49 protein-coding genes and 1 tRNA gene (2 of these 50 cut by a window edge) are annotated in these 55757 nt (G+C 66.0%); 32 read left to right on the top strand and 18 right to left on the bottom strand.

The window, feature by feature from the left end; all coding sequences use genetic code 11:
* Nucleotides 1-60: the final stretch of a TadE/TadG family type IV pilus assembly protein gene (locus ACUJ46_RS07295; protein WP_445389806.1), read on the top strand. 351 nt of this gene lie to the left of the window's left edge; the window shows 60 of its 411 coding nt (coding positions 352-411); the start codon falls outside the window, past its left edge; it ends in the stop codon at nucleotides 58-60.
* 41 nt (nucleotides 61-101) lie between these two features.
* Here ACUJ46_RS07295 and ACUJ46_RS07290 read toward each other — a convergent pair whose 3' ends face one another.
* Nucleotides 102-755: a TetR/AcrR family transcriptional regulator gene (locus tag ACUJ46_RS07290; protein ID WP_445389805.1), complete on the bottom strand. Its 654-nt coding sequence runs from the start codon at nucleotides 753-755 to the stop codon at nucleotides 102-104.
* 95 nt (nucleotides 756-850) lie between these two features.
* Between ACUJ46_RS07290 and ACUJ46_RS07285 the strand changes: the two genes are divergently transcribed.
* Both ACUJ46_RS07285 and ACUJ46_RS07280 read left to right on the top strand, forming a co-directional pair.
* Nucleotides 851-2122 carry a cytochrome P450 gene (locus ACUJ46_RS07285; RefSeq protein WP_445389804.1) on the top strand — a complete coding sequence of 424 codons (1272 nt, stop codon included), beginning with the start codon at nucleotides 851-853 and terminating at the stop codon, nucleotides 2120-2122.
* Between the two features lie 25 nt (nucleotides 2123-2147).
* Nucleotides 2148-2327: a rubredoxin gene (locus tag ACUJ46_RS07280; protein WP_445389803.1), complete on the top strand. Its 180-nt coding sequence runs from the start codon at nucleotides 2148-2150 to the stop codon at nucleotides 2325-2327.
* Nucleotides 2328-2331: 4 nt separating this feature from the next.
* On the opposite strand, the gene chrA is transcribed toward ACUJ46_RS07280, so the two are convergent.
* Nucleotides 2332-3702 carry a chromate efflux transporter gene (gene chrA, locus ACUJ46_RS07275; RefSeq protein ID WP_445389802.1) on the bottom strand — a complete coding sequence of 457 codons (1371 nt, stop codon included), beginning with the start codon at nucleotides 3700-3702 and terminating at the stop codon, nucleotides 2332-2334.
* Between the two features lie 111 nt (nucleotides 3703-3813).
* On the opposite strand from chrA, the gene ybaL reads away from it, so the two are divergent.
* On the top strand, nucleotides 3814-5496 hold the full coding sequence (ybaL, locus tag ACUJ46_RS07270; protein ID WP_445389801.1) for a YbaL family putative K(+) efflux transporter: 1683 nt from the start codon (nucleotides 3814-3816) through the stop codon (nucleotides 5494-5496).
* A 116-nt stretch (nucleotides 5497-5612) separates the two neighbouring features.
* The gene (locus ACUJ46_RS07265; protein ID WP_445389800.1) at nucleotides 5613-7337 is read left to right on the top strand and encodes an N-acyl-D-amino-acid deacylase family protein; all 1725 of its coding nucleotides are present in this window, start codon (nucleotides 5613-5615) and stop codon (nucleotides 7335-7337) included.
* A 44-nt stretch (nucleotides 7338-7381) separates the two neighbouring features.
* Here the strand turns inward: ACUJ46_RS07265 and ACUJ46_RS07260 are convergent, their stop codons facing one another.
* Entirely contained in the window at nucleotides 7382-8203 is an 822-nt protein-coding gene (locus ACUJ46_RS07260) for an enoyl-CoA hydratase/isomerase family protein (RefSeq protein WP_445389799.1), read from the bottom strand.
* Between the two features lie 123 nt (nucleotides 8204-8326).
* Here ACUJ46_RS07260 and ACUJ46_RS07255 point away from each other — a divergent pair, with 123 nt between their 5' ends.
* The 3 genes from ACUJ46_RS07255 to ACUJ46_RS07245 all read left to right on the top strand — a co-directional run bounded on the left by ACUJ46_RS07255 (nucleotide 8327) and on the right by ACUJ46_RS07245 (nucleotide 12346).
* A complete protein-coding gene (locus tag ACUJ46_RS07255) occupies nucleotides 8327-8746 on the top strand; it encodes a secondary thiamine-phosphate synthase enzyme YjbQ (protein ID WP_445390143.1) in 420 nt (139 codons plus the stop codon).
* Between the two features lie 118 nt (nucleotides 8747-8864).
* Nucleotides 8865-10175 (top strand): O-acetylhomoserine aminocarboxypropyltransferase/cysteine synthase family protein, encoded by a 1311-nt coding sequence (locus ACUJ46_RS07250; protein WP_445389798.1) that lies wholly within the window; start codon nucleotides 8865-8867, stop codon nucleotides 10173-10175.
* Between the two features lie 137 nt (nucleotides 10176-10312).
* Nucleotides 10313-12346: an oxidoreductase gene (locus ACUJ46_RS07245; RefSeq protein WP_445389797.1), complete on the top strand. Its 2034-nt coding sequence runs from the start codon at nucleotides 10313-10315 to the stop codon at nucleotides 12344-12346.
* A 145-nt stretch (nucleotides 12347-12491) separates the two neighbouring features.
* On the opposite strand, the gene ACUJ46_RS07240 is transcribed toward ACUJ46_RS07245, so the two are convergent.
* On the bottom strand, nucleotides 12492-13646 hold the full coding sequence (locus ACUJ46_RS07240; protein WP_445389796.1) for an alpha/beta hydrolase family protein: 1155 nt from the start codon (nucleotides 13644-13646) through the stop codon (nucleotides 12492-12494).
* 116 nt (nucleotides 13647-13762) lie between these two features.
* Between ACUJ46_RS07240 and ACUJ46_RS07235 the strand changes: the two genes are divergently transcribed.
* Nucleotides 13763-14443: a TetR/AcrR family transcriptional regulator gene (locus ACUJ46_RS07235; RefSeq protein ID WP_445389795.1), complete on the top strand. Its 681-nt coding sequence runs from the start codon at nucleotides 13763-13765 to the stop codon at nucleotides 14441-14443.
* Nucleotides 14440-15129: a VOC family protein gene (locus ACUJ46_RS07230; protein ID WP_445389794.1), complete on the top strand. Its 690-nt coding sequence runs from the start codon at nucleotides 14440-14442 to the stop codon at nucleotides 15127-15129. The genes ACUJ46_RS07235 and ACUJ46_RS07230 overlap by 4 nt, the downstream gene beginning before the upstream one ends.
* A gap of 75 nt (nucleotides 15130-15204) precedes the next feature.
* On the opposite strand, the gene ACUJ46_RS07225 is transcribed toward ACUJ46_RS07230, so the two are convergent.
* The 3 genes from ACUJ46_RS07225 to ACUJ46_RS07215 form a co-directional block, all read right to left on the bottom strand.
* Entirely contained in the window at nucleotides 15205-15630 is a 426-nt protein-coding gene (locus ACUJ46_RS07225) for a lipocalin-like domain-containing protein (RefSeq protein ID WP_445389793.1), read from the bottom strand.
* On the bottom strand, nucleotides 15630-16790 hold the full coding sequence (locus ACUJ46_RS07220) for an acyl-CoA dehydrogenase family protein (protein WP_445389792.1): 1161 nt from the start codon (nucleotides 16788-16790) through the stop codon (nucleotides 15630-15632). Before ACUJ46_RS07220 ends, ACUJ46_RS07225 begins: the two co-directional genes overlap by 1 nt.
* A gap of 75 nt (nucleotides 16791-16865) precedes the next feature.
* Complete coding sequence (locus ACUJ46_RS07215) at nucleotides 16866-18137, bottom strand: MFS transporter (RefSeq protein WP_445389791.1); 1272 nt, start codon at nucleotides 18135-18137, stop codon at nucleotides 16866-16868.
* Nucleotides 18138-18262: 125 nt separating this feature from the next.
* On the opposite strand from ACUJ46_RS07215, the gene ACUJ46_RS07210 reads away from it, so the two are divergent.
* The 3 genes from ACUJ46_RS07210 (at nucleotide 18263) to ACUJ46_RS07200 (ending at nucleotide 22097) form a co-directional block, all read left to right on the top strand.
* A complete protein-coding gene (locus tag ACUJ46_RS07210; RefSeq protein ID WP_445389790.1) occupies nucleotides 18263-21400 on the top strand; it encodes an intermembrane phospholipid transport protein YdbH family protein in 3138 nt (1045 codons plus the stop codon).
* Nucleotides 21401-21460: 60 nt separating this feature from the next.
* A complete protein-coding gene (locus ACUJ46_RS07205) occupies nucleotides 21461-21634 on the top strand; it encodes a YnbE family lipoprotein (protein ID WP_445390142.1) in 174 nt (57 codons plus the stop codon).
* 61 nt (nucleotides 21635-21695) lie between these two features.
* A complete protein-coding gene (locus ACUJ46_RS07200; RefSeq protein WP_445389789.1) occupies nucleotides 21696-22097 on the top strand; it encodes a DUF1318 domain-containing protein in 402 nt (133 codons plus the stop codon).
* 34 nt (nucleotides 22098-22131) lie between these two features.
* On the opposite strand, the gene ACUJ46_RS07195 is transcribed toward ACUJ46_RS07200, so the two are convergent.
* The gene (locus ACUJ46_RS07195) at nucleotides 22132-23358 is read right to left on the bottom strand and encodes an acetyl-CoA C-acetyltransferase (RefSeq protein ID WP_445389788.1); all 1227 of its coding nucleotides are present in this window, start codon (nucleotides 23356-23358) and stop codon (nucleotides 22132-22134) included.
* A gap of 106 nt (nucleotides 23359-23464) precedes the next feature.
* The gene (locus ACUJ46_RS07190) at nucleotides 23465-24493 is read right to left on the bottom strand and encodes an NAD(P)-dependent alcohol dehydrogenase (RefSeq protein WP_445389787.1); all 1029 of its coding nucleotides are present in this window, start codon (nucleotides 24491-24493) and stop codon (nucleotides 23465-23467) included.
* A gap of 180 nt (nucleotides 24494-24673) precedes the next feature.
* Between ACUJ46_RS07190 and ACUJ46_RS07185 the strand changes: the two genes are divergently transcribed.
* Together ACUJ46_RS07185 and ACUJ46_RS07180 are read left to right on the top strand one after the other, a co-directional pair.
* Nucleotides 24674-26569, top strand: a complete 1896-nt coding sequence (locus ACUJ46_RS07185; RefSeq protein WP_445389786.1) for an ABC-F family ATP-binding cassette domain-containing protein — start codon at nucleotides 24674-24676, stop codon at nucleotides 26567-26569.
* 270 nt (nucleotides 26570-26839) lie between these two features.
* Entirely contained in the window at nucleotides 26840-28666 is a 1827-nt protein-coding gene (locus ACUJ46_RS07180) for a DEAD/DEAH box helicase (protein ID WP_445389785.1), read from the top strand.
* Nucleotides 28667-28780: 114 nt separating this feature from the next.
* On the opposite strand, the gene ACUJ46_RS07175 is transcribed toward ACUJ46_RS07180, so the two are convergent.
* Complete coding sequence (locus ACUJ46_RS07175; RefSeq protein WP_445389784.1) at nucleotides 28781-29188, bottom strand: DUF4332 domain-containing protein; 408 nt, start codon at nucleotides 29186-29188, stop codon at nucleotides 28781-28783.
* Nucleotides 29189-29385: 197 nt separating this feature from the next.
* Here ACUJ46_RS07175 and ACUJ46_RS07170 point away from each other — a divergent pair, with 197 nt between their 5' ends.
* Complete coding sequence (locus tag ACUJ46_RS07170; RefSeq protein ID WP_445389783.1) at nucleotides 29386-31206, top strand: flavin-containing monooxygenase; 1821 nt, start codon at nucleotides 29386-29388, stop codon at nucleotides 31204-31206.
* A gap of 85 nt (nucleotides 31207-31291) precedes the next feature.
* Here the strand turns inward: ACUJ46_RS07170 and ACUJ46_RS07165 are convergent.
* The 3 genes from ACUJ46_RS07165 to ACUJ46_RS07155 all read right to left on the bottom strand — a co-directional run bounded on the left by ACUJ46_RS07165 (nucleotide 31292) and on the right by ACUJ46_RS07155 (nucleotide 33606).
* Nucleotides 31292-31368, bottom strand: a tRNA-Pro gene (locus tag ACUJ46_RS07165).
* A gap of 60 nt (nucleotides 31369-31428) precedes the next feature.
* A complete protein-coding gene (locus ACUJ46_RS07160) occupies nucleotides 31429-32769 on the bottom strand; it encodes an FAD-dependent oxidoreductase (protein ID WP_445390141.1) in 1341 nt (446 codons plus the stop codon).
* Nucleotides 32770-32817: 48 nt separating this feature from the next.
* Nucleotides 32818-33606: a hypothetical protein gene (locus ACUJ46_RS07155; RefSeq protein WP_445389782.1), complete on the bottom strand. Its 789-nt coding sequence runs from the start codon at nucleotides 33604-33606 to the stop codon at nucleotides 32818-32820.
* Nucleotides 33607-33915: 309 nt separating this feature from the next.
* Between ACUJ46_RS07155 and ACUJ46_RS07150 the strand changes: the two genes are divergently transcribed.
* Nucleotides 33916-34977: a sigma-54 interaction domain-containing protein gene (locus ACUJ46_RS07150; RefSeq protein WP_445389781.1), complete on the top strand. Its 1062-nt coding sequence runs from the start codon at nucleotides 33916-33918 to the stop codon at nucleotides 34975-34977.
* Between the two features lie 130 nt (nucleotides 34978-35107).
* Here the strand turns inward: ACUJ46_RS07150 and ACUJ46_RS07145 are convergent, their stop codons facing one another.
* Complete coding sequence (locus tag ACUJ46_RS07145) at nucleotides 35108-36391, bottom strand: citrate synthase (RefSeq protein ID WP_445389780.1); 1284 nt, start codon at nucleotides 36389-36391, stop codon at nucleotides 35108-35110.
* A gap of 39 nt (nucleotides 36392-36430) precedes the next feature.
* Nucleotides 36431-37861, bottom strand: a complete 1431-nt coding sequence (gene gltX / locus ACUJ46_RS07140) for a glutamate--tRNA ligase (protein ID WP_445389779.1) — start codon at nucleotides 37859-37861, stop codon at nucleotides 36431-36433.
* A gap of 223 nt (nucleotides 37862-38084) precedes the next feature.
* Between gltX and ACUJ46_RS07135 the strand changes: the two genes are divergently transcribed.
* Both ACUJ46_RS07135 and ligA read left to right on the top strand, forming a co-directional pair.
* Complete coding sequence (locus ACUJ46_RS07135; protein ID WP_445389778.1) at nucleotides 38085-40160, top strand: ComEC/Rec2 family competence protein; 2076 nt, start codon at nucleotides 38085-38087, stop codon at nucleotides 40158-40160.
* Nucleotides 40157-42256 (top strand): NAD-dependent DNA ligase LigA, encoded by a 2100-nt coding sequence (ligA, locus tag ACUJ46_RS07130; protein WP_445389777.1) that lies wholly within the window; start codon nucleotides 40157-40159, stop codon nucleotides 42254-42256. The genes ACUJ46_RS07135 and ligA overlap by 4 nt, the downstream gene beginning before the upstream one ends.
* Nucleotides 42257-42301: 45 nt before the next feature.
* On the opposite strand, the gene ACUJ46_RS07125 is transcribed toward ligA, so the two are convergent.
* Genes ACUJ46_RS07125 through pnuC form a run of 3 tightly spaced genes read right to left on the bottom strand, consistent with a single transcriptional unit; the run spans nucleotide 42302 to nucleotide 44351 of the window.
* Nucleotides 42302-43264, bottom strand: a complete 963-nt coding sequence (locus tag ACUJ46_RS07125; protein ID WP_445389776.1) for a 50S ribosomal protein L11 methyltransferase — start codon at nucleotides 43262-43264, stop codon at nucleotides 42302-42304.
* On the bottom strand, nucleotides 43261-43770 hold the full coding sequence (locus ACUJ46_RS07120; RefSeq protein WP_445389775.1) for an AAA family ATPase: 510 nt from the start codon (nucleotides 43768-43770) through the stop codon (nucleotides 43261-43263). Before ACUJ46_RS07120 ends, ACUJ46_RS07125 begins: the two co-directional genes overlap by 4 nt.
* Nucleotides 43770-44351, bottom strand: a complete 582-nt coding sequence (gene pnuC, locus ACUJ46_RS07115) for a nicotinamide riboside transporter PnuC (protein ID WP_445389774.1) — start codon at nucleotides 44349-44351, stop codon at nucleotides 43770-43772. The genes ACUJ46_RS07120 and pnuC overlap by 1 nt, the downstream gene beginning before the upstream one ends.
* Before the next feature lie 96 nt (nucleotides 44352-44447).
* Here pnuC and ACUJ46_RS07110 point away from each other — a divergent pair, with 96 nt between their 5' ends.
* The 13 genes from ACUJ46_RS07110 to mdh all read left to right on the top strand — a co-directional run.
* Nucleotides 44448-45485, top strand: a complete 1038-nt coding sequence (locus ACUJ46_RS07110) for a phosphotransferase family protein (protein ID WP_445389773.1) — start codon at nucleotides 44448-44450, stop codon at nucleotides 45483-45485.
* Entirely contained in the window at nucleotides 45485-45829 is a 345-nt protein-coding gene (locus tag ACUJ46_RS07105) for a DUF6285 domain-containing protein (RefSeq protein ID WP_445389772.1), read from the top strand. Before ACUJ46_RS07110 ends, ACUJ46_RS07105 begins: the two co-directional genes overlap by 1 nt.
* The gene (locus ACUJ46_RS07100) at nucleotides 45826-46266 is read left to right on the top strand and encodes a DUF1330 domain-containing protein (RefSeq protein WP_445389771.1); all 441 of its coding nucleotides are present in this window, start codon (nucleotides 45826-45828) and stop codon (nucleotides 46264-46266) included. Before ACUJ46_RS07105 ends, ACUJ46_RS07100 begins: the two co-directional genes overlap by 4 nt.
* A gap of 132 nt (nucleotides 46267-46398) precedes the next feature.
* On the top strand, nucleotides 46399-46791 hold the full coding sequence (gene sdhC / locus ACUJ46_RS07095; protein WP_445389770.1) for a succinate dehydrogenase, cytochrome b556 subunit: 393 nt from the start codon (nucleotides 46399-46401) through the stop codon (nucleotides 46789-46791).
* Nucleotides 46791-47183: a succinate dehydrogenase, hydrophobic membrane anchor protein gene (sdhD, locus tag ACUJ46_RS07090; protein ID WP_445389769.1), complete on the top strand. Its 393-nt coding sequence runs from the start codon at nucleotides 46791-46793 to the stop codon at nucleotides 47181-47183. Before sdhC ends, sdhD begins: the two co-directional genes overlap by 1 nt.
* 4 nt (nucleotides 47184-47187) lie before the next feature.
* Nucleotides 47188-48990 carry a succinate dehydrogenase flavoprotein subunit gene (gene sdhA, locus ACUJ46_RS07085; RefSeq protein WP_445389768.1) on the top strand — a complete coding sequence of 601 codons (1803 nt, stop codon included), beginning with the start codon at nucleotides 47188-47190 and terminating at the stop codon, nucleotides 48988-48990.
* Nucleotides 48991-49001: 11 nt separating this feature from the next.
* Nucleotides 49002-49787, top strand: a complete 786-nt coding sequence (locus tag ACUJ46_RS07080) for a succinate dehydrogenase iron-sulfur subunit (RefSeq protein WP_445389767.1) — start codon at nucleotides 49002-49004, stop codon at nucleotides 49785-49787.
* Between the two features lie 364 nt (nucleotides 49788-50151).
* The gene (locus ACUJ46_RS07075; RefSeq protein ID WP_445389766.1) at nucleotides 50152-50778 is read left to right on the top strand and encodes a hypothetical protein; all 627 of its coding nucleotides are present in this window, start codon (nucleotides 50152-50154) and stop codon (nucleotides 50776-50778) included.
* Between the two features lie 48 nt (nucleotides 50779-50826).
* A complete protein-coding gene (locus ACUJ46_RS07070) occupies nucleotides 50827-51282 on the top strand; it encodes a PaaI family thioesterase (protein ID WP_445389765.1) in 456 nt (151 codons plus the stop codon).
* Nucleotides 51279-52403, top strand: coding sequence for a cell division protein ZapE (gene zapE / locus ACUJ46_RS07065; protein ID WP_445389764.1), 1125 nt, complete (start codon nucleotides 51279-51281; stop codon nucleotides 52401-52403). Before ACUJ46_RS07070 ends, zapE begins: the two co-directional genes overlap by 4 nt.
* A 90-nt stretch (nucleotides 52404-52493) precedes the next feature.
* Entirely contained in the window at nucleotides 52494-53552 is a 1059-nt protein-coding gene (locus tag ACUJ46_RS07060; RefSeq protein WP_445389763.1) for an HlyD family efflux transporter periplasmic adaptor subunit, read from the top strand.
* Between the two features lie 34 nt (nucleotides 53553-53586).
* Nucleotides 53587-55209, top strand: a complete 1623-nt coding sequence (locus tag ACUJ46_RS07055) for a DHA2 family efflux MFS transporter permease subunit (RefSeq protein WP_445389762.1) — start codon at nucleotides 53587-53589, stop codon at nucleotides 55207-55209.
* Nucleotides 55210-55359: 150 nt separating this feature from the next.
* A protein-coding gene (gene mdh, locus ACUJ46_RS07050) for a malate dehydrogenase (RefSeq protein ID WP_445389761.1) crosses the window boundary here: on the top strand, nucleotides 55360-55757 show its 5' portion. The gene runs 565 nt beyond the window's last position; 398 of the gene's 963 nt are visible here — the first part of the coding sequence; the start codon lies at nucleotides 55360-55362; the stop codon falls past the right edge of the window.

Raw genomic sequence — 55757 nt, 5'->3', positions numbered from 1 at the left:
CTGATGTTCAGTTTCAATGGGGTCACGCTGAGTCACAGCCGCCGGGCCTACAGGCCCTGATCGTCTGACGTAGCTGGGCGTCTGGCGCGATCGGGAGCCTGTCAGCCCTCTCGGGGGGGAGGGGGTGCCGGCGGCTGTGGCGAAAGCATGCGGCACACGGCCGCGCGCTGTCCGCCGCGCATGTCCGCCATGTCGAGCGACGGGTCGAGCAGCATCTCCAGGCAGACGCCGAGTTGCATGCTGCCGATCAGCAGGGCCATGCTGTCGGCATGGAGGGCAGGGTCGATCTCGCCTCTTTCCTGCCCTTCGGAGATGAGCTTGCGCAACTGTGTGCGCACGCCTTCATGAGCCTCGAGGAAGGCGTCCCGCAGATCGAGCCGGTTGGCGATGGCGGCAGCCATCATCACGAAATAGGCGCGGAAATGGGCATCCTCCTCCACGGCCACGAAGAGCTGCTCGCCAAGGGCGAGGATTCGGGCAAGCGGGCTTTCAACCCCCGCGACATGGGCGGCATAGCGGGCCTCCAGTCGCGCGGACAGCGCCGCGATCACGGCCCTGACAAGCCCGTCCTTCGATCCGAACCGCTGGCTGGCGAGGCCGCGGCTGTAGCCGGCCTCCGCCCCGACGGACTGCATCGTGGCGGCGTTGTAGCCATCCCGCTCGACGATGGTGGCCGCCGCGTTCAGCAGGCGTTGTTCGGATTCGTCGCGACGTTCGGCCTGGGTCTTGCGGGCTGGCTGGCTGGGCTTCACCATATACCTTTCAGATGCGGAAAGACGCTGTAAGATATTTGTTGACCGTATAGCAAATCGGGGCGACTATCCAGCCTTCAGGAGTGGAGACCCATTGCATGCCGATTCCCGTTGAACTTGCGAACACCATCGTCAATCCGATAGCCTATCAGGAGGGCGATCCGATCGACGACGCCTTCCGCACCATCCGCCGCGACATGCCGTTCGATCGCGCCCAGCCCGAAAACTACGAGCCCTTCTGGGTGGTGAGCCGCCACGCCGACATCCTCGAGATCGAGCGCCGCGCCGACATCTTCCAGAATTCGCCGCGCTCCTCGGTAGTGACACCGGCAGAGCAGCAGCAGATGACGCGGATGATCACCGGCGGTGATTCCAACCTGATCCGCTCGCTCGTCGCGGTCGACGGGCAGGAGCACAAGGACCTGCGCGGAATCGTCTTCCCCGCCGTGACCCCGAAGGCGATCAAGGTCTGGGAAGAGGACATCAAGGGCATCGCCCAGTCCTTCGTGAAGGAAATGCTGGAAAAGGCGCCGGAATGCGATTTCGCAACCGATGTCGCCTTCCTCTACCCGCTGCGCGTCATCATGCGCGTGCTGGGCGTGCCTGAGGAAGACGAGCCCTTCATGCTGAAGCTTACGCAGGAAATCTTTTCCAGCAACGACCCGGAACTCAACCGCAGCGGCAAGGAACTGACGCCGGAAGAGAATCTGATGGCGCTGGTGCAGACCAAGGCCGACCTCGAAGCCTATTTCACCGAAGTGACGAAGAAGTTCCGCGCCAACCCCGACAAGCATGTGAACAGCCTGATCGCGAACGCGAAGATCAATGGCGAATATCTGAACGAGCGGCAGCTGATGGGCTATTTCATCATCGCCGCGACCGCCGGGCATGACACGACCTCGAACACCACGGCAGGCGCCATGTGGGCGCTGGCCGAAAACCCGAAGATGCTCGACACGATCAACGCGGACCCGGCAGCCCTCGATGCCTTTGTCGAGGAAAGCATCCGCTGGGTGACGCCCGTGAAGCACTTCATGCGCACGGCCGTCGAGGATTTCGAATACAAGGGCGTGAAGATCGCCAAGGACGACTGGCTGATGCTGCCCTACCAGTCCGCCAACCGGGATGAAGCCGTGTTCGACGATGCCTTCGAATTCCGCCTCGACCGCAAGCCCAACAAGCAGGTTGCCTTCGGCTATGGCCCGCACGTGTGCCTTGGCCAGCACCTGGCGCGCATGGAAATGAAGCAGCTCTGGCGTGAGCTGTTCCCGCATCTGAAGACGCTGGAACTGGCCGGAACGCCGGAACGCACCCGTTCCAACTTCGTCTGCGGGCCGAAGCATGTGCCCATCCGCTTCAGCGTGAACTGAAACGGCAGCAGTCAGGAGAAAACCCATGGCTGAAGCGTTCAGGCGTTGGGAATGCACCTATTGCGGCTTCATCTATGACGAGGCCGAGGGCCTTCCCGAAGACGGCATAGCGCCCGGCACGCGCTGGGCGGATGTGCCGGAAGACTGGTTCTGCCCGCAGTGCGGAAGCACCAAGGACGATTTCGAAATGATCGAGATCGGCTGAAATCTCAGACCCAGCCGGCCTGCGCCATCAGCAGGCCGGCAAGGGCGCAGCCAGCCAGAAGTGGAAGCGGCCCCACGCGGAAGCCTAGCGCCGCAACGAGGGCTGCGGCGGTCAGCAGCATGGCGCCCGGCCGCGCCGATGACAGCGCCGGCAGCTCAAGCCCGGTGCCGGTTATGGCGTGATGCTCTGCGAACAGGCCCTGCAAGGCGAACCACAGGGCAAGGTTGGCGATCACGCCGACAACCGCTGCCGTCACGGCCCTGAGCGCTGCCGACAGCGGCGCGCTCTGGCGAAGCCTCTCAAGATGCGGTGCGCTCAGGAAAATCCACGCGAAGCAGGGCATGAAGCTGGCCCACAGCACAATGGCCGCGCCCAGGGCCCCGCCAACGGCTGGCGGCAGGCCGGTTTCGGCGCGCGCGGCAGCCAGAAAGCCCACGAACTGCACTACCAGCAGAAGTGGGCCGGGCGTGGTTTCAGCCAGCCCAAGGCCATCCAGCATTTCCCGCGCCGTCAGCCAGCCAAATCCGGAAACGGCGACGTCGGCCACCCATGCCAGCGCCGCATAGGCCCCGCCGAAGCTGGCGAGGGCCAGAAAGGAAAAGAAGCCGGCCAGATCGCCGAACACGTCGAAGCGCCCGGGCAGGATGGCAAGCAAGGGCAGGGGAAGAAGCCAGAGGAAGAGGAACAGGGCGCCGGCCAGCATGGCCCGCCGCCCCGCGGCCCGCGCGCCGTCCGATGCGGGCATGAGGCCTGCCGGCGGAAAGCGGAAGCCGGGAACATCCGCGCGGCCCGCCGCCCACCCGGCCGCTGCCGCCGCCAGAAGCACCAGCGGAAAGGGCAGGCCGAACACGAACAGGGCAAGGAAGGCGGACAGCGCAATCAGGAAAGGCAGCCCGCTGCCGGCAAGCCGCGCGCGCATGCGGATCAGCGCATCAACGATGATGGCGACCACGGCCGCGCGCAGGCCGAAGAAAAGCGCCTCGACAAGGGGCAGGTTGCCATGGGCGGCATAGAGCATTGAAAGGCCCAGCAGCAGCAATGCCCCCGGCAGGATGAACAGCAGGCCAGCCAGGATTCCGCCGGCAATTCCGTGCAGCCGCCAGCCAATCCATGTGGCCAGCTGCATCGCTTCGGGGCCGGGCAGCAGCATGCAGAGGTTGAGGGCATGGGCGAAATCCTGCTCTTCCACCCATTCCCGCTCTTCCACGACAAGCCTGTGAAGCAGCGCAATCTGGCCGGCAGGCCCGCCAAACGACAGCAGGCCGATCCGCGCCCAGAGCCGCAGGGCGGTGCCGAAAGAAGGGTGGCTCTGATCCGACTGCATCTGCATCGCCGCACCATGGCCGGGGTCGGATTCCGCTGCAACAGGTGCCATCCCGCTTGCCAATCCGGATCGCGGAATCCGCAATGGATGCAAGCGCCTTGGCGCGGGCTTCATCCATGCGTTAAGGATCAGCAGGTCATTTCCGCGGGAGACACATAGCGAGTGCCAGAGCATCAGACCCCCCTCATCGCTACGATCGCCGCAGGGCTGGCGCTCGCCTATCTTTTCGGGCTGGTGGCGCACAGGCTCAAGGCGCCGCCGCTGGTGGGGTATCTGGTTGCCGGCATCATCGTCGGCCCTTTCACGCCGGGTTTCGTGGCGGATCAGGAACTGGCGCTCGAACTGGCCGAGATCGGCGTCATATTGCTGATGTTCGGCGTCGGCCTGCATTTCTCGCTGAAGGATCTTCTCAGCGTCTCGCGCATCGCGATACCGGGCGCCGTCGCGCAGATCAGCGCGGCCACGGTCATGGGGGCGGGCCTTGGCTACGCCATGGGCTGGCCTCTTTCGGCAGGGCTTGTCTTCGGTCTTTCGCTTTCCGTTGCCTCCACCGTGGTTCTTGTCCGTGCCCTGCAGGAACGCCGCATCATCGAGACAGAACGCGGCCGCATCGCCGTCGGCTGGCTGGTGGTCGAGGATCTGGCCGTCATCCTGGCGCTTGTCATGCTGCCGGTGCTGGCAACGCTTGGCACGGCGGGTGGCGGCTCGGTTGCCGCAATAGCCGGCAATCTTGTGCTCACCCTGGCGAAGGTCGCCGCCTTCATCGCGCTGATGCTGGTTGTCGGCCGGCGGGTCATACCATGGCTCATGCACTATACGGCCCACACCGGCTCGCGCGAACTGTTCCGCCTGGCCGTTTATGCCATCGCGCTTGGCATCGCCTTCGTGGCGGCGAAGATGTTCGATGCCTCTTTCGCGCTCGGCGCCTTCTTCGCCGGCATCGTTCTGGGGGAAACCCGCCTGTCCCAGCGCGCGACGGAAGAAGCCATGCCGCTCAGGGATGCCTTTGCCGTGCTGTTCTTCGTCTCGGTCGGCATGCTGTTCGATCCGCGTATCCTGATCGATCAGCCGCTGGCGGTTCTGGGAACGGTCGCCATCATCATTCTGGGCAAGTCGCTGGCCGCCTATCTCATCGTCACCGCCTTCGGCAGGCCGCGCTCCATGGCCCTGATGATCGCGGCGAGCCTTGCGCAGATCGGTGAATTCTCCTTCATCCTCGCCGGCATGGCGGTTGCGCTCGGCCTCATGGAGCCGATGGCGCGCGACCTGATCCTTGCCGGCGCGCTCATGTCCATCCTGCTGAACCCGCTGGCCTTCCGCTTTGCGAAATACTGGTCGGAAGGGCGCGCCCAGGAAACGCGGGATCTGCCGGAACCCGCCGCCGAGCAGGTGCCGGCCCCCGAACCCGAGCCAGACCCGCAGCAGCCCACGCTGCTCTCCGGGCATGACGTGATCATCGGTTATGGGCGGGTCGGCAGCTTCGTGGGGGCGCGGCTGCTGGCGGCCGGCCGGCCGGTGCTGGTGATCGAGGATAGAGACGATGCCCTTGCCCTCGCGCGGAGGGATGGCGCCGAAACGCTGGAAGGCAATGCCGCCGACCCGCGTGTCCTGGCGCTGGCAAATCTTGCCGGCGCCCTTCGCCTTTATGTCACCGTGCCCGAGCCTTATGAGGCAGGGCAGGTGGTGCAGCAGGCCCGCGCCATCAATCCGGGTCTTGGCATCTATGCGCGCGCCCACAGCGACGATGACCAGACGCACCTCGACAGCATGGGCGCAACGCTGACAATCCTGGGCGAACGCGAGATCGCCGAGCGCATGCTGGAACAGCAGGCCGGGCTTGCATGACCATTTGCCTCATCGCCTTGCCCTCCCTCTTCCTTGGCGGAGTTGCGTGATCGCGCCGGCCGTCCGATAGAATGGCGCGGGAGAGATACGGGACACACACGGGGAAGGAGATGCATATGGCGGACCATGATCTGGTCATTCGCGGAGGGACCGTCATTGACGGATCGGGCGGTGCGCCCTTCGTGGCCGATGTCGCGGTCGATGATGGGCTGATCGTCGCGGTCGGCGCGGTCCCGGGCCGTGGCCGGAAGGAGATCGACGCCCGCGGCCGCTATGTGACGCCCGGATTCGTCGATCCGCACACCCATTATGACGGGCAGGCCATTTGGTCCGATACCTTGTCGCCATCCTCGTCCCATGGCGTCACGACCGTGGTGATGGGCAATTGCGGTGTCGGCTTCGCGCCGTGCAGGCCCGGTGACCGGGATGTGATGATCGAGCTGATGGAGGGCGTGGAGGACATCCCCGGCGTGGTGATGGCCGAGGGCCTGCCGTGGAGCTGGGAAAGCTTTCCCCAATATCTCGATGAAGTGGACGCGCGCCGCCGCGACATCGACGTGGCGGCTTTCCTTCCCCATTCGCCCGTCAGGGTCTATGCCATGGGCGAGCGCGGCGCCCGCCGCGAAGCGGCGACGCCCGAGGATCTGGAGCAGATGCAGCGCATCGTCCGCGAGGCCGTGGATGCCGGCGCCCTCGGCGTCGCCACGTCGCGCCTTCTCATCCACAAGACTGCCAAGGGTGAGGCGATCCCGAGTTTCGAGGCCGATGTCGCGGAACTGAAAGCCCTGACTTCGGCGCTGGCCGAAGCCGGAACCGGCATGCTGCAGATCGTGCCCAATCTCTTCGCCGGGCTCGGGCCGGAATATCGCATGATCCTCGACGTGGCCGCCCACAGCGGCCGCCCGGTCACCGTGACACTCGGCATCGGCAATGAAGGCCCTCAGGGCTGGCTGCCCGCGCTGGAGGTGATGGACGAGGCCCGCGCGCGGGGGCTGAAGATCACCTCGCAGGTGCTGCCGAGGCCCGTGGGCGTGATCCAGGGGCTTGACCTTTCGATCCACCCCTTCGTCCTGTGCCCCAGCTTCCGCCGGATCGCGCATCTTCCGCGCGCGGAGAAGGCCGAGGCCATGCGCCAGCCCGAGATGCGGGCCGCCCTGCTTTCGGAAACACCCGAGCAGGGGCATCCGCTGGCGGAGCTTTCGCGCAACTGGAAGTGGCTCTTCCCCTTCGATGGCAAGGCCGATTACGCCCCGCCGACCGAGGCGAGCGTTGCGGCGCGGGCCGCGGCTGCCGGGATTTCGCCCGAGGAATGGGTGCTCGACTGGCTGAGCGCCGGAGACGGGCAGAACATGCTGTTCACGGCCCTTGGCAATTACTACCAGGGCCGGCTGGATGTCGTGAAGCAACTGCTCGACCGCGACGACTGCATCGTGGGCCTTGGTGACGGTGGCGCCCATTATGCCGCCATCTGCGACGCCAGCTACCCGAGCTTCATGCTGACCCACTGGGTGCGGGATTCGGAAGGCAGGGGCTGGGATCTGCCAACGGCCATCCACATGCTGAGCCGCAAGCCGGCGCTTGCCGTGGGGCTGGGCGACCGAGGGCTGCTGAAACCCGGCTACAAGGCCGACATCAACGTCATCGACCTCGACCGCATGGACCTGCCCATGCCGCATGTCGCCCATGATCTTCCGGCGGGCGGCCGGCGGCTGGACCAGAAGGGCGTGGGCTATGACGCCACAATCGTCTCCGGCCAGGTGATCCGCCGCTTCGACGCGGATACGGGCGAGCGGCCGGGCCGTCTGGTGCGCGGCGCGCGCGGCGAGCCGGTCGCCGCCTGACCATCAGCGAAAAGGGGGGAGGGGCTTCCTCCCCCCTTGTCTGTTCAGCGCCCCGTGTAGTTCGGCGCGCGTTTCTCGACAAAGGCGCGCATGGCTTCGGCCGCGTCCTCGGTGGTGGCCAGCATCACCTGGTGCCGGTCTTCCATGGCCATGGCATGTTCGAGGCTGGGCGCGTCGATGTTGAGGTTCAGCGCCTGCTTCGAGAGCCTGAGGCCGAGCGGCGAGGTGGCGAGCATTTCCTCCGCCAGCGCCAGGCCCTTGTCGAGCAGTTCATCCTCGGGGACGATTTCGCTGATAAGGCCCGAGGACAGCGCCCGGTCCGCCCCGATGAAGCGGCCCGTAAGGATCATTTCGGCGGCAAGGCTGGCGCCCACCAGGCGCGGCAGGAAATAGCTGGAAGCCATGTCGCAGCCGGTCAGGCCGATCTTGATGTAGGCGGCGTTCATCCTGAGCGAGGGCGCGCCATAGCGCACATCGGATGCGAGCAGCAGCGAGAAGCCGCCGCCGCAGGCGGCACCCTGGCCAAGCGCGATGATCGGCTGCGGGCAGGCGCGCATCTTGCGGTAGATGTTGCCGATGTCGGTCTGGGTCTTGAGGCTCTGGGCGACAGGGCCGAGGCCTTCACGCTTGCGGGCCGCCTTGATGTCGAGCCCGGCGCAGAAGGCGCGGCCATTGGCGCGCATCACCACGACGCGCACGTCCGTCCGCTCGACGAGGCCGGCGTAATAATCATTCAGCTCATCGGTCATCTCGGGCGAGAGGGCGTTCAGCGCCTCCGGCCGGTCGAGGGTCAGGATCTCGATGGCGCCGCGCCGCTCGACCTTGAGGTTGGCATAGGTGGGGGCGGTGGTTTCCTGCGTGCTCATGATGTGTGTCTCCCTTTCTGACGGCGCTTTTAAGCCATGCCGGGCGCGGAAATGGCAGCCCTCTATTCCATGGGTGGCGCACCCCTTGCGCCGGCGGGCCACGCCTGTCAGGCAGGGCGCATGATGAAACAGGCGCTGGGCGAACTGGTGGTTGAGACCGGCGGGCGTGGCCTTGTCGACATCACGCGCCATGCCACCGCTTGGGTGGCGGGGCAGGGCTTTCGCGACGGGCTTCTCACCCTGTTCTGCCGGCATACATCGGCATCGCTCATCGTCACGGAAAATGCCTCGCCCGAGGTGCTGTCCGATCTTGACGCCTTTCTCACCCGCCTCGTGCGCGAGGATGGGAAACGCTATGCGCATGATGCCGAAGGGCCGGATGACATGCCCGCCCACATCCGCGCAGCCCTCACGCAGACGCAGCTTTCCGTTCTGCTTTCGGGCGGGCGGCTGCAGCTGGGCACATGGCAGGGCATTTTCCTGTTCGAGCATCGCCGCCGCCCGCACCGGCGGACAATCGCGCTTCACCTGCTGGGGGAATGAAGGCGGCACGTTGCACGCCCTGGCGGAAAGCGGCTTCCCCAAGAAAAACTAGGGGGCACCCGAAGGGTGCGCGCATTGCCCCCCGTGGAGGCGGCCGATAGGGTCAGGCTCCAGATTCATGAACGAGGCCCGGATGACCGACAGCAAGACCCTGCACCCCGAAACCCTTGCGCTCCACGCCGGCTGGCGCGCAGACCCCGCGACGGGCGCCGTCGCCGTGCCGATCTACCAGACCACCTCCTACCAGTTCCGCGATGCGGGCCATGCCGCCGATCTTTTCGCCCTGAAGGAACTGGGCAACATCTATACCCGAATGGGCAACCCCACGACGGATGTGCTGGAACAGCGTGTGGCGGCACTGGAAGGTGGCGTGGCGGCGCTAGCACTTGCCTCCGGGCAGGCGGCCTCCACCTGTGCGGTGCAAAATCTGGCCAGTGCGGGCGACAATATCGTCAGCTCGACCGATCTTTATGGCGGCACCTGGAACCTCTTCGCCAATACGCTGAGGCAGCAGGGCATCGAGGTGCGATTCGTCGACCCGGCCGACCCGGACGCCTTCCGCAGGGCCAGCGACGAGCGCACGCGAGCCTGGTATGCCGAGGCGCTGCCCAACCCGAAGCTGCAGGTCTTTCCCGTTGCCGAAGTGGCGGCGCTGGGCCGGGCGATGGGCATTCCCCTCATCGTCGACAACACGGCGGCCCCGATCCTGATGCGCCCGCTCGATCATGGGGCGGCCATCGTCGTCCATTCGGCGACCAAGTTCATCGGCGGCCATGGCACGTCGATTGGCGGGATCATCGTCGATGGCGGCAATTTCGACTGGGTCGCCCATGCCGACAGGCACCCCGGCCTCAACACGCCCGATCCCAGCTATCATGGCGCCATCTGGACCGAAGCCACCAGGGCGATGGGGCCTGTCGCCTACATCATCAAGGCCCGCGTGACGCTTCTGCGCGATCTCGGGGCGGCGCTCTCCCCCTTCAACGCCTTCCAGATCCTGCAGGGCCTTGAAACCCTGCCGCTCAGGATCGCGCGGCATTGTGAAAATGCGGCAGCCGTGGCCAGCTATCTGAAGGGCCACGCCAAGGTCGCCCAGGTGATCCACCCATCGCTGCAGACTGGTGAGGCGCGCGCGCGTGCCGACAAATATCTGAAGGGCGGGCATGGTGGGCTTCTAGGCTTCGAGCTGAAGGGCGGTCGCGAGGCCGGCGCGCGCTTCATCGATGCGCTGAAGCTCTTCTATCATGTGGCGAACATCGGCGACGCCCGCAGCCTTGCCATCCACCCTGCCACCACCACCCACAGCCAGCTTTCCGCCGAGGAACAGGCGGCATCCGGGGTCACGCCGGGCTATGTCCGTCTTTCCATCGGCATCGAGCATGTGGATGACATCATCGCCGATCTGGAGCAGGCGCTGGCGGCTTCCTGACACCGGCATTCCGGCGCGATTGCGTGCGAATATGCGCGCAATCGCGCTTTTGCCAGTTTTGCGCGGCGCGAAGCCGTGATTGCAAGGTGACCAGACAGGCCCAGTGAACAGGGCCGATTCACGAGGGCCACCCACCCATGAACGCACTGCAGAAATACCCCCATGTCTTCGCGCCGCTCGATCTCGGCTTCACCCGGATCAAGAACCGGATCCTGATGGGTTCGATGCACACCGGCCTCGAGGATGTGCCCGACGCCGCCGAGCGCCTTGCTGCCTATTTCGTGGAGCGCGTGAAGGGCGGGGTCGGCATGATCATCACCGGCGGCATTGCCCCCAACAGCGAGGGCGGGCGCGGCGCCAAGCTTTCCACCCCCGAAGAGGTGCCGATGCACCGCCATGTGACGGATGCCGTGCATGCCGCCGGCCCTGACGTTAAGATCTGCATGCAGATCCTGCACAGCGGCCCGCTTGCCGGCACGCCGGACTGCGTTGCGCCTTCCGCCCTGCGCTCGCGTATCGGCGCCTTCGTGCCGAATGAGCTGGATGATGCGGGCATCCGCAAGCAGATCGCCGATTTCGCCAACTGCGCCCGGCTGGCGAAGGAAGCGGGCTATGACGGCGTGGAGGTGATCGGCTCGGCCGGCTATCTGATTTCCACCTTCCTCGTGGAAAAGACCAACCAGCGCACCGACGAATGGGGCGGCAGCTGGGAAAACCGCATGCGCTTCGCCGTCGAGGTGATGCGCGCGGTGCGCGAGGCCGTCGGCCCCGATTTCATCGTCATCTTCCGCATTTCGGCGATGGACATGCTTCAGGGCGGTCTGGCCTGGGAAGAAGTGGTGTCGCTCGCGAAGGCGATCGAGGCCGTTGGCACGAACATCATCAGCACCCACTTCTGCTGGCACGAGGCTTTCGTGCCCACCATCGCCACCATGGTGCCGCGCGCGGCCTTCACGCAGGTGACCGGCCGGCTGCGCAAGGAGCTGTCGATCCCGCTGATCACCAGCAACCGGATCAACATGCCGGCCGTTGCCGAGGAAGTGCTGGCGCGCGGCGATGCCGACATCGTTTCCATGGCGCGGCCGATGCTGGCCGACCCGGCGCTGGTGAAGAAGGCGCTGGAAGGCCGCGAGGACGAGATCAACACCTGCATCGCCTGCAACCAGGCCTGTCTCGACCACACCTTCACCGGCCAGGAAACAAGCTGCCTCGTGAATGCGCGCGCCTGCCGCGAGACGGAGCTGAAGCTCGAGCCGGCAACGACGCCGCAGCGCATCGCCGTCGTCGGCGCGGGGCCGGCTGGTCTTGCCTTTGCAACGCTGGCGGCCGAGCGCGGCCACAAGGTCACGCTCTATGATGCGGCAAGCGAGATCGGTGGGCAGTTCAACCTTGCCAAGCGCGTGCCGGGCAAGGAGGAATTCCACGAGACGCTGCGCTATTTCCGCCGCATGATCGATGTGCACGGGGTCGAGCTGAAGCTCGGCACGCGGGTGGATGCTGCGATGCTCAAGGCCGCTGGCCATGATCGGGTGATCGTGGCGACGGGCATTACCCCCCGCACGCCCGGGATTCCCGGCATCGATCACCCCAAGGCGGTCAGCTACATCGACGCGATCCTCGGCCGGAAGCCCATTGGCCGCAAGGTCGCCATCATGGGGGCGGGCGGCATCGGCTTCGATGTGGCAGAACTGATCACCCATGAAGGGACTTCCGCGGCGCTCGATGTCGATGTCTTCGCCAGGGAATGGGGCATTGATTTCAGGAACCATCCGCGCGGCGGTGTCACGGGCGTGGAGCCGGTCGTCGCCACATCCGGTCGCGAAGTGACCCTGATGCAGCGCAAGACCAGCGCTGTCGGCAAGACGCTTGGCCGCACCACCGGCTGGACCCACCGCATCACCCTGCAGCGCCGTGGCGTGAAGATGGTGGGCGGGGTCGAGTATGTCGGGATCGACGATGCCGGCCTGCACACGCTGATCGATGGCAAGCCCGTGCTGTTCGATGTGGACACGGTGATCATCTGCGCCGGCCAGACACCTGAGCGGTCGCTTTACGACGCGCTTGTAGCCGAAGGCGTGGATGCGACGCTTGTGGGCGGGGCCTATGAAGCCGCCGAACTCGACGCCAAGCGCGCCATCCGCCAGGCGACGGAACTGGCCCTGGCGGCCTGAGGCCGCCTTGCGCTGGATTACGGCCTGAGGCCGCCTTGCGCTGGATTACGGCCTGAGGCCGCCTTGCGCTGGATTACGGCCTGAGGCCGCCTGTTCTGGCTATTCTTCAGGGGTGGCAGCCGCCGGCTGCCACCCCTGATTGGCCTCAGATGAAGTTGCGCGCGTCCAGCCATTCACCGACCGCCGCCGTTGCCTTGGGCAGCAGGTCGGGCCGGTCGGTGTAATAATGGTCCGCGCCCTCGATGTTTACGAACGCCTTGTCCGTGGAGGCGACGGCGTCGAAGAGCCGCTGGGCGTGGCTTGGCGTGCAGGCGAGATCCGCCGAGTTGTTGATGACGAGAACGGGGCAGCTGATGCGGCCGGCGTTCACGATGCCGTTGGCGCGGCTTTCATCATAGCTCCACTGTGACAGCCATGACCGCAGCGTGGTGAAGCGGCCGAGGCCGACTGGCCCGTCGTTCGCGATCACCGGGTCGCCGAGATAGCAGGTGTATGGAGGGCGGTCGGATGGGTCCTGCGTCGGGTCTGTCCAGCGCACGTCGCTCATGGTGCCCTGCACTGTGAAGCAGCGTTCCTGGTCGCCCTTGCCCGTGGCGCGCAGCTTTTCCAGTTCCGCCTTGGCATAGGCGGTGATGCGCCGGTTGCGCGCGATCTGCGCGGCGCGGAAGCGCGCGACGAATTCGGGCGAATAGGGCGGCTTCTCGGGGCAGGCCGGGTCGTAGATGTTGAGGCTCACGTCACGGTCGAAGGGGCGGCTTTCATCGGTGACGGACGGGTCGAGCCATTCCGTCATGGTGACGGAGCGGCTGATGTGCGCCGCAAGCAGCATGATTCCATCTGCCGGCTGCAGCCCGGCGCCCTTGATGTCCACCGCGTCGCCGGCGGGGGTTTCGGTGATGGTCGGGTGTTCGGCCTGGTCCTGGTAGAAAAGGGAAAGCGAGCCGCCGCCGGACCAGCCGCCCAGAATCACCTTTTCATAGCCGAAGCGTGTCTTCAGGTCGGCAATGCAGGCACCAAGGTCGAGAAGGCATTTTTCCATGATGAGCGCGGTGTCATTCCCGCGGTAGCGCGGGTTGCAGTAGATGACATGCCGGCCGGCGCGCGCCAGCGCGGTGACGAGCGGCAGGAAGGAGCCGCCCCCGATGGGGTGGCTGAACAGGATCACCGTTTTCGAGTCGCCTGTTTCAGGGCGGATCCGCATGCATTCCACGAACACACGGCCCGTCGGGCCACCATAGGTTTCCTTGATCTTGCTCGTCTCGGTGTGGACGAAGCCATAGGGTTCACGCACCACGTTCATCATAGTCCTCCCTCGATATCATGACCCGCCCATCCGGACCGGATCCCCTCAGGCTTGTAGCGCCGTCGATTTCTGATTAAAAGATCAGGAAACAGGATTAGAGAGTCAATCCTTCCATGGCAAACAGCCAGACCAGCCCCGCACACCGGCCCGCTGTCACCAGCAAGGGTGGCGCGACGGCTGCGCGCATTCTGGACGTGGCGGTTGACCAGTTTTCGCGGCTTGGCTTCGAGCGGGTGACCATGGCCGGCATTGCCGAGGCAGCCGGCGTGTCGCAGCCGGCGCTGCACTATCATTACGAGGACAAGGAGCGCCTGTGGCAGAGCGCCATGCTGAGCGTGCGCACAGCCGTGGAAGGCGAGGAACTGGTCTTTCTCGCGCTGCATGACGCCCCGGCGATCCTGCAACTCCAGAGCTCGATGCGGCTGTTCCTGCATGTCAGCTGGGGCAATCCCGCGCTCGGCCGCATCGTGGCGCTGGAAGGCATGGCCGCCGGAGACCGGCTGGACTGGCTGGTGGACCAGTTTCTCGGCCCGCGGCTGAAACGCATGGCCGATGTGGTGGAGCGCGCAATCGCCGAAGGCGACCTGAAGCCCTATCCGCCGGAACAGATCGTCGTGACGCTGCAGGCCGGGGCTGCCGGCGTGATCAATCTTTCGCCGCTGATCCGCGGCGCATTCGATGTGGACGCGGGCGCCCCCGAAGGGCGTGTCGCGCACGAAGCCATGGTGCTTGATGCCTTGCTGGGTGGTTTCCTGACCAGCCAGGGCAGGGCACGACTTGGGAGGACGGAATGACACAATTGCTGAACGGTATTCACCACCTGGCCTTCATGGCCGGCAACATGAAGGAGCATATCCGCTTCTTCTCCGAGGTGATGGGCTGCCCGCTTGTAGGGCTGTTCGACATGCATGGCGTGCCGGGTGGCCTGCATGCCTTTCTGAAGATGAACGACTTCAGCTATTTCTCGCTGGTCTATCTGCCGGGCACGGAAGGCATTCCGGTGGAACTGGGCAAGACCCATTCGGGAAGCGGCGCCAATGTCTGCGCGCCGGGCACGCTGCAGCATCTGGCGTTCCGGGTGGCCAGCGAAGCCGATCTCGTCGCCATCCGTGACCGGATCAGAAGCCATGGCGTGAATGTGCTGGGGCCGATCGACCATGGCATGTGCAAGTCGATCTATTTCGCCGGGCCGGACCAGATGACGCTGGAAGTCGCGACATCGTCGGTAACGCTCGACCCGGACAGGTGGATCGACCCGGCGGTTCTGGAAAAGGCCGGAATCAGCCTGGAAGAGGCCGCGCAGTTCCGCAACCCGGTGGCCTATACCGGCCCGAGCCCGGTGCCACAGCCGCCCTATGACCCGGCAAAGCCGCACATGGCCTATCCGAAGGATGCCTACATGAAGATGCTGGCGACGCCCGACGCGGTGATCACCGCCAATGCATCCTATACCGAACCGCCCGTGAAGGCCGACGCCTGAGGGCTGAATGACATGCGCCGGCCCTTGGGATGGGGTCGGCGCAATCATTTCCGGGCTGGACTTGCCGCCGGCGCGTCAGGCCGCGCGCGGCTTTACCCGTTCCCAGACCAGCCGGGTGATGTAGACGGCGCCCGATTTCGAGGTTTCCGGCTCCGTCACCAGTTCGATCCTGTCCGGCCCGAGGACATGGACGGTGCGCACGAATTCCGTGCCGACCCGGCCGGGCACGGATGCAAAGGCGATCCGGTGGCGCACCTTGTCGCCTTCCAGGCTCCAGTGCCCGGCATAGGCGAAGAAATCGGTGAAGCTGTCGGCTTCCGCCTGCCCGCGTTTCACCCATTCCGGGTCCATCAGGAAGGCCGACATGCAGCCGTCGTCCGTATACTGGATCTGGCCCGCGGGCGGGGTACCGAAGCTGGGGGTGCCTGCCTCGTTGCGATAGTTGATGCTGGATACAAGCCGCCAGGCTCCCAGCAGGTCGCGTGCGCTGAAGCCCGCCATCAGTCGAGCAGGCTCTTGTAGGTCTGCGAGAAGACATCCCGCCCGATGATCAGCCGCATCACTTCCGAGCTTCCGGCAAGGATGCGGTTGATTCGCGCGTCGGAGAACATGCGGCTGATGGGATATTCATCCATGAAGCCGGCGCCGCCGTGCAGCTGCACGCCAAGATCGAGCATCTTCCATTCGACTTCGGAGGCCATCATCTTGGCCTTGGCGCCCATGTTGCTTGTCAGCTGGCCCTGATTGTGGGCGTGGACGCAGTGATCGACATAAAGCTGCACGAGATCGATTTCGGTATCCATTTCGGCCATGCGGAACTGGGTGTTCTGCTGTTCCGAAAGCGGCTTGCCGAAGATCTGGCGCTGCATGACATAATCGCGGGTGATGTCGAAGGCGCGGCGCGCATTGGTGGCGCTGCCCACGGCCGAGATCAGCCGCTCTTCTGCCAGGCCTTCCATCAGATAATAAAAGCCCTTGCCCGGCTCGCCGAGCACATTGGCCTTGGGCACCTTCACATCCTTGAAGAACAGTTCGGCCGTATCCTGCGCGGGCATGCCCATCTTCTTCAGGTTGCGGCCACGCTCGAACCCTTCCATGCCCCGCTCGACAATGAGCAGAACCATGGCGTGCTTCTTTTCCGCGCCCGCGAGCTTGGCCGCCACGATCACGACATCGGCGTTGATGCCGTTCGAGATATAGGTCTTGGAGCCATTCAGCAGGAAATGGTCGCCCTTGTCCTCGGCCGTGGTGCGCATGCCGGCGAGGTCGCTGCCGGCGCCCGGCTCGGTCATGGCGATGGCAAGGATGCTTTCCCCGCGCACGGCGGGCGGCAGGAAGCGTTCACGCTGTTCCTCGGTGCCGAAGCGCTGGAAATAGGGGCCGACGATGCGGCTGTGCAGGGTGTTGTACCACTGCTTGCACCCGACCCGGAGCGTCTCCTCGATGATGATCTGTTCGTAGCGGAAGTCGGTATCGCCCATGCCGCCATATTTCTCGTCGGGCCAGATCATCAGGAAGCCGAGCTTGCCGGCCTTCTCGAAGGCGATGCGGTCGACGATTCCGGCTTCGCGCCAGGCTTCCATGCTGGGCTCGATCTCGTCCGCGAGGAAGCGGCGATAGGCGTCGCGGAACATAATCTGTTCCTGGGTGAACTGGCGCATCCTGTCCTCTTGCTGATATCCGGTTACGGCTCTGCTTCTAATGCGCTGTGGCGCTTGCGCAACCGCGAAGGCGCTTCAGCCCTCTGGCCGGGCGATGGCAAGGCCGATGAAGCTGAGGACACCGGCGGCCGCCAGATAAAGGCCGACCGGAAGCAGCGAGCCATTGCCGGCAAGGGCCTGCGCGACGATCGGGGTCATGGCGCCACCGAGGATTCCGCCGATGTTGAAGGCCATGGATGCCCCCGTGTAGCGCACGCGGGCCGGAAACAGGCCGGGCAGATAGGCGCCAAGCGGGCCATAGACCAGCCCCATCACGAACAGGGCAAGCGACAGAAAGGCGCCTGTCAGCAGCAGGGAGCCGCTTTCCATCATCGGCGCCATCAGAAGGCCTGTGGGGATGGTGGCGATGCAGCCCAGCATCAGCACGAAGCGCGGGGTTGTCCTGTCGGCCCACCAGCCGGCGAAGATGATGCCCGCAGCCATGAAAATGATGGCAAACAGCTGGACAAGCAGGAAATCCTCCCGCTCGATACCCTGTGCCACGGTGCCATGGCCCAGTGCGAAAGCCGTGGCGAGGTAGAAGATTGCAAAGCAGGCAACCACGGCGAAAGTGCCGGCGAACAGCTGGCGGCCATGGTGCCGGATAACTTCGGCAAGCGGAACCTTTGGCGGCGGGGCTTCGCGCAGCGCTTCGGCGAAGGCCGGCGTTTCAGTAAGCCGGGTGCGCACCCAGAGGCCGATGACGACAAGCAGCGCGCTGGCAAGGAAGGGAATGCGCCAGCCCCATTCGCGGAATTCGGCATCGCTGAGCGCCAGGCCCAGAAGCAGGAACATGCCGTTGGAGGCGATGAAGCCGACAGGCGCGCCAAGCTGCGGGAACATGCCGTAGCGCGCTTTCCAGCCCCTGGGCGCATTTTCAACCGCAAGAAGGGCCGCGCCGCCCCATTCGCCGCCCAGCCCGAAGCCCTGACCAAAGCGCAGCAGGCACAGGAACAGCGGGGCCAGCCAGCCGATCATGGCATAGGTAGGCAGGAAAGCGATCAGAAGGGTCGAGATGCCCATGATGAGCAATGAGGCGACAAGGGTGGACTTGCGGCCGATGCGGTCTCCGAAATGGCCGAAGGCCGCAGCGCCGACGGGGCGCGCAATGAAGGCGACACCGAAGCTCGCATAGGCTGCGAGCAACTGTGCAGAGGGCGATTCCACCGGGAAAAAGAGCGGGCCGAAAACAAGGGCCGCAGCGGTCGCGTAGATGTAGAAATCGTAGAATTCCACCGACGTGCCGACAAGGCTTGCACCCAGCACTCTGGGGGCTGATGGTGGGTGCGGGCTTTTCGTGCCGGGCATTGCGAGCCGGTCCTCTGTTCAGTTTCACTTGCGGGCCGTGCCTGTGCGCGCCGTCCCGTCTATGCAAGTGCTTTCGTGCCCACGGCTTGCATGCGGGTCTGGCATGCTGTTGGAATGGAGGGGCAATGACGCCGCCGACCAGCCAGACCCCTCGCCGCCGGCGTCTACGGCTGGCCGCCTATCTTCTGGTGGCAGGCGTCTCTGTGCTGGCCCTGTGGCATGGCCGGCAGCGTCTTGCCGAACCGGCAATCGACATCTGGCTTGCGGATCAGGCCATCGAGGGGGACTACAGCCTCGAACGGCTGGGACCTGACGTGGTCGAATTCAGGAATGTGCGCCTTGGCCCGGCCGACCGCCCCGATTTCAAAGCCAGCCGCGTGCGGATCACCCTTGGCGGACTGCCCTGGAACCCCAAGGCCAAGCATGTTGAACTCGATGCGCCGCTGATCCGCGCGACGCTCGATGCCGAAGGGCGGCTGGGCTTTGGCGTGCTCGACCCCTTCATCCCCGAAACCACGGATGATCCGCTGCCTGACATCGGTGTCCAGATGCGCGACGGCCGTTTCATCCTCGCATCGCCCTGGGGGGATGTGGAGGCGCGCATGTGGGGGGAGGGGCGGCTGCGGAACGGCTTTGCAGGCGATGCGCGCCTGCTGCCGGCCCGGCTTTCAGCCAATGGCTGCCATCTGCGGCTGGAGCGCGGCACGCTGCACTTCGGCACTGGCGCCGATCATGTGCGGCTCCAATTCGACGGTGCGGCAGCGGAGGCCGGCTGTGACGGGCTGGGGGCCAGGGCGCTGGTGCTGTCGCTGGAGGCGCAGGCTGATGCACGCATGCACCGCTGGAGCGGCAAGGCGCGTGCCGGCGCCGAAGCCGCCGGCCAGCTGGACATGGGCGTGGAGCAGCCCGCCTTTGCACTCAGCTTTTCCGGCGGGCGCGATGGCCTCAGCGGAACCTGGGACGCGCGTGCCGAAAAAGCCCGCTGGCCAGCGGGCGTTGCCGGAGCCATGGCCGCCAGCGGGACATATGAGGCAAGGGTCGAAAAGGGCCTTGGCTTCAGCGGTACGCTCGAGGCCACTGGCCTGTCTGTGCGGCAAGGGCTGCTGCCAGCCCTGCCGGCTTCCGCGCCGCCGCTTGCCACGGCCATGGCGGGCGCGGCGCGGCGAGCTGCTTCCGCCTTTACGGTGGAAGCCCCCTTGTCCGGCACCCTGGGGCAGGAGGGCCTTGCGCTCCACATGCCCCGGCTGGCCGCACAGTCCCGCAGCGGGGCAAAGGCCTTGTTTGACGGCGGATCGGGGCTGAAGCTGGCCTCGGGCCAGCTGTCGGCTTCGGGGGGCATCAGCCTGTCGGGCGGTGGTTTCCCGGCCCTCGATGGAAGCCTTTCCGAAGCGCGGTTCGAGACTGGCGCACCGCCCTCGAAAGGGCGCGTCCGCCTGCAGGTCCGGATACCGCGCTGGAGCCTCGGGGACCGGCAGGGCGGGGCCGACAGCCTTGCCGTGCCGACGGCAGACCTGGCCTATGACGCCGGCGCCATCAGCGCATCCGGGCGTTTCCTCTATTCCGGCGGCACCGGTCATGGCGCGCGTGTGGAAGGGCTGGACTTCACGGGCGCGGTTGCCGGACGTCCGGGCGAAGGGCTGGCGGTCACATCCGAATGCGCTCTTTTGTCGGTGGATGCTGTTCGCCATCCAGCTGTGACACTTGGGCCGGCCCGTATCACCGCCTGCCCGGACGGGCGCTTTGGCACCGGGCCGGCGGGCCTTTCGGGTGGGCTTGCCGGCACGCTTCGCATCCAGCCTGTCCGCCTATCAGGCACTTTGCGGCCCAAGGGCGAGGCGTTCCGCATTGATACGGTGGCCATGAAACTCGTCGCCGGGCGAAACGGCCTGTCCCTTGGCCCTGTTCCCGTGCGTGCCAGCCTTGGGGCGATCAGCGCGCGCGCCAATGTTTCCGCCAGCCTGCCCCGGAAGCCCGGAAAGAGCCAGCCCGAGGGCCGGTTCAGCGGGCTTTCCCTTTCCGGCGAGGCCCTTCCAGCCACCGTTCGCGACGCTGCCGGCAAATGGTCGGCGGGTGCTGGCGGGCTCAGCGTCTTGGGTCTTTCAGCAACCCTTCTCGATGGCGCGGCGCCCGCCCGGTTCAACCCGTTGCTGCTGACTGGCGCTTCCGTGGCGCAGGAAGGCGACAGGCTGACCATCAGCGGCGGGCTTGCCCATCCGCGCGGCAAGGCAGCCCCGCTGGCGCTGGCCACGCTGCGGGCCGTGCATGATCTGCCATCTGGGCGCGGCAGCGCGCGCATCGATGCCGGTCAGCTCCGCTTCGGGGAGTCCCTTCAGCCCTATCAGCTGAGCGAGCTGGCGCGCGGCGTGATCGAGAATGTGGAAGGCCTGATCGCCGCCGAGGCCGCGTTCGCGTGGGACGAGACGGGTGCCAGGGGCACGGGCAGCGCGGCGCTGTCGGACATTTCCTTCGCAACATCTGCCTTCGGGCCGGTATCCGGGGTCAATGGCGCCATCCGTTTCACGGATCTGTTTGACCTCGTCTCGGCCCCCGGCCAGGAGATGCGGATCGCCTCGATGAACCCCGGCGTGCTGGTGGAGGACGGGCGTATCCGCTTTTCCCTTCCCGGTGGTGGCCGGCTGCAGGTGGAGGCAGCCGAATGGCCCTATGCCGGCGGCAGGCTCACCCTCGATCCGCTTCTCGTCGACCCGGATTCGGCGGTCCTTGCCATGACGCTGAGGGCCAGCGGCCTTGATGCAGGGCTGTTCCTGCAGGGCTTCAACCTGAAGGACATCAACGCGACGGGCACATTCGACGGGGTGCTGCCGCTGCGGTTCGTCAGCGGGCGGGGCAGCATCGAGGGCGGTGAGCTTTCCGCCCGTGCACCGGGCGGGCTGGTGCAGTATCTGGGCAATGTCGGAGCGGACAGCATGGGGGCCAGCGGCAAGATGGCCTTCGATGCGCTCAGGAAGCTCCGCTATCGCTCGATGCGCCTCAAGTTCGATGGCGACCTCGATGGCGAACTGGTGACGGAAATGCTGATCGATGGCCGCAATGAAGCCCCGGTCCAGCCGGGTGGCGGGTTGCAGTCAGGCGCCACGGGGCTTCCCTTCCGCTTCGACATCACCGTGCGCGCGCCGTTCCGGCATCTGCTCGGCACGGCGGAATCCTTCCACGATGCGCGGGCGATGATACGCGCCTCTGCGGACAACGCCCAGGAACTGGATGATGAGGAAGAGGGTGCGAAAGCCGTTCAGCCCCGGTAAGGGTGGCGGGTATAGCAGTCTGAAAACGAGCAAGGATCACAGGGCCAGCTGATGGACAGGATGAAAATCATATCGATGCTGTTGCTGCCGGCGATGCTTTCCGGCTGCCTGAAGCTGGAGGCGCCCGACCGCCCGATCGAGATCAACCTCAACGTCAATATCCGGCAGGAAGTGATCATCCGGCTGGAAAAGGATGTGAAGGACCTGATCAAGACCAACCCCGGCCTGTTCTGAACCTTTTCCTTTTGAACCGGCCATTTCTGAATATCTGCCAGACACTGACAAGGAACCGAGTATGATGCGCCTGACCTTCATGAGCGGCACCTTCATGAGCGCCCTTGCCGGCCTGCTTCTGCTGGCGGCAGTCCCCGCCACGGCCCAGGCCGACCCAGTGCTCGAGGCAGCCCGCGCGGGCGGCGAAGTCGGCGAACAGGCCGATGGCTATCTTGGCCTGCGCACCGGTGGCGGCGGCACGCTCAAGGCCCATGTCGACCAGATCAACATCAAGCGGAAGGCCGTTTATACCGACCTTGCCGTCAAGCGCGGCGTGACGGTTGCCGATGTTGCAGCGGCAACTGCCTGCGAACTGTTCCAGAACCGGGTGGCGCCCGGTGAATATTACCGGGACGAACGCGGTGTGTGGCACAAGCGGGTGGGCAATGCCCCGGTGAAGCTTCCACCCTATTGCGGGCAATAGGGCGGCGCTCACGGTCTTACCGGGCGGGCCTTGCTCAGGCCCGCTCGAACACGGCGGCAATGCCCTGGCCGCCGCCGATGCACATGGTCTCGAGGCCATAGCGGCCGCCACGGCGCACCAGTTCGCGGGTGAGGTTGGCGAGGATGCGGCCACCCGTCGCCCCGATGGGGTGGCCGAGCGAAATGCCCGAGCCGTTGACGTTCAGGATTTCGTGGCGGCTGTCGTCACGGCTCCACCCCCAGCCCTTCAGGCAGGCCAGAACCTGCGGCGCGAAGGCCTCGTTCAGTTCCACAAGGTCGATATCGGACCAGCCAAGCCCGGTGCGGGCGAACAGCCGCTCGACAGCCGGAACCGGGCCGATCCCCATGCGCGCCGGGTCGCAGCCGGCGGCCGCCCAGCTGTGGAACCATGCGATCGGCTCAAGGCCCAGTTCCTCCAGCTTGTCTTCCGCCACGACGAGGCAGGCCGCCCCTGCATCATTCTGCTGGCTGGCATTGCCGGCCGTGACGACGGCGCCGGCTATGGTCTTTTCCTCGATGGCGCGCAGCTTGCCCAGCGTCTCCATGCTGGCATCGGGGCGATAGCCTTCGTCATGGTCGAAGAGGATGGGGTCGCCCTTGCGCTGCGGAACCGGCACGGGGACGAGTTCGTCCGCGAACAGGCCCTGTTTCCAGGCGGCCGTCGCCCGCTGGTGCGAGCGCACGGCATAGGCATCGGCATCCTCGCGGCTGATGCCATGATCACGGGCAAGATTTTCTGCCGTCTCGATCATGCCGGTGATGACGCCAAAGCGCTCGACCGGCTGCGACATGACCCGGCCGCGCGTCAGCCTGTCATGCAGCGTGAGATTGCCCGAGCGCACGCCGCGGCGCACTTCAGTCGTGTAATGCTCGACGTTCGACATGCTTTCGACGCCGCCCGCCACCACCACATCGGACATGCCCGTCTGCACCATCATCGCCGCGTTGACGATTGCCTGCAGGCCCGAACCGCAGCGGCGGTCGAGCTGGTAGCCCGGCACCTCGATCGGCAGGCCGGCCGCAAGCCAGGCCCAGTGGGCGATGCAGGGTGCCTCGCCATTGCCATAGCCCTGGGCGAAGATCACGTCGTCCACGCGGGCGGGGTCGATCTTCGTGCGCTCCATCAGGGCCTTCAGGATCACGGCGCCAAGCTGCCCGGCATCCAGCCCGGCAAGGCTGCCGCCGAACTTGCCGACGGCGGTGCGGATGGGGGCGACGATGGCGGCGCGGCGAAGGCTCATGGGCGGTCTATCCTTGAAGATGCATGAAACAGGCTGCCCTGCTGGCCCATGGAGGCCGGCAGGGCAAGGCCCAAAGCGTCTGTCCGGGTTCTCCCCGGGCAGCGGATCAGGGCTTCAGAACGGCGCGGCCCCTGATCCGCCCCTCGCGCAGGCGCTGATAGACATCGACCGCCTGGTCGAGGGGAAAAGCCTCGACCGTGGCACTGATGCGGCCATTGGCGGCCAGCGCGATCACTTCCATCAGCTCCTTGCGGGAGCCCCAGTAGGGAATGGAGACATCGGTGCCATAAGGCGGTGAGTTGGCTGCATAGTGCAGCGTGCCGCCCGCCAGCCCGACGACGGCGATGCGGCTGCCGCGGCCCACCACCTGCGTGCAGAGATCGATGGTGGATTGTGCGCCCACGAAATCGAGCGCCACCGTGATGCCGCGCGGGCCGGCAAGGTCGCGGACATGGTCGGCCGCCTGGTTGGAGCCGCTGTTGAAGACATGATCCGCCCCGAGTTCGCGCGCATGTTCAAGCTTCGTTTCGTCGATGTCGCCCGCGATGATGCGCGCGGATGTCATCGCCTTCAGGATCTGGACCGCCATGTGCCCCAGCCCGCCGATCCCGAGGACCAGCACGGTTGCTTCGGGTGTCAGCAGCGGCAGGGCGGCCTTGATCGCATGATAGGGGGTGAGGGCGGCGTCGCTGAGCGGGGCGGCCTTCACCGGATCGAGCGTTCCCAGCGGCACGAGCAGGCGCGGGGAGGGCACGATCATGTAATCGGCCATGCCGCCATCAGACCCGAGGCCGCCGCCAAAGGTGGGGATGCTCGCGTGATTTTCGCAATAATTTTCAGCCGAGGTCTGGCAGTGGTGGCAGCTGCCGCAGCCCCATGGGCCATAGACGGCGACCGGGTCGCCTTCCTTCCAGCCCGTCACCCCGGCGCCGAGCGCCGAGATCCAGCCGGCATTCTCGTGGCCCAGGGTGAAGGGGCCGGGCATGCCGATGCCATGGTCAAGGACGTGGAGGTCGGAATGGCAGACACCGGCGCCACCGATCTTCACCAGGATCTGGCCGGGGCCGGGCGCGGGCGTGGGAATGTCCACCACTTCTGGCGGGCGGCCGGTTTCGATGTAGCGAACGGCTTTCATTTTCTGTCTCCCTTTCCTCATTCATCCCGAGGCTGCCGATCAGCCGGGCGCGCCATGCAGGGTGCCTTGCAGGGCGCCATGCTTTCACGAACGGAGTGCCGGCGCCACCCCCATGTTTGTTCCAGATGTTTGCGCCAGCAGCCCTTGCCGTGGCCGATGTCCCGTGTCTAAGCGGCCGCCATGCTCACGCTTGCCGACATAACCGTACGCCTTGGCGGGCGGCCCATACTCGATGGCGCCACGGCCAGCCTGCCAACGCGCGGCCGCATTGGGCTTGTGGGCCGGAACGGGGCCGGCAAATCCACGCTGGTGAAGCTGGTGTCAGGCCTGATCGAGCCGGATGGCGGCAGCCTGGACATGCCGCGCGGCTGCCGCATCGGCCACATTGCGCAGGAAGCGCCATCGGGCAAGGCGACGCCGTTCGAGACGGTGCTGGCCGCCGACACGGAGCGCGCCGCCCTGATGGCGGAAAGCGAAACCTGCGAGGACCCTTCGCGCATTGCCGAAATCCACGAGCGGCTGCTTGCCATCGAGGCCCATTCTGCGCCCGCCCGTGCAGCGCGCATCCTGGTAGGGCTTGGCTTCGATGAAGAGGCCCAGCACCGGCCGCTAGACAGTTTCTCGGGCGGGTGGCGCATGCGCGTGGCGCTCGCCGCGCTGCTGTTTTCCAGCCCCGATCTCCTGCTGCTCGACGAGCCTTCGAACCATCTGGATCTTGAAGCGGTGCTGTGGCTGGAGGATTTCCTCAAATCCTGCCCGGCGACCATCCTGCTCGTGAGCCACGAGCGGGATTTCCTGAACAATGTGGTGGATCATATCCTGCATCTTTCGGATGGCAAGCTCACCCTCTATCCCGGTGGTTATGATGCCTTTGAGCGCCAGCGGGCCGAACGGCAGGCGCAGCTGGCCGCCGCCAGCGCGAAGCAGCAGGCCGAGCGGCAGAAGCTTCAGGATTATATCGCCCGCAATTCGGCGCGCGCGTCGACCGCGCGGCAGGCCCAGGCCCGCGCCAAGGCGCTGGCCCGCATGCAGCCCATCGCCGAACTGGTGGACGACCCCTCGCTCAGCTTCGATTTCCCGGACCCGGAAGCGCTGAAGCCGCCGATCATTTCACTGGATGGCGTGGCGGTGGGCTATGGGGCCGAGCTGGTGCTGAAGAACCTGTCTCTCAACATCGACCCGGAGGACCGGATCGCGCTTCTGGGCCGCAACGGCAATGGCAAGACCACGCTCGCCCGGCTTCTGGCCGGGCAATTGCAGCCGATGGTGGGGCAGGTCACGGCTTCCGGCCGTCTGAAGGTCGGTTATTTCACCCAGTATCAGGTCGAGGAACTGGACCGCGCCGACACGCCGCTCATGCACATGAGCCGGCTGATGCCCGGCAAGACGCCTGCTGCCGTGCGCGCCCAGCTTGGCCGCTTCGGCTTTTCCGGCACGAAGGCGACAACGGAAGTCGGCCATCTGTCGGGCGGGGAAAGGGCGCGGCTGGCGCTTGCGCTCATCACCCGGGACGCGCCCCATCTGCTGGTACTGGACGAGCCGACCAACCACCTCGACGTCGATGCGCGCGAGGCGCTTGTGCAGGCGCTCAATGGCTATGCAGGTGCCGTGGTGATCGTAAGCCATGATCGCCACATGCTGGAAATGACAGCCGACAGGCTGGTGCTGGTGGATGGCGGCACGGCCCGCGAATTCGATGGCAGCATCGAGGATTACATCGCGTTCGTGCTGTCACGCGATCCGGCCGGCGGGCGCAATGGCGGTGCCAGGGACCAGCCCGCCAACCGCAAGGCGCAGCGCAAGGCCGCCGCCGACACGCGCGAACGCCAGAAGGATCTTCGCAAGGCCGTGCGCATGGCAGAGGCCGAGATCGAGCGGCTCACGGCAGCACTTGCAGCACTGGACCAGACACTCGCCGGCCCACAGGCCGCCGCGCCAGCCGGGCAGGGCCATGGTCAGAATCAGAGTGGGGGCATGGTGGAACTGCTGAAGCGCCGCGCCGGTCTCGAGGCCGAAATCCTTGCCGCCGAGGGACGATGGCTGGACGCCAGCACTGCTCTCGAGGAGGCCGACTGAGCCGGACACCGGTTGCGCGAGCCGGGCGCGCCAAGTTGTTTCGCTATTGCAGCAAAAGAATGCGGGCCTTTTCGCCTGCAATGTTGTAAGGGTCGCAAAGCTGCCGCCATCCCGGGATGAAGCGGCTGCGGCGAATCGGGCTTGCCGCCGGGCTTTCTGGCCCTGCCTGCTCAGGTTTCGCCAGTGCGGCATTGCTCATGCCAGACCGCACCGTTCCGTCCCGAAGCCGCCGGCGATTTTACTTGGCCGGCGTATATTTCTGTGAGGCCCATGCTTTTTTCCGATCTTCCGCTGCCGCTGGCAGATTCCCTTGCCGCGCGCGGCTATACCGATCTCACGCCTGTCCAGTCCGCCGTCTGTGCTGAAGAAGCACTCGGCCGCGATCTCATCGTCTCGGCCCAGACCGGCTCCGGCAAGACTGTCGCCTTCGGCCTTGCCATGGCGGGCGAGCTTCTGGGCGAAACCGGCCAGCTTCCCCGTGCAGGCGGGCCCCTGGCGCTGGTGATCGCCCCGACGCGGGAACTCGCCCTTCAGGTCAGCCGCGAGCTGATGTGGCTCTATGAGCCGACTGGCGCGCGCATCGTCACCTGTGTTGGCGGCATGGACGCCATGCGCGAACGGCGGATGCTGAACCAGGGCGCCCATATCGTGGTCGGAACGCCCGGCCGCCTGCGCGACCATCTCGAGCGCGGGGCGCTTCTGCTTTCTGACCTGCGTGTGGCGGTTCTGGATGAAGCCGATGAAATGCTGGACATGGGTTTCCGCGAAGACCTCGAGGAAATCCTCGATTCGACGCCGCCCGAGCGGCGAACCCTGTTGTTTTCCGCCACCATGCCGCGCCCCATCCTGGCGCTGGCCGGGCGTTACCAGCGCAACGCCTTCCGCATCGCGACCATCGGGCAGGATCGCGGCCATGGCGACATCAGCTATCAGGCCGTCGCCGTTGCCCCGGCCGACATCGAGGCCGCAGTGGTCAACCTGCTTCGCTATCACGAGGCGGAAACCGCGATGCTCTTCTGCGCCACGCGGGATAATGTGCGCCGCCTGCACGCCACGCTGGTCGAGCGTGGCTTCGACGCCGTGGCGCTTTCGGGCGAGCACAGCCAGAGCGAGCGCAACAATGCCTTGCAGGCCCTGCGTGATCGCCGTGCCCGTGTCTGCGTCGCCACGGATGTCGCCGCGCGCGGCATCGACCTGCCGTCGCTCGGGCTCGTGATTCACGTCGAAATTCCGCGCGATGCGGAAACCCTGCAGCACCGTTCCGGCCGTACGGGCCGGGCGGGCCGCAAGGGCACGGCTGTGCTGGTGGTGCCTTATCCGCGCCGCCGCCGTGTCGAGGGGATGCTGCGGGGCGCGCGCATCGATCTCGCCTGGGTGGAGGCCCCGACGCCCGCCATGATCCGGGAAAAGGATCATGCGCGCCTTCTCGAAGCGCTGATGGAGCCGGTGGAAACCGAGGCCGAGGATCATGCGCTCGCCGCGGAACTGCTGGCAAAGAAGAGCCCGGAAGACATTGCCGCGGCGCTGGTTCGTGCCCATCGGGCCCGCATGCCGCAGCCCGAGGAGCTGGCGGTCAACAGCGTCGCGGAGCGCGGGCCGGCCGGCCACCGGCAGGGTTTCGAAGATTGTGTCTGGCTGAGCATGAACATCGGCCGTCGCCACAATGCCGACCCGCGCTGGGTCCTGCCGCTGCTGTGTCGCAGGGGTCATGTGACCAAGAGCGAGATCGGCGCCATCCGGATCGGCAATGGCGAAACCCGTTTCCAGATTCCGCGCGCCATCGCCGGTCGTTTCCTCGATGCTGTCGCCAGAACCGCAAGGCCCGATGGCGAGGACGAGAATGGCATCCGGATTGAACTGGCCGAAGGCGATGACATGGGCGGCCATGCGGGCCACCCCGCGCCCCGCTCGACGCCCGAAGGCGGCCGCCGCCATGGAAAGCCGGTAGCCCGCAAGCCGCATCAGGGTGACTGGGCGCCAATGGGCGAACGCGGGCCGCAAGGCCGCGAAAGCCGTGGAGAGGGCAGGCCGCAGGGCAAGCCCTTCCGGCAGAAGCATCCCGGCGCCGGCCCGAAAAAGGCGCGTCGCCCGAGCTGAGCCGGCAGGCGGAAGACAGGAAAAAGGCCGGGGTGGCAGTTGCCGCCCCGGCCTTTTTTACATTTCCGCCCTTATCGTTTCCGCAGCCGGCAACGCCGGCTGCCATGTCCGTGATCAGTGGGTGATGGCGGGCTCCATGGTCTTGGCCTGATCGATCCATTTCTGGACCTGGCTGGCCGCCGGAAGCGCGCGGGTGAGCTTCTTCTCCTCGTTCACCTCTTTCATCTTCGCCGCGAGATTCTCCGCATTGCGGGTGGCAAGCTCCCGAACCGTATCGACCCCGGCGGCTTCGAGCAGTTCCGAATATTCCTCGCCAATTCCGGAAACGCGCATCAGATCGGCCATATTTGCCCATTTGAGCAGCTGTGCGGTCGAAAAGCCGGTTTTTTCAGCGGTATCCTCACGACCCTTGCGGCTTCCGCATGCCTTCAGAAGGTCATCGGTGGTGCGAATGCCCGCCGCATCCAGCTTTTCGGAATATTTCGGGCCGATGCCCTCGATCTCGCTTACCTTGTAGGCCATCGTCTGCTCCTCTTCAGCACTGGCAAGCCGGAGGCGTTCCGGATTTTCCCTTGGAAAAGGCCAGTTTGCGGCCTTGCTGTCAACCTTGGACGGACCGCCCCGGCCGCGGCGAAGGGGGTGCCGCTGACGCGATAAATTGCCAGCTATTCCCGGCCCGCGACTTGTCTAGCCTGTCGCCCCGAGAGGGAGACATATTCATGAGCACGACAGCGGATACGCTCGACAAGGATACGCTCGACAAGGACGCCATTCTCGCGCGCTACCGCGCCGAGCGGGACAAACGGCTCCGGCCGGATGGCAATGACCAGTATCTGGAGACGAGCGGGCAGTTCGCCCATTATCTGGAAGACCCCTACACACCCCGGCGTGAACGGCCGCCCGTTACCGATCATGTGCATTTCGCCATGGTGGGCGGTGGCTTTGCCGGCCTTTGTGTCGGGGCGCGGTTGGCGCAGGCGGGGATCACCGATGTTCGGATCATCGACAAGGCGGGGGATTTCGGCGGCACCTGGTACTGGAACCGCTACCCCGGCGCGCAGTGCGATACGGCTTCGCTCATCTACATGCCGCTGCTCGAGGAAACCGGCCATGTGCCAACCGAGAAATATGCCCATGCCTCCGAAATCCTGGAGCAGTCGCGCCGCATCGGCCGCACCTTCGGCCTTTATGAAAAGGCACTGTTCCACACCCGCGTCACCGACATGCGGTGGGACGAGGACCGCAATGTCTGGGTGATCACCACCGACCGGGGCGATTGCTTCACGGCCGATCACATTGGCATGGGCACCGGGCCGCTGCACGTGCCCAAGCTGCCGGGCATTCCGGGCATCGAGCGTTTCAAGGGCCACAGCTTTCACACCAGCCGCTGGGATTACGAGTATACCGGTGGCGACGAGCATGGCGCGCCGATGGATCGCCTTGCCGACAAGCGCGTCGCCATCATCGGCACGGGGGCGACTGCGGTGCAGTGCGTGCCGCACCTCTCGAAGGCGGCGGGCGCACTTTACGTGGTGCAGCGCACCCCGTCCTCGATTGACGTGCGCGCCAACGCCCCCATCGATCCGCAATGGTTTGCCGACATCGCGACGCCCGGCTGGCAGAAGCGGTGGCTGGAGAATTTCGCCCAGAATGTCGGCATGGGGCCGCCGCCCGGCGAAGACCTGGTGCAGGACGGCTGGACCGAACTGACCCGTCGCATCCGCGATCAGATTGCCGGCCTGCCGCCCGAGGAGTTCACCCCGGAAGGGATGATGCGGGCCTATGAGGATGCCGATCTGAGGAAGATGGCGGAAATCCACGCCCGCGCCGAGGCGCTGGTGGAAGACAGGGAGACGGCTGAAAAGCTGAAAGCCTGGTATCGCCAGCTCTGCAAGCGGCCCTGCTTCCATGACGCCTATCTCCAGTCCTTCAACCGGCCGAACACCCATCTGATCGATACCGATGGCAAGGGCGTGGAAAGCATCGACGAGACAGGCTTCACCGTGGCCGGCAAGCATTATGAGGTGGATTGCATCATCTATGCCTCGGGCTTCGAGGTGGGCACCGCGCATGAGCGCCGGGCCGGGTTCGACATTGCCGGCGTGGGTGGGCGGCGGCTTTCCGAAGCCTGGGCCGATGGCATGCGCACCTTCCATGGCTTGCATGTGCATGGTTTCCCCAATGCCTACATCGTCCAGTTCACCCAGGCCGCGAATTTCATCGTGAACGTGCCGCACAACTGGACGGATGCCGGGGACACCATCGCCGCCATCATGTCCCACGCGCGTGCGGTGGGGGCTAGCCGGGTGGAAGCGACCGCCGAGGCGCAGGATGCCTGGGTGAAGTTGCTGCTGACCGCGCCGGGCATGATGGCTGGCGCCGCGCCCGACTGCACGCCCGGCTACTACAACAATGAGGGAGCCGCTGCCGACCCGCGCTCTGTCTATGCCGTCGGTTATCCGGCAGGGCCGGTGGCCTTTTTCCGCTACATCGACGACTGGCGCAATTCGGGCCGGTTCGAGGGTCTCGCTATCGAATGAGGCGTGGCGCTCAAGGGACTGCGGATAAAACAAGGCCCCCGTGCTCGGAAGCACGGGGGCCATTGTTTCCAACCATCTGGTCAAATGGTCGGGGAAAGAGGATTCGAACCTCCGGCCCCTGCCTCCCGAAGACAGTGCTCTACCAGGCTGAGCTATTCCCCGGACCGAGGCGGCGGGATAGTCCCGCAGGCCGCTTGCGTCAAGCGGATTTGCCGTCTTTTCTCAGGCTTGTGCTTCTCCGGCCACCAGTGCGCGCATTTCATCGAGGGTGACGATCTTTTCCCGTGGCGCGCCTGCCCGCGCACGGGCGACTTCGGCGGCATCGAGGCGCTGCCAGTCGGAAAAGCAGGTCGGCTCGATACCGCGCGCCGTAAGCAGGGCATCCAGCCCCTTCCGCGCTCTGTTTTCCGCTGAATCGCCTGGCTGGTCTGCGGCATGGCGTTCCGGCGTGCCGGCGATCCGCTCCGCCATCGCGATGCCGTCGGGCCTGTTGGTGCCGATGGTGCCTGTCGGCCCGCGTCGCGCCCAGCCAACACACCACAGGCCCGGACGGATCAGCCCGTCCTCATTGGCGAATCGCCCGAGGCGCTCGTCGAACGGCACATCGGGGATGGGGTCGGTACGGTAGCCGATGGCGGACACCACCAGCCCGCAGGGCAGGGTGAGGGTTTCGCCCGTGTCGACGGCCCGGCCTTCGTCATCGAGGCGTGTGCGCATCAATTCGATGGCTTCAACACGGCCGTCGCCCAGAATCCGGAGCGGGCGCAGGAAGAAGTCGAGCGAAATCGTGACCGGGCGGCTCTTGTCCGGCCCCTGTCCGGCATAGCGGCGCAGCACTTCCACCACGCGGCGCTGGCCGGTTTCCAGCGTCGAATCGGCATCGGCGGGCGGGAAATCCTCTGTGCGAACCAGTGGCGTGGCGCGCTCCAGTTCGCCAAGTTCGCCCACTTCCTTCAGCGTGAAGCTTGCCTGGTGCGGGCCACGCCTGCCCATGATGTGGATGGCGCGGATGGACGATCGCGACAGCGGGTCGAGCGCATGGTTCACGATGTCGCTGTCCTGCAGTTCCTGCACGGTCTTGGCGAGGATGCGGGCGCAGTCGATGGCGACATTGCCATTGCCGATGATGACGGCCGTTTCCGCGTCGAGCGGCGGGGCAAGCGCGGCATGATCGGGATGGCCATTATACCAGCCGACGAAGGCGGACGAGCCCATCACGCCGGCAAGTTCCTCGCCTGGAATGCCGAGCGGCCGGTCATGCGGGGCGCCGGTTGCCAGCACGACATCGTCATAGAGGTCGAGCAGTTCGGCGATCGAGACATCCTTGCCGACCGTCACATGGCCCACGAAGCAGACGCGCGGATCCTTCGCCACGGCATCATAGCGGCGCGATACGGCCTTGATCGACTGGTGATCCGGCGCGACCCCGGCGCGGATGAGGCCATAAGGCGTCGGCAGCCGGTCGATGATGTCGATGCGGATGTCATCCCCCATCGCCTTGAGGGCTGCTTCAGCCGTGTAGAAACCTGCCGGCCCAGAGCCGATGATCGCCAGTGTTCGCATCATGATCCTCCCGATGGCAGCCTTGCCGGAATTTTCGCCCGCCGCAACCTATTGACCCGGATGGTTGAGCACCGCTTCGAGGCAGGCTTCCATGGCGGCGGCGGTTGCCGGGGCCAGGGTGATGAAGGCGCGGCGCGCATCCGAAGGATCGCTTTCGCGCAGGAAAAGCCCGCGATCCACCATCGTCTTGATCCAGCGAAGCGCCGTGGTCGTCGGCACTGCCGCCGCTATGCACAGGCTGGAAACGCTGACCCGCCGGCCTTCGAGGCGCGCGGCGAACAGGTCGAGCAGCATGTCCCAGCCCGGGTCGGCGAAAAGGGTGGAATCGAAAAAGCGGTCGCGCAGGCGGCGGGCGCGGATATGGGCGCGCACGCGCGCCGCATCGACGGGGCGACCGGTTCCGGCCGGGCGTTCGCCCGCCAGTTCGGCCAGCGCCGCCGCAACCCGTTCGGCATCGCGCCTGAGGGCGGCAATGCGCGATTCAGGGTCGAAACCGCGGCTGCCATCAGCAGCGGAAAGCGGCTGCGCCAGATCCTCCACGGCCCTTGCCAGCGTTGCGGAATCGGCCGGCGCATCGAGCAGGTGAATCCGATGGCCCAGAAGCAGCCCTGCGGCTTCAGCATCTTCCGGCCTGACCAGCAGCAGGATCGGAAGCCCGGCATTCCCGGGCAGGGACAGACTATGGTCCAGCGCCGCGTCCGCGCGTGCCGCGTCGAGGATCAGCAGGTCGGGCTGGATATCCGACAGCGCCTGTGCAAGCGCGTTTCCGGCCAGATGCAGCATGTGGTGGCTGAGGCCTGATGGATCAAATCCGCTGCCGGCAGCGAGAATGCGCAACGGCCGATGTGCCGAAGCGTCCATATCGGATGCATGATGATAGCGCATGTTGACGGCCCTTAACCTGTTAACCTGTAGCGTAATTCCGGAACCTGTGCGGAATGGCGCCCTTCCGCGCCGCACCATTGTTCCAGAACGGACATGACGGTGCTGAAACTTCCGCTTCAGCCATGCCATGCCATGGGCCGACCCCGGTGAGGCTGTTGCGCCGGGCTTGCGCAAAGGTCAACCGCGCAGGCCTGCGGGCAGCCCCAAAGGGGAAAGGCAAAAATGGGTCGGAAAACCATGAATTGCCGACAAGAGGGTTGCATGGGTGAGGAGCCATTATTCCGCAAAGGGGGCAGGGCGCGGATTTCGGATGCCCTGATCGGACGATCGGCCGCCATGTCCTGCCTGCGGGACAGGATTGCGCAGCTTGCCCCGCGTGATGTGACGGTGCTGCTGACGGGGCCGACAGGCAGCGGCAAGGAAAATGCGGCACGGGCGCTCCATGCCAGCTCTGGGCGGGCCGGCGGCCGGTTCGAGGCGGTGAACTGCGGCGCCATTCCGGCGGATCTTGCCGAAGCCGAACTGTTCGGGGCGGAGGCCGGGGCCTTCACCGGCGCCACGCGCGCGCGCATCGGCCGGATCGAGGCCGCCCATGGCGGCACGCTTTTCCTAGATGAAGTGGGCGACCTGCCGCTGCCGCTGCAGGTCAAGCTGCTGCGCGTCCTTGAAACGCGGGAGGTGGAGCGCCTGGGTGGAGGCAGGCCCGTTCCGGTGGATATCCGGGTGATCGCGGCCACGCATGTCGATCTGGAGGACGCCGTCGCCAGCCGGACTTTCCGGGAGGATCTCTACTGGCGTCTGGCCGTGCTGTGGATGGAGATACCCCCGCTCGCTGCGCGGACGGAGGATATCCCCGAGCTTGTCGCCCATTTCGCCAGCCGCAGCGGGGAAACGGCGCCGCAGTTGACCGCCTGTGGGTGTGCGGCGCTTGCGGCCCATGCGTGGCCCGGCAACCTGCGGGAGCTTCGTAATATGGTCGAGCGCGCCCTTGCCCTCGGGGAAACAAGGCTGGACGCAGTGGCCGTCGAACGGGTGCTGAACCCGCGCCGTCGCCCCATGGACACATGGCTGCAAGGCCCGCCCCAGACCATGCAGGCACCGGTGCGGCCGATGGCCCTGGCCGGCTTTCCGGGGGAGGGGCTGCCGGGTTTCCAGCTGAAGGCCCTGATGGCCGAGGCGGAAGCGGCCCTCATCGCACAGGCGCTGGAAGCAAGCGGCGGGACGATTGCCGGATCGGCGCGAATGCTGGGCCTGAAGCGAACCACGCTGGTGGAGAAGATGAAGCGCATGGGGCTGAAGGCCCCTGCCAACGAGGCCGCCTGACGGCCGGCGCCTTCCCCTTGCGCCGCGGACGGGTTGGGGGGAACGGAAAAGGCCCGGGTGCGGCCTTGCTGGCGCACCCGGGCCTTCCTGACGTTGCTTGCCGTAGGACGGGACAGCCGGTCAGCTCGGCTCAGCGCTTGTCGATCCCCACATAATCGCGGCGGGGTGCGCCGGTGTAGAGCTGGCGGGGGCGGCCGATCTTCTGCTCGGGATCGCCGATCATCTCGTTCCACTGGGCCACCCAGCCCACGGTGCGCGCCAGGGCGAACAGCACGGTGAACATGGATGTCGGGAAGCCGATGGCCGACAGGATGATGCCGGAATAGAAATCGACGTTCGGATAGAGCTTCTTCTCGACGAAATATTCGTCGGACAGGGCGATCCGCTCAAGTTCGCGCGCGACGTCGAAGATCGGGTCGGAGACGCCGAGCTTGGCGAGCACTTCGTTCGCGGTCTGCTGCATCACCTTCGCGCGCGGGTCGTAATTCTTGTAGACCCGGTGGCCGAAGCCCATCAGGCGGAACGGATCATTCTTGTCCTTCGCGCGGGCGATGAACTCGGGAATGCGGTCGACCGTGCCGATTTCGCGCAGCATGTTGAGCGCGGCCTCGTTGGCGCCACCATGGGCGGGGCCCCACAGGCAGGCAATGCCGGCGGCGATGCAGGCGAAGGGATTGGCGCCCGAGGAGCCGGCCAGACGCACCGTGGAGGTGGAGGCGTTCTGCTCGTGATCGGCGTGGAGGATGAAGATCCGGTCCATCGCGCGTTCGATCACCGGGTCGACAACATAGTCCTCGGCCGGAACGCCGAAGGTCATGCGCAGGAAATTGCCGGTGTAGGACAGGCTGTTGTCCGGATAGATGAAGGGCTGGCCGATGGAATATTTATAGGCCATGGCCGCGATCGTCGGCATCTTGGCGATCAGGCGGTGGCTGGCCACCATGCGCTGGTGCGGATCGTCGATGTCGGTCGAATCATGGTAGAAGGCAGACAGGGCGCCGACCACGCCGCACATGATCGCCATCGGGTGCGCATCGCGGCGGAAGCCCCGGTAGAGGTGCAGCAGCTGCTCATGCACCATCGTGTGGCGGGTGATGGTGTAGCTGTACTCGTCGAGCTGGGTCTTGGTGGGCAGCTCGCCCTTCGTCAGCAGATAGGCCACTTCGAGGAAGGTGGATTTCTCGGCCAGCTGGTCGATGGGATAGCCGCGATGGAGCAGCGTGCCCTCGTCGCCGTCGATATAGGTGATGGCGGACTGGCAGGATGCCGTGGACGTGAAGCCGGGGTCATAGGTGAAGGCGCCCGTCTGCCCGTAGAGCTTCCGGATATCGACGACCTGCGGCCCGATGCTTCCATCAAGCACCGGAAGATCCAGTGTCTTGTCTCCGAGGGTCATCCTTGCCTGTCCACTCATGCGCAATACCTTCCTGTATATTCCTGCACCGCTGTCTTCTCAGGCCCCGAGTGCATCGTCGATGCGCCCGAGGCTTTCATCCTTTCCGAGCGTCGCCATGATGGCGAACACGCTCGGGCTGCTGGACTGGCCGGTGAGCGCAGCGCGAAGCGGCCCCGCAACCTTGCCAAGACCCACGCCCGCACGCTCGGCCACGGCCTTTGCCGACGCTTCCAGCGCTTCCCGTTCGAACAGGGGAAGCCCGGCCAGCGCGGCGCGTGCCTCTGCCAGCAGATTTTTGCCGCTTGCGTCTAGCAACTTTTTTGCTGCCTCGTCCACGGCCAAGGGGCGTTTGCGAAGGAGAAACAGCCCCGAATCCGCCAAGTCATTGAGGTTTTTCGCACGAGGCTTCAGTTCGTCCATGCTGCGAAGCAGCAGGTCACGGTCCCGGTCGTCGAGCGCGCGGCCGAGAGACGCCGCCATGCGCGATTCCACAAGCCCCGCAAGGCGGGCATTGTCCGCCTGCCTGATGTAATGGGCGTTGACGCTTTCCAGCTTCTTCAGGTCGAAGCGCCCGGGCGAGCGGCCGACCCCGTCGAGATCGAAAAGCCGGATGGCCTCTTCGCGCGTGATGAGTTCGGTATCGCCGTGCGACCAGCCGAGGCGCAGCAGATAGTTTTCCAGCGCTTCGGGAAGGATGCCCATCTCGTCGCGATAGGCCTCGACACCAAGCGCGCCATGGCGCTTCGACAGCTTGGCGCCATCCGGCCCGTGGATCATCGGCACATGGGCATGGACCGGCTCCGGCCAGCCCAGCGCGCGGATCAGGGCCAACTGACGGAAGCTGTTGGTGAGATGGTCGTCGCCACGGATGACATGGGTGATCCCCATGTCATGGTCATCGACAACGACCGCCAGCATGTAGGTGGGCGTGCCATCCGAACGCAGCAGGATGAAATCATCAAGCTCGCTGTTCTGCTGCACGACACGGCCCTGCACCTGGTCCTCGAGCACGGTCTCGCCATCATGCGGGGCCTTCAGCCGCACTGCATAGGGCTTGCCTTCGGGCCAGTCCGTCCGGTTCCTCCAGCGGCCGTCATAGCGCTGGGGCAGGCCCTTTTCCTTCTGTTCGGCCCGCATCTCTTCCAGCTCTGCGGGCGTGGCGTAGCAGCGATAGGCCTTGCCGGCCTCGAGAAGCGAGTTCGCCACTTCGGCATGGCGATCGGCGCGGGCGAACTGGAACATCGGCGGGCGATCCGGGTCGAGGCCGAGCCAGTGCAGGCCATCGAGGATCTTGGCGATGGCGTCATCGGTGGAACGGGCGCGGTCCGTGTCCTCGATGCGCAGCAGGAAGGTGCCGCCATGGTGCCGGGCGTAGAGATAGTTGAAGAGGGCGGTGCGCGCGCCGCCGATGTGCAGGTAGCCGGTGGGCGAAGGCGCGAAGCGGGTGACGGGAGGCTTCAGGCCGGCAAAGTCGCTTGCATGCTGCATCAAAGGGTCCGAAAGCTGGGGCCGGGTCGGCCCATTGTTGGCGAGAAACAGGTGACAGAGGGCGCGTTTCCGGGCCGGGACCCGGTTTGAAATGCGCGCGGTGGCTAGCAGCTTCGCGCGCGCGGGGCAAAATTCTTTCGCATCCGTGTCATCATCCGCAACAGGTGGCCCTGGATGGCGGCAGGCTTTCGCCGCCCTGCTTGTGCAGCAGCAGGGGCGATGGGTGCTGTTCGTGCCGGTGCTGCTCGGTGCGGGAATCGCCCTCTGGTTCCATCTGCCGCTCAATGCCTGGCGTCAGGCGGCGCTGCTTGCGGCACTGGCCACGGCTCTTGCTGGCCTTTCCCTTGGTAGCGGGCCACGCCGGCAGGTCGTGCTGGCGGGGCTGCTTGTCGCGCTTGGCCTGCTGGCGGCGGATTATCGCGCCGCCGACATGGCCAGCCCCGTGCTGCACCATCGCCTCTCGGCCGCCTGGATGGAAGGGGAGGTGAAGGCTGTGCAGATTCATGCCGGCGGTGCGCAGAGGCGAATCCTGCTGCAGCGCGACGCGACCGACATCGACCCGCCTGTCCTGATCCGGCTCGGCTGGAATGGTCCGCTTGACGAAGCCGTGCAGCCGGGCGCGCGAATCGCTGTCAGGGCGGTGCTTGGCCCCGTGCCCGGCCCCGCGATCCCCGGCGCCCATGATCCGGCGCGGCGCGCCTGGTTCGAGGGGGTTTCGGCGTCGGGGCGCCTGCTGGAGCCGCCGCGCCTGCTATCCCCGCCTGCCGGTGGCGGCGCCATGCTGGCGGGCACGCGCGCCAGGCTTTCGGCCTTTCTCGATGAACGGGTGGGTGGGGATGCGGGCGCCGTGGCCGTGGCGCTGGTGGTGGGCGATCAGGGACGGGTCAGCCCGGCGCTGATCGAGGCGATCCGCATTTCCGGCCTCGCCCATCTGCTCACGGTTTCGGGGTTTCATGTCGGCGTTCTGGTTGGCGGCGTGCTGTTCATTGCGCGCCGGCTGCTGGGGCTTTGGCCATGGTTTGCGCTGCGTGTTTCCGTGCCGCGCGCGGCCGCCATCCTCGCGGGCGTCGCCGGCACGGGCTATGCGCTTTTGTCGGGGGCCGATGTGCCGGCCGTTCGGGCCGCGATCATGGCCTGGGTGGTACTTTTTGCCATGATGCTGGGGCGGGATCCATTGTCGCCCCGGCTTCTGGCCTTTGCCGCCACCCTCATTCTTCTTACCCGGCCCGAGGCGATGATGGGGGCGAGTTTCCAGCTGAGCTTCGCGGCTGTCCTGACCCTTGTCGTGCTGGCCACATCGCCGCTGGGCCAATGGCTGCGGCCGCGCCCCGACGAAGGCGGCCTGCTGCGCTTCGGCCGGCTGGTGGTCGGCCTTCTAGTGACCGGGCTTGCCATCGAACTGGTGCTGACGCCCATCGCCCTTGCCCATTTCGGCCGCGCCGGGGTCTATGGCGTGTTTGCCAATCTGCTGGCCATTCCGCTCACCAGCCTTGTCATCATGCCCTTGCTGGGCGTTTTCCTGCTTCTGGCCGGCCTTGGCCTCGAAGGTCTTGCCATATGGGTGCTGAAGCCGGCGATCGGGCTTCTGGCGTGGATTGCGCGCGAAGTCGCTGCTTGGCCCGGGGCAACCCTTTCCCTTCCGGCGGCGCCGCCCCTGGCCCATGGGCTGTTCCTGGCGGGCGGGCTTCTTGCCGCCCTTCTAGGCGGCCGCCTGCGGCTTCTTGGCCTGCCGCCGCTGATGGCGGCGACCGGCCTGCTTCTTCTGACGCCGCGCCCCGATATTCTCGTCAGCCCGGATGGGCGGCAGGTGGGGGTGGTGCAGGGCGGCCAGCTTCACATGCTGCGCGCCCATCGCGGCGGCTTCGTGCCCAAAATCTGGGCCGAGGCGACAGGCGCCCCCGCGGCGCGCCGCCTGCACCAGCTGCCGGGCGCGCGCTGCACGGAGGCGGGCTGCCTTGTCGAACTGGAAGGTGACTTCCGGCTGCTGGCGTTGACCGGTGCACCCATTCACCCCGATGCGCTGGCTCGCGCCTGCGCCACGGCCGATCTTGTGATCGCACCGGAGGATATGCAGCCCCATGGTCGTGGCCCGGACGAATCGCGATGCGCGCCACGCTGGCGCCTTCTGGATCGCACCGCCCTTGTGAAGGAGGGAGCCGTGGCGATCCATTCGGCCAGCCGGCGCATGAAAAGCACAGGGCTGATGGCGGGCGATCATCCCTGGAGCCCTTCCGCCCTTCCCGGAATGCGCCAGCGGCTGCTAGGGCCTGCGGAATGGACTGGGGTGATGGTGGAATGAGCGAAGAAGCGGCGGCAGCACGGCTGGAGGCGCTTGCGCGGCTGATCGCCGAATACAGCCGGCTTTACTATCAGGAAGACGCGCCGGCGATTTCCGATGCGGAATTCGACGATCTTGTGGCCGAAAATGCCGCGCTGGAAGCCCGCTTTCCCCACCTGGTGCGGCCTGATTCGCCATCCCGCGCCGTGGGTGCTGCACCGGCTGCGGGCTTTGCGAAGATCCGTCATGCCCGCCCGATGCTCAGCCTCGACAATGGCTTCACCGAGGAAGACGCCCATGAGTTCGAGGCGCGTGTGCGGCGCTTCCTCGGGCTCGAAGCCGGTGACGCCATCATGTTCACGGCCGAGGCGAAGATCGACGGCCTTTCCCTGTCCCTGCGCTACGAAGGGCGCAGGCTGGTATCGGCTGCCACGCGCGGCGACGGCGCCGAGGGCGAGGATGTGACGGCCAACGCCCTGACGGTTGCCGACATTCCGAAACATTTGCCGGATGATGCGCCCGATGTCTGCGAGGTGCGGGGTGAAATCTACCTCGGCTGGGACGCCTTCACCGCCCTCAACGCAGCTCAGGCGGCGCGCGGGCAGCGCAGCTTCGCCAACCCGCGCAACGCCGCAGCCGGCTCGCTGCGCCAGACCGACCCGTCGGTAACCGAAAGCCGCCCGCTGGGCTTCTTCGCCCATGGCTGGGGGGAGGTTTCCGCTTCCCTTGGCGAGACCCAGCATGCGGCGATGATGCGCCTGAAAGGCTGGGGCTTTCCGGTTTCCGACAGTTTCACCCGTGTCGAGGGAATGGCGGGTGTGATGGAGGCATGGCGGCGCCTGCAGGAAGCGCGGCCGACGCTCGGTTACGATATTGACGGCCTTGTTTCCAAGGTGGACCGGCTGGACTGGCAGGAACGGCTGGGCCAGGTGGCCCGCCACCCCCGCTGGGCCATGGCGCACAAGTTTCCGGCCGAGCGTGCGCGGACAGAGCTGCTGGCGATCGACATTCAGGTCGGGCGAACCGGTGCGCTGACCCCGGTTGCCCGGCTGAAGCCGGTGACAGTGGGTGGCGTTGTCGTCACCAACGCCACGCTGCACAACGAGGACGAAATCCGCCGCCGCGATCTTCGCATCGGGGACATGGTGGAGGTGCAGCGCGCCGGCGATGTGATTCCGCAGGTGCTGGGCTGGGTGGGGGACAGGCAAGCGCATGCCGCCCGGACGGACTTTGCCTTTCCCGATCATTGCCCCGAGTGCGGCAGCGCCGCCGTTCGGGAAGATGGTGAGGCGGTTCGGCGCTGCACGGGCGGGCTGATCTGCCCGGCGCAGCGGTTCGAGCGGTTGCGCCACTTCGTCTCCCGCAGGGCGGTCGATATCGAAGGCCTAGGCGGCAAGACTCTGGAAGAGTTTCTGGACCTTGGCTGGATCGCCAACCCGGCCGACATCTTCCGCCTGAAGGCGCATGCCGACGCGCTGCTCGAGCGGGAGGGGTGGAAGGAGAAATCGGTCGCGAACCTGCTGGCCAGCATCGAGGCCGGCCGGGACGTGGGTCTGGATCGCTTCCTGTTCGCGCTGGGCATCCGCCATGTGGGCGAAGTGACGGCGCGCGACATCGCCCGCGCCTATGGCAAGTGGAATGCCGTGGAGGCCCTGTTGCGGCAGCTCGTGGACCATGCCCCCGAGCCCGCCCTTGGCGAGACGGACGAGAAATACCGCAAACGCCTGCGCGCCGGCCTGGCGGAGATAGTCGGTGTGGCAGGGGTGGGACCGGAAGTGGCGGCCGCGCTCCGGGATTTCTGGGCCGAGCCGCACAACCGTGAGCTGGTGCACGACCTGCTTGCCGAAATGACCCCCGGGGAGGTGCGGCTGGAAACGGCTGAATCACCCGTATCGGGCAAGACCATGGTGTTCACCGGAACGCTGGAGCGGATGAGCCGCGATGAAGCCAAGGCGCGGGCCGAGGCGCTGGGCGCGCGGGTGTCGGGCAGCGTTTCCGCCAAGACCGACATCCTCGTCGCCGGGCGGGATGCCGGCTCGAAGCGGGCGAAGGCCGAAGCCCTGGGCGTGCGCGTGATCGACGAGGCCGAATGGCTGTCGATCCTGGGCGAAGGCTGAACAGCCACCCGCGCTATTCAGCCCGCGCTATTCAGCCCGCGCTATTCAGAGCGTGTCGATCTGCCAGCCGCGGTTGGCGGTTTCACGCCTTGCCCCGCGCAAGGCGGCACGGCGGCTGGACGGCCCCGTCTTGCGGAAGACGAGCACCGGCCATTCCGCATTGGCAGATCGCTGGACGAGGCGAAGGCCGCGCGCGCTGTAGGCCGCAATGACCCGCCGCGCCTGGGGCTGGAGCAGCCCGGCGAGGATCAGGTGCCCGCCACGCGCCACGACAGCCGAAACGGACGGGGCAAGCGCCACCAGCGGGCCGGCGAGGATGTTGGCGAACACAAGGTCATAGGGCGCGCGCGCGGCAATCAGCGCATGTTCGACACCGGGCGCCGCCAGCAGGCTGATCATGCCCGGCCTGCGTCCGCGCGGCACATTGTTCAGGCGCGCATTGTCCCGCGCAACCTCCACGGCAATGGCGTCGAGATCGGAAGCGGTGATTCGAGCCCGGGGGTGAAGCCGATGGGCAACAAAGGCCAGAAGGCCCGAGCCCGTGCCGACATCGAGGATCGTGCGCGCCCGGTGGCGGCGGGCGAGCCGGGCGGCGGCGGCCACGCAGCCCGATGTCGTTGCATGCTGGCCGGTGCCGAAGGCAAGGCCGGCATCGATCCGCACTGGCCACTGGCCGGGCCGGTGCCGGCCGGCCTGTTCGACCGTGTGGACATGGACGCGGCCGATGTCGACAGGTTCGAGCCCGGCCTGCGAAAGCGTCACCCAGTCCGTGTCCGGCAGGGCCGATACGGCCGGCTGCGCGCCCGACGAAGGCGCAAGCGCTGCAAAGGCCGCCAGAAGCCCGGCTTCGGGCAGGCTTTCGGTGTAGAGTTGCAGCTCCCAGCCGGAATCCGTTTCGGCCGCGACAAGGGTTGGGGCCGGCTCGAATCCGGGGAAAGGCTCGTCTGCAAGCGCTGCGGCATCGGCCTCGGCGCGGGTGCAGGGCAGGGTGGCGAGATGGCCGCTCACAGCCGCGCCTCTATTGCCTGCATCGCCTGCGCCCTGCGGGACGCAAAGCTGCCGCCGATGGATGTGTAGGGCGTGCCGCGTGCCTCGAACTCGGCCACCACGATGGCGTGGAAGCGCTGGCGCTCTTTCTCGTCGCCGAACATCCGCACAGAATCCTGCACGAAGGGGACATCGGGCAGGAACAGAAGATGCAGGTCTGCCTTGCTGGGGCGGCGCGCCAGCACCGGATCCCGCTCTCCGAACAGCATGGTGGCCCAGGCGGTCGTCATGATGATGTCCGTATCCTCCAGCAGCAGGGGCGGATTTCTGGCCGCGGCCTGGTCCGCATCGAGGGCGTGGCCCTCGGCAATGGCGTAATGATCCTCGAGCGCGAGGTCACGCCGGAGCCATTCCGTATAGGTGCGGCCGAATTCCGGCACCAATATGCCGCCGTAATGCGCGGCGAGCTCGGCCGCGAGGGTCGACTTGCCGGTCGATTCGACACCAGACAGAACCACTTTCAGCATCACCCCAATCCTGTCTGCCCGGTTTGATTTGCCGCACTGTTCCAGCTGCGCCAGCCGTGCAGCGCCATGGCCAGCAGCACGGCATAGACGGCGGCGGTGAACCACAGCCCCTGCATCGCGTAAAGCCCGGTCGAGCTGATATTGACCAATAGCCAGAAGCCCCAGCTTTCGACCTTGCGCCGCGCCTGCCACCATTGGGCGCAGAGCGCGGCTGACGTGTTCAGGCTGTCCCAGAAAGGAGCCTCGGCATCGGTGGTGGCGGCAAGCATCTGCCCGATTCCGAAGGCAAGCACGAGGATTGCCGCAAGGCTGACAAGAATCCACCACGGCGTCAGATGCGACACGGCAACGGGGCCGCTGCCGCTGCGCGCGGCGCGCCAGCTGGCAAGGCCATAGATGTTGAGCGCGAGAAAGATGAGCTGCAGGCCGAAGGCTGCGTAGAGGCGCGCATCGAGAAAGACGGCAGCATAAAGGCTGACGGCAGCGAGCGCGAAGGCATAGTTCCATAGCGACCGGCGCGCCACGAGCCAGACATTGGCGAGCAGCAGGGCGGCGGCCAGCGCCTCGACAAGCGGGCTCATGGCCTGCCTGTCCGATGGCTCGGGGAAACCGGGCGCGCGGGGCTAGCCAATCTGTCCGCTTTGTCGATGGGCGGCTGGGCCTTAGGAGATTGTCGCATGGCAGACGAGAAATCAGTGCAGACGGAGCTTGGCAAGATGCTGGATCCGGCAAAGTGTGAAGGAAAGACGGCGCTTGCCCGTCTTGTCGGGCGCGGACTGGGCGCCGATGTCGAGCTGGGAGAGGTGCTGCAGCTTTCAGGCGGGGCATCCAGCGCGACCTGGCAGGTTGAGGTGGAAAAGGGCTGCGGCATCGAGCGGCTGATCTTCCAGCGCACGGCCAGCGCCGAGCATACGAGCCTGCCACGCTGGGTGCAGGCAGAGGTCGCGACGCGGGCAGGCGCGCTGGGCGTGCCCGTTGCCCCCGTTGTCGCCGTGGCAAGACCCGAAGACGGGCTGGGCGATGCAGTCGTCACGCGCATGATGCCGGGCGAGGCGCTGGCGCCGCGCTGGTTGCGCCAGCCGGACTATGCCGCCGCCCGCGAGAAGCTCACCATGCAATGCGCCGAGGCGCTGGCGCGGCTGCATTCGGCGCCTGTCACCCACTGGAATGACCTGCCGCTCGTTGGCGGCAGCGGGGCCGGGCTTCTGGAGCGCAGCTTCGAAGTCTATCGCCGCATCGGCGTGGATGTGCCGGCCTTCGACCTGGCCTTTGCCTTCCTGAAGCCCCGCATGCCGCAGACCCCGGCGACCTGTCTCGTGCATGGCGATTTCCGCTCGGGCAATCTGCTGATCACGCCTGAAGGCCTTGCCGCCGTGATCGACTGGGAGCTGACGCATCTGTCCGTGCCTGGCGAGGATCTCGGCTGGCTGTGCGCCCAGGCCTGGCGCTTCGGCAAGTGGGAAAAGCCCGTTGGCGGCTTCGGCACCCGCGAAGCCCTGCTCGAAGCCTATCGCGCCGCCGGCGGGACCATCACGGACGAGGAGCTTCACGTCTGGGAGGTCTATGGCAACCTCAAATGGGGCATGAGCTGCCTGCAACTGGCCGACGATCATGTCTCGGGCCGCGTGCCCTCTGTCGAGCGCGCCGTCATCGGGCGCAGGGTGAGCGAGGTTGCCGCCGATCTGTCCTATCTCATTGCCTTCGGAGACCTGTGATGAGCCATCCGACCGCACAGCAGCTGATCGAGGCGGTGCAACTGTTCCTGAAAGAGGCCGAGGGCGCGCTTCAGGGGCGGCTTGCCTTCCATGCCAAGGTGGCGGCCAACACGCTTTCCATCGTCGCCCGCGAAATGCAGCAGGACCCCGACACCGCCGAAGCCCGCGCGCTTGCGCCCCTCGGCGGGGCAAAGGCCCTGTGCGAGGCGCTGCGCGACGGCCGGGCCGACCCGGCGGACAAGGCCGTTCAGACGGCGATCCGCGAGGGCGTTCTTGCGCGCCTTGCCGTCGATAACCCGCGCTACGCCAGCTATCAGCGCCTGAAGGACAGGGAGATCGCATGAGCTTTCCGCCCGCCAACATGAACCGCGCCATCGACCCGACATCGGCGCAGGTGCGCGACCTGCGCGACAATGGCCCCGAAGGCCCGGTCGTCATGCTGAACCTGCTGAAGTTCCGCGACCGCGCCGCCTATCCCGATGGCCATCCCGATGCAGGCTCGACCGGGCGCGAGGCCTATGCCCGCTACCAGCATAATTTCACCGTCTCGGTCGGCGCGGTCAGCCGGGCCGAGGTGCTTTACGACGGGCCGGTCATGCGCTGCTTCATCGGCGATGCGGACCTGAACGACTGGGACCAGATGCTGATCGTGCGTTATCCGTCGCGCGGGCATTTCCTGGCGATGATGGCGGATGAAGGGTACAAGGCCGGCCTCGTGCACCGCTATGCCGGGCTCGAGCGGACTGTCCTGCTCCAGTGTGGAGACAATGCCATGCGCTGACCGCATGGCAGTCATTCGCCCATGACTTGAGGCAGCGCAGGGCATCTGCGACAGCCTCGACTGTTGCAAGCTGGCGCGATTCGGCCCAATGCGTTTCGCGTCAAAGGGGATCAGAAGGACCAGGCAAGGACCATGGCATCAAGACCGCTTTCGCCGCACCTCTCCATCTGGAAATGGCGGGTGCACATGGCGACTTCCATCTTCCATCGCGTTTCCGGCCACGCGCTGGCTTTCGCCGGGCTTTTCCTCTTCGCCTGGTGGCTGGCCGCCGCCGCGACCTCGCGTGAAGCTTATGATATCTTCCTCGCCTTTGCCGGCAGCCCCTTCGGCTGGGTCGTCTGGGTCGGTCTCAGCTGGATGTTCTTCCAGCACCTGATGTCGGGCATCCGCCACCTGGCTATGGATTCCGGCTGGGGCTACGAGCTTGGCATTTCGAAGATGACCGCCACCTGGGTCTTCGTCGGCGCCATTCTCCTTACCGCCGCCTTTTGGGCTTATGTCTTCTTCGGTTCGGGTCTTCTCTGATGGCAACGCAATTCGACAGCGCTTCCGGCCTCAAGAAGGTCAGGGGTCTCGGGTCCGCCAGGTCGGGCGTCCACCACTGGTGGCTGCAGCGCGTGACGGCGGCGGGCAATTTCGTCCTCCTCGTCTGGTTCCTCGCCTCGATCCTGTCCCTTCCCGGCCTCGATCACGGCAGTGTCACGGCATGGGTCGCGCAGCCGCTGGTTGCGGTGCCGCTCGCGCTCCTCATCCTCACCACCTTCTGGCACGCCCGTCTCGGCGTCCAGGTGATGATCGAGGATTATGTGCACACCGAAGGGCTGAAGCTGCTCGCCCTCATCGCCCTCAATTTCTTCATCCTGGCTACCGGAGCAGTCGCGCTCTTCTCCGTGCTGGCCATTGCGTTCGGAGCCTGAGCCCGTGGCAGACGCCTACAAGATCATCGACCACACCTATGACGCCATCGTCGTCGGCGCCGGCGGGTCCGGCCTCAGGGCCACGATGGGCATTGCCGAAAGCGGCCTGAAGACGGCCTGCATCACCAAGGTCTTTCCCACCCGCAGCCATACCGTGGCGGCGCAGGGCGGCATTGCCGCCGCGCTGGGCAACATGGGTCCGGACCACTGGACCTGGCACATGTACGACACCGTCAAGGGGTCCGACTGGCTGGGCGACCAGGATGCCATCGAATATCTGTGCCGTGAAGCGCCAGCCGCCGTCTATGAACTCGAGCACGCCGGCGTGCCCTTCAGCCGCACGCAGGAAGGCCGCATCTATCAGCGCCCCTTCGGCGGGATGATGCAGAACATGGGCGCCGGCCCGCCGGCCCAGCGCACCTGCGCCGCAGCCGACCGCACCGGCCACGCCATGCTTCACGCGCTCTACCAGCAGAGCCTGAAGTATGACGCTGACTTCTACATCGAATATTTCGCCATCGACCTGATCATGGAAAATGGCGAATGCCGTGGCGTGATCGCCATCTGCATGGCCGATGGCAGCATCCACCGCTTCCGCAGCCACGCCGTTGTTCTGGCGACAGGCGGCTATGGCCGCTGCTATTTCTCCGCCACCTCAGCCCATACCTGCACGGGTGACGGCGGCGCCATGGTGCTGCGCGCCGGACTGCCGCTGCAGGATCTCGAGTTCGTGCAGTTCCACCCCACCGGCATCTACGGCGCCGGCGTGCTCATCACCGAGGGCGCGCGCGGGGAGGGCGGCTACCTCACCAACAGCCAGGGCGAGCGCTTCATGGAGCGTTACGCGCCTTCGGCCAAGGATCTCGCCTCGCGCGATGTCGTCTCGCGGTCGATGGCCATGGAAATCCGCGAAGGGCGTGGCGTGGGCAAGGAAGGGGATCATATCTTCCTTCACCTCGACCATATCGACCCGAAGATCCTGGCCGAGCGGCTTCCGGGCATCACCGAGACCGGCAAGATCTTCGCCGGCGTGGACCTCACCCGCCAGCCGCTGCCCGTGGTGCCGACCGTCCACTACAACATGGGTGGCATCCCCACCAACTACCATGGCGAAGTGGTGACGCTGAAGGACGGCAACCCGGATACGGTCGTGCCGGGCCTGTTCGCGGTGGGCGAGGCTGCCTGCGTGTCCGTCCATGGCGCAAACCGCCTGGGTTCGAACAGCCTGATCGATCTTGTCGTCTTCGGTCGCGCCACCGGCCACCGCATTGCCGAGATCGTGAAACCCGGCATGGCGCACAAGCCACTGCCTGCGGATTCGGCCGAATTCTCGCTGACCCGTCTTGACCATTTCCGTAATGCCAAGGGCGGTTCGGCCACGGCCGACATCCGCCTCGAGATGCAGAAGACGATGCAGAAGCATTGCGCCGTGTTCCGCACTGATGAGCTGATGGCCGAGGGCGTGGCGAAGATGGACCAGGTCTATGCCCGCATGCAGGACGTGGACGTGAGCGACAGGTCGCTCATCTGGAACACCGACCTCATCGAGACGCTCGAACTCGACAACCTCGTCGTCCAGGCCCAGTGCACGATCCGTGGCGCCATCAACCGCAAGGAAAGCCGCGGCGCCCACATGCACGAGGATTATCCGAACCGTGATGACGATAACTGGATGAAGCACACCGTCGCCTGGTTCGATGGCTGGGGCGGCAAGGGCGGTGACGTCAAGATCGACTATCGCCCGGTGCACACCTACACGCTCACCGAAGAGATCGAGTATATCAAGCCCAAGGCGCGGGTTTACTGAGGAACTATCCGATGGCTGAATTTGCACTTCCCGCGAACAGCAGGATCTCGAAGGATGGCAAGGCCTGGCCTGTCCCGGCCGGCGCCAGCCGCCTGAAGACCTTCCGCATCTATCGTTGGAGCCCGGATGACGGGCAGAACCCGCGTTTCGATACCTACCAGATCGATCTGGAGGATTGCGGACCGATGGTTCTCGACGCGCTCATCAAGATCAAGAGCGAGATCGACCCGACGCTCACCTTCCGCCGTTCCTGCCGTGAAGGCATCTGTGGTTCCTGCGCCATGAACATCGCCGGCTCCAACACGTTGGCCTGCACCATGGCGATCGAGGATGTGAAGGGCGATGTCGTCATCACGCCGCTTCCCCACATGCATGTGGTGAAGGACCTGGTGCCCGACATGACGCATTTCTATGCGCAATATGCGTCGATCAAGCCCTGGCTGCAGACGGTCACGCCCGAGCCGGCACTGAAGGAGCGCACCCAGTCTCCCGAAGACCGGGCGAAGCTGGACGGCCTTTACGAGTGCATCCTGTGCGCCTGCTGCTCCACCTCCTGCCCGAGCTACTGGTGGAACTCCGACCGCTTCCTCGGGCCGGCGATCCTGCTGCAGGCCTATCGCTGGCTGGCTGACAGCCGCGACGAAATGACGGGCGAACGGCTCGATGCGCTGGAAGATCCCTTCCGCCTCTATCGTTGCCACACCATCATGAACTGCGCGAATGTGTGCCCCAAGGGCCTGAACCCGGCCAAGGCCATCGCCGAGATCAAGAAGATGATGGTCGCGCGCGCGGTCTGATTCCAGCGCGGTTCATTGCGTGAAACGGCGGGCGGGCGCACGGGTTGCGCCCGCCCGTTTCTTTTTCTTGCCGACGGGTGCTGCCTGCCCCGTGTTTTCGGCAGAAAAAGAGTCCAAGGATATGGTTAACAGGCCTTTTCCGTCTTGCCGCAACACCATGCGCAACCGGGCGGGGATCAGGGCCTGAATATGGCTTTGGCAGGCGTGTGGAGAGGGATGTGCGGGGCACAGGCGTGAATGCGGTCGATGTGGCGGCCATCGCGATAGCCGCCGCCATGCCCGCGCCTCTTTGCGCAACCCCTTGCGCGGGCCTCGGCCCATCATCCGCAAGACGCGGCGCTGCCGGCAATTTCATGGTCTGGAAATGAAAGAAAAGGGTCTGCCCATGGTCACGTTCAACTGGCATCGGAAGCTGCTTCCGCTGTCCCTGGCGTCATTGCTGGCCGCCTGCGCCGTCCAGACGCCGCCGCCGGCGCAGGTCGTGGCCCCGCCGCCCCCGCCGCCGCCCGTCGTGGTTTCGCTGTCGCCTATCCATACCGGTCTCAGCCCACTGGAAACCGTGTGGCATCTGCGCGCCGGGCTCAATGTCGCGGCGCTGGGTTGCCAGACACGGAGCGGGCCGGAAATCGTCTCTGCCTACAACAGCCTGCTGGCGCGGCAGAAGGCGGTTCTGAAGGCGGCCTATGATGCCAAGGCGGAGCGTTACCGCTCGCAGGGGGGCAATTGGCAGCGCGCCCTCGATACCCACATGACGCGGCTGTACAATCATTTCGCTTCGCCCGATGCGCAGGCCCGGTTCTGCACCGAGGCGATGACGGTTGCCCGCGAGGCGCTCGCTGCGTCACCGGAAAGCTTCGAACAATTCGCGGCCGAAGGCCTTCGCCGCATCGACCGGCCCATTGCCCTTGCAGCAAACGGGACTGGCATGATGGCTGCCGCCGCCAATTCGGTCGAAGCGGCTTCCGGAGGTCTGCCGCAACGGAAGCTGTAGGCTTGGGCAGGCTTGTGAGGCACGCCCGCGCGGTCTAACCCCTCGATCATGCAGGATGTGATTGTCGAAGATGGCCCCTGGAAGGGCTGGAAGCTCTGGCATGCCAGGGATGAGGGCAGGTTCACCGACAGCCTCGGCGTCGTCTATTTCCGGGACGGCGCATTCGAAGGCGGGGAAGGGGTGGTTGCCGCCATGGATACCAGCCGCCGGCATGCCAATGGCATGGGCGCGCTGCATGGCGGCTTCCTGATGGCCTTTGTGGACATAGCGATGTTCGCGGCCGTCCGCCACAAGATGATCGGCATGTCGGCCGTGACCTTGCAGGCGTCCACCGATTTCCTCGGCGCGGGCGAAATCGGCAAGCCGCTGGAAGGCCGCGGACGGATCGTGAAGGAAACCGGCAAGCTCATCTGGGTGAGCGGCACCCTGACCCAGGAGGATGGGGCAAGGCTTGTGGGGCAGTGGCATGGCCTGCTGCGGAAGGTGCCGCGGACCCGCCCATGACTGCGGTGCGAAAGGCCTATGACGCGCTTGTCGCGGCGGGCGAACTGCGGCCCGACGCGGCGCAGGCGGAGGTCGCAGACCGTCTCGACGCGCTCGCCGGGGCGCTTGCCAGCCAGCCGGCCAGGGCGGGGCTTCTCGGCCGGCTGTTCGGGCGCGCCGATAGCCCGCGCCCCAGGGGGCTCTACCTGTGGGGCGGGGTCGGGCGCGGCAAGTCCATGCTGATGGACCTGTTCTTCACCCATGCCGATGTCTCGCCCAAGCGTCGCATCCACTTCCACCAGTTCATGCTGGATACGCACGCCCGTATTCATGCCCGCCGCCAGCAGGATCCGGGTGATCCCATTCCTGCCGTGGCGGCGCAATGGGCAGCCGAAGCCCGGCTTCTGTGCTTCGACGAGTTGCAGGTGAACAATGTGGCGGATGCGATGATCCTGTCGCGCCTGTTCACGGCGCTGATGGAACAGGGTGTCACCGTGGTCGCCACATCCAACCGTGTGCCGGCCGATCTCTACAAGGATGGGCTAAGCCGGGAATTGTTCCTGCCCTTCATCGCCCTGATCGAGCGTGAACTGGATGTCGTGCCGCTGGACGGGCCGGTGGATTACCGGCTCGACCGTATGGGTGGCATGCCCACCTATTACAGCCCGAATGGACCGGAAGCGACGGCGGCCCTGTCAGAGCTGTTCTTCCGCCTCACCGATTTTCCCGTCGAGGATCGCGCGCATGTGCCTTCGGCCGAACTGGACGTTGGCGGCGGGCGGCTTCTTTTCGTTCCCAAAAGCCTGAAGGGCGTTGCCGTCTTCTCCTTCCGCCGGCTGTGCGGCGCGGCACGCGGCGCGGCCGATTATCTTGCCGTGGCGCGCAGCTATCACACCGTGATCCTTGTCGGCGTACCCGTGCTCGGCCCGGAAAACCGCAACGAAGCCGCGCGTTTCGTCACGCTGATCGATGCGCTTTACGAATGGCGTGTGAAGCTGCTGATCGCAGCCGATGCGCCGCCTGAAAGCCTGTATCCTGAAGGGGATGGCCGCTTCGAATTCGACCGCACGGTCTCAAGGCTAATGGAAATGCAGTCGGCGGATTATCTTGCCGAAGGCCATGGGCTGAGGACCGACGCATAAAAGCGGCGCCACATGGCAGGCCTGAGAAACTGGTCAGGCGCATGATTGCGGTTTCAACTGCTTAAATCCGTGTCGAGGGAGACGAAGCAGATGACGACTCAGGCAAGCCGGTCAAGGGGCAGGGGGGTTTTTCCCCTTCTGGCCGGTGCTGTCGTGGTGCTCTTCATCGGCCTCGGCCTGTGGTGGTTCTTCGAAGGGCGGCACTGGCAGTCGACCGACAATGCCTATCTCGAAGCCGACATGGCGGTCATTGCCGCCAAGGTGCCGGGCTATGTGGCGGCGGTGGCGGTAACGGACAACCAGCGGGTTCGTGCCGGCGATCCGCTGGTCCGGATCGTGGATGCCGAATATCGCGCCGCCCTTGCGCGGGCCGAAGCCGAAGTCGAGCGGCTTTCGCGTGAGCGCGGGGTGCGGGCATCGGTCGTCATCGCGGAAACCTCGCAGGTGGCGGAAGCCGAAGCCGCCTTGCGCGCCGCCGAGGCCGAAGCAAGGCGCGCGGCTGCCGATGCCGAGCGGGCGGAGCGGCTGCTGACACAAGGGTTCGCGACGCGGGCCATTGTCGACCAGCGCCGTGCCCAGGCCGAGGCAAGTGCGGCTGCCGTTGCCGAGCGGCGCGCGGCGATTGCAGCCGCGAGGGCCGGGCAGCAAGCCGCCACCGGTTCGGAAGGCGGGGCGGGCGCCGCCCTGAAAGCAGCCGTCGCGCAGGCTGAAGCCGCCCGGCTCGACCTTGAGAATACCGTGATCCGCGCTCCGCTCGACGGGGTCGTCGGCAACCGCAGCGTCCGCCCCGGCCAGTTCGCGCGGCAGGGCCAGCAGCTGATGGTGGTGGTGCCGGTGGACGAGGCCTATCTGGTGGCCAATTTCAAGGAAACGCAGATTTCCGGCCTGAAGCCCGGCATGCCGGTGGACATCGAGCTGGATGCCTATCCCGGCATCGGGCTGAAAGGCCGTATCGACAGTTTCAGCCCGGCGTCCGGGTCCCGCTTTTCCGTCATCCCGCCCGAGAATGCGACGGGCAATTTTACCCGCATCGTACAGCGTGTGCCGGTGAAGATCCTGATCGATCGGCCGTTGCCGGATGGCGTGCGGCTTGTGCCGGGGCTTTCGGCAGAGGTTCGCGCAGACCTGAGGCGGGCGCCGGGCGCATGAGCGCCGGCGCGTCCAACACAGGGAAGGCGGGCGCATGAGCGCCGGCGCGGCCACCGCCGGGGAGGAGGCCGCAGCCATGCCGGGCGGAGGGCTGGCGCCCGGCCTGGGGGCCGATGCAAAGCCCGATCCGGCAGCCCTGGCCGCCTTCCTGCTGATGGCGCTTGGCATGTTCATGGCCGTGCTCGACATCCAGATCGTCGCGGCCTCCCTCGGCCAGATCCAGGCCGGCCTGTCCGCCAGTGCGGACGAAATCGCCTGGGTGCAGACGAGCTATCTGATCGCCGAGGTGGTGATGATCCCGCTGTCCGGCTTTCTGTCGCGCGCCTTGTCCACGCGCTGGCTGTTCGTCATATCCTCCGCCCTGTTCACCGTGGCCAGCCTGATCTGCGCGATGGTGACCACCATCGAGGGCATGATCGCTGCCCGGGCGTTCCAGGGCTTTGTCGGCGGCGCGATGATCCCGACCGTCTATGCCGCAAGCTTCATGCTGTTCGGACGCCAGCGCCAGGCTCTCGTCACGGTCGCCATGAGTTTTGTCATTACCATGGCGCCCACAATAGGTCCAGCGCTTGGCGGCTGGCTAACGGGTGTGATGTCATGGCACTGGCTGTTCCTCATCAACATCATTCCCGGCATCTTCATCACGCTGGGGGTGGCGCTGCTGGTCAAGCTGCCGGACGAGCCGAACCCGGCAATATTGCGCAAGACGGATTTTCCCGGCCTTCTGGCGCTGGCCCTGCTGTGCGGCGGGCTCGTCTTCGTACTGGAGGACGGCGCGCGCCGCCAGTGGTTCGAGGACGAGCATATCCGCTTCTGGTCGGCCATGGTCGTCATGGCGGCGTTCGCCCTGTGGTGGCGCATCCGCACCGCCGAGGAGCCGATCGTGCGCCTCGATGCCTTCACCAACGTCAATTTCGCGGCCGGAACGCTGATGGGGGGGGTGTTCGGCATCGCCCTTTATGGCCTCGTCTATCTTTACCCCCTTTATCTTGGCCGCGTGGCGGATCTGTCGTCTGCGCAGATCGGAACAACCGTTTTCGTGACAGGCCTTTCGATGATGCTCACCACTCCGATCGCGGGGCTTTTCGCCAGCCGTGTCGATCCGCGGGTCCAGACGGCGATCGGCTTTCTTCTTCTGGCCACATCCACATGGATGACCACGGGCATCACCAACGAATGGCGTTTCTGGGAACTGGCGCTGCCGCAGGTGCTGCGCGGGGCAGGAATCATGCTGTCCATCTCGTCCGTCTCGATCATGGCCTTCGCCACATTGCCGCCCGAGCAACTGAAGGATTCGACCGGGCTGTTCACCCTGATGCGGAACATCGGCGGCGCGATCGGCATCGCCATCATCAACACGCTGCTGACGGTGCGCGGAAACCTGCACCAGGCGCGGCTGGCCGAGTCGGCAAACCCGGGCCGGCCGGAAATCGCGGCCTGGCTTGAAGGGGTGGCGCAAATGGCGACGGAACGGGGCCTTGCCGATCCGGATGGCTATGCCGTGCGCCTTCTGGGCGGGCTGATCCGGCGCGAGGCAACCGTTATGGCGATCGCCGACAGTTTTCTCGTGCTGTCGGCGCTGTTTGTGCTGATGGTGCTGGTGCCTGCCTTCCTGCGAAAACCCGGAACCTTCGAAGACCCCGTGCAGGGCCATTGATGCAGCCATCCGGCCGGGTGCGGGGCAGTGCGGCGGACTGGCGGAAATGCGAAGGCGGCGCTTATCGGCGCCAGCCTCCATTGACGTAAGGGAAAGCGGGCGGATAGACGCAGCGCAGCATTTCACTCGCACGGATTCCAAGGGGACCCCATGGCACGCAAGAAGATTGCCCTCATCGGCGCCGGCATGATCGGCGGAACGCTCGCCCATCTGATCGGCCTCAAGGAACTGGGCGATGTCGTCCTGTTCGACATTGCCGAGGGAACGCCGCAGGGCAAGGCGCTCGATCTCGCCCAGTCGGCACCGGTCGATGGCTTCGACGTGGCCCTGAAGGGCACGAACGACTATGCCGACATCGCCGGCGCAGACGTCTGCATCGTGACGGCGGGCGTGCCGCGCAAGCCGGGCATGAGCCGCGACGATCTTCTGGGCATCAACCTCAAGGTCATGAAGTCCGTGGGCGAAGGCATCAGGGCGCATGCGCCGGACGCCTTCGTGATCTGCATCACCAACCCGCTCGACGCGATGGTCTGGGCGCTGCGCGAATT

The organism is Sandaracinobacteroides sp. A072 (assembly GCF_052616365.1).
This window is presented reverse-complemented; position numbering and strand designations above follow the sequence as displayed.

Excerpts from the sequence above, each read along its gene's own strand:
- ACUJ46_RS07290 (WP_445389805.1), bottom strand. The coding sequence starts at position 755 with ATGGTGAAGCCCAGCCAGCCAGCCCGCAAGACCCAGGCCGAACGTCGC.
- ACUJ46_RS07285 (WP_445389804.1), top strand. The coding sequence starts at position 851 with ATGCCGATTCCCGTTGAACTTGCGAACACCATCGTCAATCCGATAGCC.
- ACUJ46_RS07280 (WP_445389803.1), top strand. The coding sequence starts at position 2,148 with ATGGCTGAAGCGTTCAGGCGTTGGGAATGCACCTATTGCGGCTTCATC.
- chrA (WP_445389802.1), bottom strand. The coding sequence starts at position 3,702 with ATGGCACCTGTTGCAGCGGAATCCGACCCCGGCCATGGTGCGGCGATG.
- ACUJ46_RS07265 (WP_445389800.1), top strand. The coding sequence starts at position 5,613 with ATGGCGGACCATGATCTGGTCATTCGCGGAGGGACCGTCATTGACGGA.
- ACUJ46_RS07260 (WP_445389799.1), bottom strand. The coding sequence starts at position 8,203 with ATGAGCACGCAGGAAACCACCGCCCCCACCTATGCCAACCTCAAGGTC.
- ACUJ46_RS07255 (WP_445390143.1), top strand. The coding sequence starts at position 8,327 with ATGAAACAGGCGCTGGGCGAACTGGTGGTTGAGACCGGCGGGCGTGGC.
- ACUJ46_RS07250 (WP_445389798.1), top strand. The coding sequence starts at position 8,865 with ATGAACGAGGCCCGGATGACCGACAGCAAGACCCTGCACCCCGAAACC.
- ACUJ46_RS07245 (WP_445389797.1), top strand. The coding sequence starts at position 10,313 with ATGAACGCACTGCAGAAATACCCCCATGTCTTCGCGCCGCTCGATCTC.
- ACUJ46_RS07240 (WP_445389796.1), bottom strand. The coding sequence starts at position 13,646 with ATGAACGTGGTGCGTGAACCCTATGGCTTCGTCCACACCGAGACGAGC.
- ACUJ46_RS07235 (WP_445389795.1), top strand. The coding sequence starts at position 13,763 with ATGGCAAACAGCCAGACCAGCCCCGCACACCGGCCCGCTGTCACCAGC.
- ACUJ46_RS07230 (WP_445389794.1), top strand. The coding sequence starts at position 14,440 with ATGACACAATTGCTGAACGGTATTCACCACCTGGCCTTCATGGCCGGC.
- ACUJ46_RS07225 (WP_445389793.1), bottom strand. The coding sequence starts at position 15,630 with ATGGCGGGCTTCAGCGCACGCGACCTGCTGGGAGCCTGGCGGCTTGTA.
- ACUJ46_RS07220 (WP_445389792.1), bottom strand. The coding sequence starts at position 16,790 with ATGCGCCAGTTCACCCAGGAACAGATTATGTTCCGCGACGCCTATCGC.
- ACUJ46_RS07215 (WP_445389791.1), bottom strand. The coding sequence starts at position 18,137 with ATGCCCGGCACGAAAAGCCCGCACCCACCATCAGCCCCCAGAGTGCTG.
- ACUJ46_RS07210 (WP_445389790.1), top strand. The coding sequence starts at position 18,263 with ATGACGCCGCCGACCAGCCAGACCCCTCGCCGCCGGCGTCTACGGCTG.
- ACUJ46_RS07205 (WP_445390142.1), top strand. The coding sequence starts at position 21,461 with ATGAAAATCATATCGATGCTGTTGCTGCCGGCGATGCTTTCCGGCTGC.
- ACUJ46_RS07200 (WP_445389789.1), top strand. The coding sequence starts at position 21,696 with ATGATGCGCCTGACCTTCATGAGCGGCACCTTCATGAGCGCCCTTGCC.
- ACUJ46_RS07195 (WP_445389788.1), bottom strand. The coding sequence starts at position 23,358 with ATGAGCCTTCGCCGCGCCGCCATCGTCGCCCCCATCCGCACCGCCGTC.
- ACUJ46_RS07190 (WP_445389787.1), bottom strand. The coding sequence starts at position 24,493 with ATGAAAGCCGTTCGCTACATCGAAACCGGCCGCCCGCCAGAAGTGGTG.
- ACUJ46_RS07185 (WP_445389786.1), top strand. The coding sequence starts at position 24,674 with ATGCTCACGCTTGCCGACATAACCGTACGCCTTGGCGGGCGGCCCATA.
- ACUJ46_RS07180 (WP_445389785.1), top strand. The coding sequence starts at position 26,840 with ATGCTTTTTTCCGATCTTCCGCTGCCGCTGGCAGATTCCCTTGCCGCG.
- ACUJ46_RS07175 (WP_445389784.1), bottom strand. The coding sequence starts at position 29,188 with ATGGCCTACAAGGTAAGCGAGATCGAGGGCATCGGCCCGAAATATTCC.
- ACUJ46_RS07170 (WP_445389783.1), top strand. The coding sequence starts at position 29,386 with ATGAGCACGACAGCGGATACGCTCGACAAGGATACGCTCGACAAGGAC.
- ACUJ46_RS07160 (WP_445390141.1), bottom strand. The coding sequence starts at position 32,769 with ATGCGAACACTGGCGATCATCGGCTCTGGGCCGGCAGGTTTCTACACG.
- ACUJ46_RS07150 (WP_445389781.1), top strand. The coding sequence starts at position 33,916 with ATGGGTGAGGAGCCATTATTCCGCAAAGGGGGCAGGGCGCGGATTTCG.
- ACUJ46_RS07145 (WP_445389780.1), bottom strand. The coding sequence starts at position 36,391 with ATGAGTGGACAGGCAAGGATGACCCTCGGAGACAAGACACTGGATCTT.
- gltX (WP_445389779.1), bottom strand. The coding sequence starts at position 37,861 with ATGCAGCATGCAAGCGACTTTGCCGGCCTGAAGCCTCCCGTCACCCGC.
- ligA (WP_445389777.1), top strand. The coding sequence starts at position 40,157 with ATGAGCGAAGAAGCGGCGGCAGCACGGCTGGAGGCGCTTGCGCGGCTG.
- ACUJ46_RS07120 (WP_445389775.1), bottom strand. The coding sequence starts at position 43,770 with ATGCTGAAAGTGGTTCTGTCTGGTGTCGAATCGACCGGCAAGTCGACC.
- pnuC (WP_445389774.1), bottom strand. The coding sequence starts at position 44,351 with ATGAGCCCGCTTGTCGAGGCGCTGGCCGCCGCCCTGCTGCTCGCCAAT.
- ACUJ46_RS07110 (WP_445389773.1), top strand. The coding sequence starts at position 44,448 with ATGGCAGACGAGAAATCAGTGCAGACGGAGCTTGGCAAGATGCTGGAT.
- ACUJ46_RS07105 (WP_445389772.1), top strand. The coding sequence starts at position 45,485 with ATGAGCCATCCGACCGCACAGCAGCTGATCGAGGCGGTGCAACTGTTC.
- ACUJ46_RS07100 (WP_445389771.1), top strand. The coding sequence starts at position 45,826 with ATGAGCTTTCCGCCCGCCAACATGAACCGCGCCATCGACCCGACATCG.
- sdhC (WP_445389770.1), top strand. The coding sequence starts at position 46,399 with ATGGCATCAAGACCGCTTTCGCCGCACCTCTCCATCTGGAAATGGCGG.
- sdhD (WP_445389769.1), top strand. The coding sequence starts at position 46,791 with ATGGCAACGCAATTCGACAGCGCTTCCGGCCTCAAGAAGGTCAGGGGT.
- ACUJ46_RS07080 (WP_445389767.1), top strand. The coding sequence starts at position 49,002 with ATGGCTGAATTTGCACTTCCCGCGAACAGCAGGATCTCGAAGGATGGC.
- ACUJ46_RS07075 (WP_445389766.1), top strand. The coding sequence starts at position 50,152 with ATGAAAGAAAAGGGTCTGCCCATGGTCACGTTCAACTGGCATCGGAAG.
- ACUJ46_RS07070 (WP_445389765.1), top strand. The coding sequence starts at position 50,827 with ATGCAGGATGTGATTGTCGAAGATGGCCCCTGGAAGGGCTGGAAGCTC.
- zapE (WP_445389764.1), top strand. The coding sequence starts at position 51,279 with ATGACTGCGGTGCGAAAGGCCTATGACGCGCTTGTCGCGGCGGGCGAA.
- ACUJ46_RS07060 (WP_445389763.1), top strand. The coding sequence starts at position 52,494 with ATGACGACTCAGGCAAGCCGGTCAAGGGGCAGGGGGGTTTTTCCCCTT.
- ACUJ46_RS07055 (WP_445389762.1), top strand. The coding sequence starts at position 53,587 with ATGAGCGCCGGCGCGGCCACCGCCGGGGAGGAGGCCGCAGCCATGCCG.